General features: G+C 65.2%; 45 protein-coding genes and 1 pseudogene (1 of these 46 cut by a window edge). 21 read left to right on the top strand and 25 right to left on the bottom strand.

The genetic code is table 11. The annotated features are described in order from the left end of the window. Both OYT13_RS00670 and OYT13_RS00665 read left to right on the top strand, forming a co-directional pair. Positions 1–334, top strand: partial view of a DoxX family protein gene (locus OYT13_RS00670; RefSeq protein ID WP_268567132.1) — the 3' portion only. 74 nt of this gene lie to the left of the window's left edge; the window shows 334 of its 408 coding nt (coding positions 75–408); its start codon lies off the left edge, out of view; it ends in the stop codon at positions 332–334. A gap of 235 nt (positions 335–569) precedes the next feature. Continuing rightward, positions 570–1,130, top strand: coding sequence for a periplasmic heavy metal sensor (locus tag OYT13_RS00665; RefSeq protein WP_261939418.1), 561 nt, complete (start codon positions 570–572; stop codon positions 1,128–1,130). A 57-nt stretch (positions 1,131–1,187) separates the two neighbouring features. Here the strand turns inward: OYT13_RS00665 and OYT13_RS00660 are convergent, their stop codons facing one another. Then, positions 1,188–1,874 (bottom strand): Fe2+-dependent dioxygenase, encoded by a 687-nt coding sequence (locus OYT13_RS00660; RefSeq protein ID WP_017233804.1) that lies wholly within the window; start codon positions 1,872–1,874, stop codon positions 1,188–1,190. Between the two features lie 15 nt (positions 1,875–1,889). Then, positions 1,890–4,124, bottom strand: a complete 2,235-nt coding sequence (locus OYT13_RS00655) for a TonB-dependent receptor (protein WP_017233805.1) — start codon at positions 4,122–4,124, stop codon at positions 1,890–1,892. A 527-nt stretch (positions 4,125–4,651) separates the two neighbouring features. On the opposite strand from OYT13_RS00655, the gene OYT13_RS00650 reads away from it, so the two are divergent. From OYT13_RS00650 to OYT13_RS00640, 3 genes are all read left to right on the top strand, one after another. Beyond that, positions 4,652–8,410 (top strand): BTAD domain-containing putative transcriptional regulator, encoded by a 3,759-nt coding sequence (locus tag OYT13_RS00650; RefSeq protein ID WP_261939419.1) that lies wholly within the window; start codon positions 4,652–4,654, stop codon positions 8,408–8,410. A gap of 109 nt (positions 8,411–8,519) precedes the next feature. After that, entirely contained in the window at positions 8,520–9,116 is a 597-nt protein-coding gene (locus tag OYT13_RS00645) for a molybdopterin-dependent oxidoreductase (protein ID WP_157211561.1), read from the top strand. Positions 9,117–9,179: 63 nt separating this feature from the next. After that, positions 9,180–10,250 carry an agmatine deiminase family protein gene (locus tag OYT13_RS00640; protein ID WP_268567131.1) on the top strand — a complete coding sequence of 357 codons (1,071 nt, stop codon included), beginning with the start codon at positions 9,180–9,182 and terminating at the stop codon, positions 10,248–10,250. A 216-nt stretch (positions 10,251–10,466) separates the two neighbouring features. Here the strand turns inward: OYT13_RS00640 and OYT13_RS00635 are convergent. After that, a pseudogene (locus OYT13_RS00635) lies at positions 10,467–11,309 on the bottom strand (FadR/GntR family transcriptional regulator); the annotation flags it as partial. 291 nt (positions 11,310–11,600) lie between these two features. On the opposite strand from OYT13_RS00635, the gene OYT13_RS00630 reads away from it, so the two are divergent. The 7 genes from OYT13_RS00630 to OYT13_RS00600 all read left to right on the top strand — a co-directional run bounded on the left by OYT13_RS00630 (position 11,601) and on the right by OYT13_RS00600 (position 19,152). Further along, positions 11,601–12,806 (top strand): ABC transporter substrate-binding protein, encoded by a 1,206-nt coding sequence (locus OYT13_RS00630; protein ID WP_017235693.1) that lies wholly within the window; start codon positions 11,601–11,603, stop codon positions 12,804–12,806. A 152-nt stretch (positions 12,807–12,958) separates the two neighbouring features. Continuing rightward, entirely contained in the window at positions 12,959–13,816 is an 858-nt protein-coding gene (locus OYT13_RS00625) for a branched-chain amino acid ABC transporter permease (protein ID WP_017235692.1), read from the top strand. Continuing rightward, a complete protein-coding gene (locus OYT13_RS00620; protein WP_150562500.1) occupies positions 13,816–14,805 on the top strand; it encodes a branched-chain amino acid ABC transporter permease in 990 nt (329 codons plus the stop codon). Before OYT13_RS00625 ends, OYT13_RS00620 begins: the two co-directional genes overlap by 1 nt. Continuing rightward, positions 14,802–15,569 carry an ABC transporter ATP-binding protein gene (locus OYT13_RS00615; protein WP_150562000.1) on the top strand — a complete coding sequence of 256 codons (768 nt, stop codon included), beginning with the start codon at positions 14,802–14,804 and terminating at the stop codon, positions 15,567–15,569. The genes OYT13_RS00620 and OYT13_RS00615 overlap by 4 nt, the downstream gene beginning before the upstream one ends. Further along, positions 15,566–16,267, top strand: a complete 702-nt coding sequence (locus tag OYT13_RS00610; protein ID WP_268567130.1) for an ABC transporter ATP-binding protein — start codon at positions 15,566–15,568, stop codon at positions 16,265–16,267. Before OYT13_RS00615 ends, OYT13_RS00610 begins: the two co-directional genes overlap by 4 nt. A gap of 126 nt (positions 16,268–16,393) precedes the next feature. Further along, entirely contained in the window at positions 16,394–17,656 is a 1,263-nt protein-coding gene (locus tag OYT13_RS00605) for a Zn-dependent hydrolase (RefSeq protein WP_017235688.1), read from the top strand. Next, positions 17,653–19,152 (top strand): M81 family metallopeptidase, encoded by a 1,500-nt coding sequence (locus OYT13_RS00600; protein WP_017235687.1) that lies wholly within the window; start codon positions 17,653–17,655, stop codon positions 19,150–19,152. Before OYT13_RS00605 ends, OYT13_RS00600 begins: the two co-directional genes overlap by 4 nt. A 35-nt stretch (positions 19,153–19,187) precedes the next feature. Here the strand turns inward: OYT13_RS00600 and OYT13_RS00595 are convergent, their stop codons facing one another. The 8 genes from OYT13_RS00595 to urtA all read right to left on the bottom strand — a co-directional run bounded on the left by OYT13_RS00595 (position 19,188) and on the right by urtA (position 26,943). Next, on the bottom strand, positions 19,188–20,216 hold the full coding sequence (locus tag OYT13_RS00595; protein ID WP_268567129.1) for an aliphatic amidase: 1,029 nt from the start codon (positions 20,214–20,216) through the stop codon (positions 19,188–19,190). A 79-nt stretch (positions 20,217–20,295) separates the two neighbouring features. Continuing rightward, the gene (locus OYT13_RS00590) at positions 20,296–20,649 is read right to left on the bottom strand and encodes an FmdB family zinc ribbon protein (RefSeq protein ID WP_017235685.1); all 354 of its coding nucleotides are present in this window, start codon (positions 20,647–20,649) and stop codon (positions 20,296–20,298) included. Between the two features lie 52 nt (positions 20,650–20,701). Further along, the gene (gene fmdA, locus OYT13_RS00585) at positions 20,702–21,940 is read right to left on the bottom strand and encodes a formamidase (protein ID WP_268567128.1); all 1,239 of its coding nucleotides are present in this window, start codon (positions 21,938–21,940) and stop codon (positions 20,702–20,704) included. Between the two features lie 68 nt (positions 21,941–22,008). After that, positions 22,009–22,698 (bottom strand): urea ABC transporter ATP-binding subunit UrtE, encoded by a 690-nt coding sequence (gene urtE / locus OYT13_RS00580; RefSeq protein ID WP_017235683.1) that lies wholly within the window; start codon positions 22,696–22,698, stop codon positions 22,009–22,011. 14 nt (positions 22,699–22,712) lie between these two features. Next, a complete protein-coding gene (urtD, locus tag OYT13_RS00575; protein WP_261939422.1) occupies positions 22,713–23,456 on the bottom strand; it encodes an urea ABC transporter ATP-binding protein UrtD in 744 nt (247 codons plus the stop codon). Continuing rightward, positions 23,453–24,637, bottom strand: a complete 1,185-nt coding sequence (urtC, locus tag OYT13_RS00570) for an urea ABC transporter permease subunit UrtC (protein ID WP_017235682.1) — start codon at positions 24,635–24,637, stop codon at positions 23,453–23,455. Before urtC ends, urtD begins: the two co-directional genes overlap by 4 nt. A gap of 58 nt (positions 24,638–24,695) precedes the next feature. Further along, entirely contained in the window at positions 24,696–25,613 is a 918-nt protein-coding gene (urtB, locus tag OYT13_RS00565) for an urea ABC transporter permease subunit UrtB (RefSeq protein WP_261939423.1), read from the bottom strand. A gap of 55 nt (positions 25,614–25,668) precedes the next feature. Next, positions 25,669–26,943, bottom strand: a complete 1,275-nt coding sequence (gene urtA / locus OYT13_RS00560; RefSeq protein WP_017235680.1) for an urea ABC transporter substrate-binding protein — start codon at positions 26,941–26,943, stop codon at positions 25,669–25,671. Positions 26,944–27,149: 206 nt separating this feature from the next. Between urtA and OYT13_RS00555 the strand changes: the two genes are divergently transcribed. Then, positions 27,150–30,575: a hybrid sensor histidine kinase/response regulator gene (locus tag OYT13_RS00555; protein WP_442796502.1), complete on the top strand. Its 3,426-nt coding sequence runs from the start codon at positions 27,150–27,152 to the stop codon at positions 30,573–30,575. Next, positions 30,538–31,524, top strand: coding sequence for a response regulator transcription factor (locus tag OYT13_RS00550; RefSeq protein WP_198288742.1), 987 nt, complete (start codon positions 30,538–30,540; stop codon positions 31,522–31,524). Before OYT13_RS00555 ends, OYT13_RS00550 begins: the two co-directional genes overlap by 38 nt. Positions 31,525–31,588: 64 nt before the next feature. Here the strand turns inward: OYT13_RS00550 and OYT13_RS00545 are convergent, their stop codons facing one another. Together OYT13_RS00545 and OYT13_RS00540 are read right to left on the bottom strand one after the other, a co-directional pair. Beyond that, positions 31,589–32,899, bottom strand: coding sequence for an MFS transporter (locus tag OYT13_RS00545; protein WP_017235677.1), 1,311 nt, complete (start codon positions 32,897–32,899; stop codon positions 31,589–31,591). Beyond that, positions 32,896–34,086 carry a M20 aminoacylase family protein gene (locus OYT13_RS00540; protein WP_150561990.1) on the bottom strand — a complete coding sequence of 397 codons (1,191 nt, stop codon included), beginning with the start codon at positions 34,084–34,086 and terminating at the stop codon, positions 32,896–32,898. Before OYT13_RS00540 ends, OYT13_RS00545 begins: the two co-directional genes overlap by 4 nt. Positions 34,087–34,353: 267 nt before the next feature. Between OYT13_RS00540 and OYT13_RS00535 the strand changes: the two genes are divergently transcribed. The 3 genes from OYT13_RS00535 (at position 34,354) to OYT13_RS00525 (ending at position 37,571) form a co-directional block, all read left to right on the top strand. Next, positions 34,354–35,274 carry a LysR family transcriptional regulator gene (locus OYT13_RS00535; protein WP_017235675.1) on the top strand — a complete coding sequence of 307 codons (921 nt, stop codon included), beginning with the start codon at positions 34,354–34,356 and terminating at the stop codon, positions 35,272–35,274. An 85-nt stretch (positions 35,275–35,359) separates the two neighbouring features. Further along, the gene (locus OYT13_RS00530; protein WP_268567126.1) at positions 35,360–36,787 is read left to right on the top strand and encodes a TAXI family TRAP transporter solute-binding subunit; all 1,428 of its coding nucleotides are present in this window, start codon (positions 35,360–35,362) and stop codon (positions 36,785–36,787) included. Between the two features lie 133 nt (positions 36,788–36,920). Continuing rightward, positions 36,921–37,571 (top strand): GNAT family N-acetyltransferase, encoded by a 651-nt coding sequence (locus OYT13_RS00525; protein ID WP_268567125.1) that lies wholly within the window; start codon positions 36,921–36,923, stop codon positions 37,569–37,571. Here the strand turns inward: OYT13_RS00525 and OYT13_RS00520 are convergent. The 10 genes from OYT13_RS00520 to OYT13_RS00475 all read right to left on the bottom strand — a co-directional run bounded on the left by OYT13_RS00520 (position 37,538) and on the right by OYT13_RS00475 (position 49,447). Next, a complete protein-coding gene (locus tag OYT13_RS00520; protein ID WP_017235672.1) occupies positions 37,538–38,275 on the bottom strand; it encodes a glutathione S-transferase in 738 nt (245 codons plus the stop codon). The two genes, OYT13_RS00525 and OYT13_RS00520, sit on opposite strands and share 34 nt — an antisense overlap. Positions 38,276–38,293: 18 nt before the next feature. Continuing rightward, positions 38,294–39,259, bottom strand: coding sequence for a diguanylate cyclase (locus tag OYT13_RS00515; RefSeq protein WP_268567932.1), 966 nt, complete (start codon positions 39,257–39,259; stop codon positions 38,294–38,296). Positions 39,260–39,350: 91 nt separating this feature from the next. Then, complete coding sequence (gene cheB / locus OYT13_RS00510) at positions 39,351–40,361, bottom strand: chemotaxis-specific protein-glutamate methyltransferase CheB (RefSeq protein WP_261939426.1); 1,011 nt, start codon at positions 40,359–40,361, stop codon at positions 39,351–39,353. Further along, on the bottom strand, positions 40,358–42,781 hold the full coding sequence (locus tag OYT13_RS00505) for a hybrid sensor histidine kinase/response regulator (protein ID WP_268567124.1): 2,424 nt from the start codon (positions 42,779–42,781) through the stop codon (positions 40,358–40,360). Before OYT13_RS00505 ends, cheB begins: the two co-directional genes overlap by 4 nt. Beyond that, positions 42,778–43,431 (bottom strand): chemotaxis protein CheW, encoded by a 654-nt coding sequence (locus OYT13_RS00500; protein ID WP_261939428.1) that lies wholly within the window; start codon positions 43,429–43,431, stop codon positions 42,778–42,780. The genes OYT13_RS00505 and OYT13_RS00500 overlap by 4 nt, the downstream gene beginning before the upstream one ends. Further along, entirely contained in the window at positions 43,428–44,906 is a 1,479-nt protein-coding gene (locus tag OYT13_RS00495; RefSeq protein ID WP_268567123.1) for a CheR family methyltransferase, read from the bottom strand. Before OYT13_RS00495 ends, OYT13_RS00500 begins: the two co-directional genes overlap by 4 nt. Beyond that, positions 44,903–45,391 (bottom strand): chemotaxis protein CheW, encoded by a 489-nt coding sequence (locus tag OYT13_RS00490; protein ID WP_017233682.1) that lies wholly within the window; start codon positions 45,389–45,391, stop codon positions 44,903–44,905. Before OYT13_RS00490 ends, OYT13_RS00495 begins: the two co-directional genes overlap by 4 nt. A 35-nt stretch (positions 45,392–45,426) precedes the next feature. Then, positions 45,427–47,100 carry a methyl-accepting chemotaxis protein gene (locus OYT13_RS00485; protein ID WP_017233683.1) on the bottom strand — a complete coding sequence of 558 codons (1,674 nt, stop codon included), beginning with the start codon at positions 47,098–47,100 and terminating at the stop codon, positions 45,427–45,429. Between the two features lie 155 nt (positions 47,101–47,255). Continuing rightward, positions 47,256–48,107, bottom strand: coding sequence for a 3-keto-5-aminohexanoate cleavage protein (locus tag OYT13_RS00480; protein WP_017233684.1), 852 nt, complete (start codon positions 48,105–48,107; stop codon positions 47,256–47,258). Then, the gene (locus tag OYT13_RS00475) at positions 48,107–49,447 is read right to left on the bottom strand and encodes an aspartate aminotransferase family protein (protein ID WP_261939430.1); all 1,341 of its coding nucleotides are present in this window, start codon (positions 49,445–49,447) and stop codon (positions 48,107–48,109) included. Before OYT13_RS00475 ends, OYT13_RS00480 begins: the two co-directional genes overlap by 1 nt. Positions 49,448–49,712: 265 nt before the next feature. Between OYT13_RS00475 and OYT13_RS00470 the strand changes: the two genes are divergently transcribed. After that, positions 49,713–50,645, top strand: coding sequence for a MurR/RpiR family transcriptional regulator (locus OYT13_RS00470; protein ID WP_051060163.1), 933 nt, complete (start codon positions 49,713–49,715; stop codon positions 50,643–50,645). On the opposite strand, the gene OYT13_RS00465 is transcribed toward OYT13_RS00470, so the two are convergent. Next, positions 50,629–51,846, bottom strand: coding sequence for an MFS transporter (locus OYT13_RS00465; protein ID WP_261939431.1), 1,218 nt, complete (start codon positions 51,844–51,846; stop codon positions 50,629–50,631). The two genes, OYT13_RS00470 and OYT13_RS00465, sit on opposite strands and share 17 nt — an antisense overlap. Positions 51,847–51,976: 130 nt before the next feature. Here OYT13_RS00465 and OYT13_RS00460 point away from each other — a divergent pair, with 130 nt between their 5' ends. Continuing rightward, positions 51,977–53,341: an aminotransferase-like domain-containing protein gene (locus tag OYT13_RS00460; RefSeq protein WP_017233688.1), complete on the top strand. Its 1,365-nt coding sequence runs from the start codon at positions 51,977–51,979 to the stop codon at positions 53,339–53,341. Positions 53,342–53,471: 130 nt separating this feature from the next. Next, entirely contained in the window at positions 53,472–53,885 is a 414-nt protein-coding gene (locus OYT13_RS00455) for an RT0821/Lpp0805 family surface protein (RefSeq protein ID WP_268567122.1), read from the top strand. Between the two features lie 113 nt (positions 53,886–53,998). Here the strand turns inward: OYT13_RS00455 and OYT13_RS00450 are convergent, their stop codons facing one another. Continuing rightward, positions 53,999–55,234, bottom strand: coding sequence for an MFS transporter (locus OYT13_RS00450; protein ID WP_017233690.1), 1,236 nt, complete (start codon positions 55,232–55,234; stop codon positions 53,999–54,001). A gap of 411 nt (positions 55,235–55,645) precedes the next feature. Here OYT13_RS00450 and OYT13_RS00445 point away from each other — a divergent pair, with 411 nt between their 5' ends. Continuing rightward, positions 55,646–57,250: an EAL domain-containing protein gene (locus OYT13_RS00445; protein ID WP_268567121.1), complete on the top strand. Its 1,605-nt coding sequence runs from the start codon at positions 55,646–55,648 to the stop codon at positions 57,248–57,250. The last annotated feature ends 421 nt before the right edge of the window (positions 57,251–57,671 follow it).

Raw genomic sequence — 57,671 nt, 5'->3', positions numbered from 1 at the left:
CGTCAGCAAGGTCATCCACGGGATCGGCTTCATCGAGGGCATGATCACGTCGCACGGCCTGCCGAGCTTTCTCGCCTACGGCGTCTATCTCGGCGAACTGCTCGCCCCGGTCCTGCTGATTCTCGGCGTTCTCACCCGTCTGGGCGGCCTGCTCGTCGTGGGCAATATGGTGATCGCGTTCTCGCTGGTGCACCTGAACCAACTCGGCGATCTCGCGAAGACCGGCGGCTGGTCGCTCGAACTGCAAGCCTTCTACTTGTTCACGGGCGTTTGCCTGATGCTCTTCGGTGCGGGCCGCTACAGCGTGTCGGGCGGTCGCGGCGCCTGGGACTGATCGAAGGACGAAGCGCGTCAGGCGTGCCCTTTTGCGCGCACTATCGCACGCAGTTCATGAACGGCCCGCCCTTGTCGACACCCGGCAAGGGCGGGCCGAGTCGTTTCGGAATATTGCGAATCCCGGCGCTGGTAACGTCAGGTAATACACCGGTTGCACTTTGCAACGTGTTCGGTGCGGCGATGACTTACTCTGAAACTGCCAATTCCGGCAGTATCCACAGGGAGTCAACACCATGCGCAAACTGAAGATCGCCGCCGCGTCGGCCATCCTCGTCGCCACCTCGATGCTCGGCGTCGCCTATGCCGCCGATGCCGCGGCACCGGCCACGGCACCCCATGCCGCCGCGTACCACATGCGCGGCGAGCGCGGCCCGTGGGGGCTCGGCGACATGCACAAGCTGCACGATCAATTGAAACTCGACGCGCAGCAGGAACAAGCGTGGCAGCAGGCAGTGACCACGTCGAAGCAGAATCACGACGCCATGCGCAAGAATGGCGAACAGTTCCGGCAGATGATGGCGCAGACGAAGGATCAGAAGATCCTCGACCTGGCCGGCATGCGCGCCGCCCGCGAGAAGGCGTTCGACCAGAACCGTCAGCTTCGCAGCCAGACGGAAGATGCCTGGTTGAACGTGTACAACGGTCTGAACAACGACCAGAAGACGCTCGTGAGCACCACGATCAAGGCGCGCTGGGCCAGGATGAAGACCTGGCACGACGAGGCAAGGCAACATCGCGGTCCGATGCACAAGAACGCCCCGGCCCCGCAACCGCCGGCCGGTCAAGCGCAGTAAGTCACATCGGTGCGAGTCCAGCGCCGCCGGGCACGATGGCCCGGCGCGCGCCGGCGCTCAGGTCTCGCTCCACAGGCGTAGCAGGTTGTGATAGCAGCCGACGAGCGAGCGCCGCGCGGTCTCGTCAGCGTCCGACGCGTTGAGACGCTGGATCGCGTTGTCCATGTCGAAGAGCAGCGTGCGCTGCGTGTCGTCCCGCACGAGACTCTGCACCCAGAAGAAGCACCCGACCCGCGTGCCGCGCGTGATAGGGTTCACGCGATGCAGGCTGGTCGCCGGATACAGCACCATGTCGCCTGCGGCCAATTTCACCTCGTGCGCCCCGTACTGATCCTCGATCACCAGTTCTCCGCCGTCGTACGCATCCGGCGACGCGAGAAAGAGCGTGGCGGAGATATCCGTGCGAATGCGCATGCCGCTGCCCGGCTGCAAACGAATCGCCCCGTCCACGTGGTGACCGAAGTGCATGCCTTCGCCGTAGCGGTTGAACATCGGCGCGTACACCTTGTTCGGCAATGCCGCGCTGATAAACAGCGGATGGCGCTCCAGCGCACCGAGAATCACGTCGCCCAGTTCGCGAGCCACGGCTGAGCGCTCGTCGATCTGCTGGTTTTGTTTGACGGGCGCCCCCTGATAGCCCGCCGTGGCCAGGCCGTCGACCCATGCGTCGCCCGCGTTGTCGAGCGCTGCGCGAACCCAGCGCACCTGCTCGGCATTGAGGACATTCGGAATGCGTAGCAACATCGACGTGCGTCTCCGTCAGAACCGGTAAGTGCCCGTGAGCAGCGCCGTGCGCCCGATGCCCGGCGCAGCCCGTCCGCCGTCGGACGGCACCAGCGCGTCGAAGTAGGTCTTGTTGAACACGTTGAGCAGGTTGAGGCGAATGTCGTATTTCGGCTGATGATAAGCGATCGTGGCGTCCCAGCGAGTGTAACCGCCCACGCGAATCAGGTTCGTGTTCGCCGCATAGCGCATTGACATGTACTTCATGCCGCCGCCCACCTCCCAGTGACCGAGCGTATAGGTCGACCAGAGCGTCAGCGAATGTCGCGGCGTGTTGGCCAGCACATTGCCCTGCGTGCCGTCGTTCGCCTGCACCACTTCCGAGTTCAGGAACATATAGCCGCCCATCACCTGCCAGTTCGACGTGATACGGCCTGTGGCGCTCACCTGCGCACCGCGAATGCGCACCTTGCCTGCGTTCGTGTATTCGCCCGACGTGCCGGTCTGCGTGCGCGCATTGTCCTGCGTGACCTGGAACAGTGCGGTGTTGATCGCCAGATTGTCGTCGAACAGATTCCACTTGCTGCCGACTTCGAACGATTCGTTCGTCGCGGGCGGCAGGGCCTGCGTGTTGTTGGTGACGGTGAGCGTTTCAAGCGACGGGTTGAACGACGTGCCATAGGAGAAGTAATACGACTGTGCCTCGCTTGGCTGATAGATCACGCCCGTGCGCACGCTCGTATGGTTGACCGTTTGCGTCGCGTAGCCCGGCGAACTGACGGTGTTCGAAAGCTGCGCCTTGAAGCGATCCCAGCGCAGGCCGCCCACAATCTTCCAGTGGCGGCTCAGCTCAACGGTATCGTTCGCGTAGAACGCGACCGTCTGTGCCGTTCCCTGCGCCAGGTTACCGGCGGTCGTCGTGACATTCGGCAGATTCGCGTAGTACGCCGTACTGCTGGCGGGAATCCAGCCGAGGAAGCCCGTCGACTGTCCAGCGCCGGTGCGCGAATACGCCTGATTTTCATAGGTGTCCTGCCCGAACTCCGCGCCGGCGATCAGGGTGTGCTTGATCGGTCCGGTCGAGAACGTCTTCACGACGTCGGTCTGGTTGAACAGCGACGAGTCGGTGATCTTGCGATCGTGACTCTGCAACTGCACCCAGAGCTGATCGAGCGAATACGACGGAAGTCCCGCCGTCGGACGGGCCGGCAGCGACGTGAATCCCCCGGTGCCGTTGGCGACGCCCACGGCATGCGGCGACGTTTCGATGGCGTCGATGACATAGCGGCTGTATTGCGTCTGGTTCGTGATCTTCAGACTGTCGTCGACCCTGTGCTCGATCTTGGCCGAGAGGCTCATTACGTCCTGCACCGTGCGGTCGGTCGTCAGGCCGTAGAACTGTTGCTTCGAGACCGGCAGCGGACTGCCGTTGTAGCCCACGGTGCCGTAGTCCGCCATATCGCGGTTATGTTGGACGAGCGCGGAAAGCGTGATCTGTGTGGGCGTACCGATGCCAAGCTTGAGCGTGGGCGCAACGCCCCAATCCCGATTGTTCATGACGTCGCGCGTCGTATGAATATTTTGCGCAAAGCCGTTGATCCGGAACGCGGCAGTCTCCGAGAGCGGATGATTGAGGTCGAACGAGGTGCGGTACTGGTCGTTCGTGCCGAGCGTTCCGGAGACTTCGTTCAGCGGCTTGAGATTGGCCTGCTTGCTCACCTGGTTGATGACGCCACCGGTCGAACCCCGGCCGAACAGCATGGACGACGGGCCTTCGAGCACCTCGATGGCCTCGAGATCGAACGTATCGCGATAGTACTGGCCGCGATCGCGGAAGCCGTCGAGATAGATGTCGGTGCGTGCCGCGAAACCGCGCAGATTGATGTTGTTGCCGATCTGCCCGCCCTCCGCACCGCCAAGCGTAATGGCCGGCGAATTGCGCAGCGCATCGGCGAACGACGTGGCGCCCTGCGCCTGCATGACCGCCTTGTCGATCACGGTGACCGATTGCGGGATGTCGCGGATCGCCGTGGGCACCTTGCCGCCGACGGTCGAGATGTCGCGCTGGTAATCATCACGAATCGACGTGCCGGACACTTCGGTCTGCGGCAACGTGGCGGCCTGCGCCGCGCCTTGCGTCGTGGTCTGCGTCGTGCCCGAGGTCGGGGCGTCAAACGTGCTCTGTGCCATGGCGGGCGAGGCGTAAGCGACGGCGAACGGCGTGGCGAAGAGGGCCATCATGGCCACCGTCAGAGGCTTGCGTTGCATCATGATCGATCGGTTTCGAAAGGCGTCGTGGTAGGAATAAGGAGGGAGAACACCGACGGGTCGCGCCGAGCCCCACGCTGACGTCTCATCCGCGGTCGATGCCCTCGATATGGAGCGCGAATATAAATGAGAATGATTTACATTACAATTGCTTTACGACGACTGACGTAAATCTCCGACAGTCGTCTCGCGTCCGGCAGCACCTTGGCAGCACGACCGAACGCCCGATCGATCGCGGCGTGTGACCGCAGGGGCGGCGCGACGCCCGCAATGACATGTGAATTCCTCGGGTATTGCCGAAGAAATCGAGACTCGTGTTTATACTTTGGGCTGCAGTACTGAAAGCATTCGGCCGGAGCCCCCCCGGAACGGCCTTGACGTTTCGCCAGATTGCCGATGCGCCGGTCCCGATGGCAGCCCATGCCGCGCGCCGGATCCGTCGGTCGGGCTCGACGACATCTTGAATTCGCCGCACCGGTGCCACTCCCCTGGGGTGTGCGCCGGTGTTGCCTATTTGCCGTCCAGGGACAATGCAAGCCACCAGATCGCTCTACCTGCTGGGACCGATGCGGGTCGAACAAGGCAAACAAGCCTGCGCCGTGAAATACACGAAAGCGCGGGGCCTGTTGGCCTACCTCGCCCTGCAACCGGGCTTCCATACGCGCGGCGCACTCGCCGACCTGTTCTGGCCCGATGAAGATGGCCAGGGGGGCCGCGACAAGCTCAAGCGCATGCTCTTCCATCTGCGCGACACCCTCGGCGACGAACTCTTCGAATCCGACCGCCAGGTTGTGCGTCTGCGCCCCGAGACCGGCCTCTGGATCGACGCGCATGTCTTCGCGAGCATGATCGAGCAGGCGAATCGCACGCTCGACGCCGTGACGGGCCTGGATCTGGCCGCACATCTACAACATCTCGCCGACGCCGTCGCGCTCTACCAAGGCCCCTTCCTGCACGGACTGTCGGTACGCGACACCCCCGATCTCGAACAGTGGATCGAGCTCCAACGCGACGAATATCAGCGCCGCCGTGTCTTTGGCGAGCGGCTGCTCGCCGACGGTTACGCCCGTCTGGGCGATCTCGATCAGGCACTCGCGCACGCACGCCAGCTCGTCGCGCTCGCCCCGTTCGACGAATCGGGCTGGCACTGCCTGCTCGCGCTGCTACTGCGTGCCGGACGCCGCGACGAAGCCGAGACCGAATACCGCCGTCTGCGCGACATCCTCGACGAAGAACTCGGTGAGCTGCCCGGCGAGGCGCTCACCCAGTTGCTGGAGACGCCGCCCGCGCGCATGGAACAGCGCGCGACGGGCCCGGAGCGCCGCCAACTGACGGTCGTGGCCATCGAACTCGCGCCGAACGGCATCGACGATCCTGACCAGCTCGTGGGCACGATGCGCCCGCCGCTCGTGCAGTGCGAGACGATCCTGCGCCAGTCGTGGGGCTACACGGTGCGCACGCCGACAGGCGGCCTGCTCGGCTATTTCGGCTATCCCACCGCCCTCGAAGGCGCCGGACGGCATGCCGTCGAAGCCGCCATGCGCTGCGTGCAGGCAAGCTCCGCACGCGTCGGCATCGGTGTGGGCATTCACACCGGGCTGGTCATCAGCTCGGTGGCGGACGACAGTCCCGACACCGGCGGGCGCGTCTCGCGCTCGGCCACGCAGCTTGCCGACATGGCGCTGCCCGGCGAAGTGTTGATCTGCGACGCCACGCAACGTCTCATTGGCGTGGCCATCCCCACCACGTCACACGGCAGCGTGCGCGAGCGCCACGCCCATCGCGAGATTCCCGTGTTTCGCGTCAATCCCGACCCGACGCCGGAACGCCGCTCGCGCCGTCGCGCGGCGATGCTCTTCGGCCGCGATGCCACCCTGGCGGAACTCACCGCCGCGCACACGGCCATGCGCGACGCGAGCGCCGGACACGGCGTGCTGGCACTCGTGATCGGCGAAGCCGGTATCGGCAAATCGGCGCTGGTGCGGCATTTCGTGGAAACGCGCGGCCTGCGCGCGATCGAACTGGCCTGCGCGCCTGACGGCGCCGGCACGCCCTTCCACCCGATCGCGCGCTGGCTGCGCGCGCGATCCGTCGACGACGCTGCGGAGCTCCCACAACCCGCCCTGCTGGCTCATCGCCGCCTGTGCGCCCTGTTTGACCGGCATGCCGACGCCAACGTGCCGCACGCGTGGAAACAGGCGGTACTCGACGAGACGCCCGCCCTGCTCTCCGCCCTGTTGCCCGATGGCGGCGTGCTGGTGCTCGACGATGCCCACTGGGCCGACCCATCCACGCTGGAATGGCTCGCGCTCGTGGCGGAAAATCCGCCGCGCGGCCGCCTGTTGATGGTGTGCGCCCGGCCCGAATTCGAGCAACCGTGGCGTCATCACGTGGGCATGCGCCGGATCGACCTGGCACCGCTCGACGCTGGCGCCGCCGCGTCGATCGTGCGCGCGGCGACCCCGCGCGTGGCCCTGCCCGCCGCCCTGCGCGAGCGCATCGTGCATCTGGCCGAGGGCGTGCCGCTGTTCCTGCAAGAGTTGGCGCGGGCCACGGCGGCCCAACATGGCGCCCGCACCGCCGCCGGCGCCATGCCCATGCCCGCGAGCCTTCAGGAACTGATGATGGCGCGTATCGACGCGGCGGGCAGCGCCAAGCCGGTCGCCCACTTCGCCTCGTGTCTCGGCCCGGCATTTCAGGCCGATCTGCTCGCCGCCGCGAGCGGGCGTTCGATGGCGCTCGTCGAGCGAGCGCTCGACACGCTCGCCGCCTGCGCACTGGTGCAGCGACAGGACAATGGCCGCTACGTCTTCCGCCACGCGCTGCTGCACAAGGCCGCTTACGACGCGCAGCCGCAGGAACGCCGTCAGGACGCGCACCGCCGAATCGCGCTCGCCATGCGCGAGCACGCCGCCGCCGCGCAGACCGAACCCGAAGTGCTCGCCTGGCATTTCCGTCAGGCCGACGAACCGGACGCCGCCATCGAGCACTACCGTCTCGCGGGCGAGTATGCGACCGGGCGCCAGGCGTTCCGCGAAGCGTGTGCGCACTACCAGAGCGCGCTCGACGTGCTGCGTCAGACCGGCACCGGTGCTCAGACCGCACAGCGCGAGCTGCAACTGCGCATGGCGCTCGGCGTGCCGCTCGTCTCGCTGCACGGCTATGGCTCAGAGCCGGCGCGCCACAACTTCGAGACGGCCCTCGCGCTCGCGCAGCCAATGGGCGACGACGTCGCGCTGTTCCCGGTCTTCTGGGGACTGTGGCTCGGCTCGAGCTCCTGGAGCGGCTTCGAGCGCAGCATCGAACTCGCACGCAAGCTCATCCTCATCGCGGAACAGGCCGGTGCCGCACCGTTGCTAGCCCATGCTTACTACGCGCTGGGCAACAGCCTGTGCTGCCACGGCGACTTCGGCGGCGCGGTCACGGCGCTGGAAAGCAGCCTGGCCCACTATCGTCCCGAGCACGCCGACACCGGCCTGGGCGAAGACGCTCGCATCACCGCACTCTCGTTCCTCTCGTGGGCGTACTGGTTCGTCGGACGGCACGACGCGTCGCTCGCGGCCAGCGAAGCGGCGCTGGCGATGGGACGTCAACAAGGCCGCCGCTATTCCTTTTCGTTCGCCCTGGTGTTTGCCGCGATGCTGCGACGCCTGCGTCGCGAGGTCGCCTCCGCCGAAGCGCTGGCGAGCGAGGCCATCGAAGTCGCGTCGGAGACCGGCGTGGCGCTCTGGGCACTCGCCGGACAGACGATTCGCGGCTGGGCGCTCGCCTCACGCGGCGACGTGAGCGGCCTCGAGCGCATTACCGACAGCGTAGGACGCCTGAGCGAAATCATGGGCGGCGTCGAGGGCATCTTCTTCGGGCTGCTCGTGGAAGCGTGTGCCGGCACGGGCGACATTGCGCTCGGACTGCATGCGGCCGAACGCGGCACCCATGTGACCGCGCGCCGCAGCGACGCCCATTGGCAAGCGGAATTCCTGCGCCAGAAGGGGAGTTTTCTGCGCGCAGGTCATCATCCCGACGACGCCGTGCGCCCGTGGCTCGAGCATGCACTGCAGATCGCGCAGGCGCAGGCGTCGCCAATGCTCACCCTGCGCGCATCCGTCAGTCTGTTGCGCCTGGGCGGAGGCAACGCGCCGGGCGATGCCGAGTACGTGGCCGTGCTGCGTGCAGCGCTCGACGCACTGCAAGGCGGCGAGACCCTCGCCGACGTGCAGGAGGCGCGCGCGGTGATCGCCGACGTTTTCGCGCGCAGGCCCGTCCTGCGCACCGCCCGCTACGGTAGCTGATCGGGCACGGGCAAGCGAATAGCGGCTATCAGGCGCGACGTATGTCCGTGCGGGGCCCGGCCGCTATATTGCGGCGACCGGTGCCCCCACGCCCAACCACCGAACCGACATGTCTCTCGACTCCATGCGCGCGCCCGACGGCGCCTCGCCAGACACTCGCCTCACCGCCAGCGGTGCGCCGCCCGCTTCGGTGAGTCCCCTGCCTCCCCTCCCGCTCGCGCACCTCGCACCCGCGGCGCCTCACGCGTTGGTATCGCGGGAAGTGGTCGTCTCCGGCTGCGTCAAGCGTCGTTACTCCTTCGATCTCTGCGCGCTGATGCGCCTGCCGACGCAACTGACCGGGCCGCTCGACGTCGTCTGCCTGTCAGGCAGAATGGTGCGCTGCGCGAGCGAATACAAAGGCGTCAGGCTGAGCGCACTGCTCGACATCGCGCAACTGTGCCTGCCGCACGCACGCGACTTCACGCGAGCCTTCGTATTGGCGCAGGGTGCCGACGGCTACACCGTCATGTTCTCGTGGCACGAGCTGTACAACACGCCGGTGGGCATCGGCGCACTCGTGGTCTATGAACGCGACGGACAGCCGCTTGACGATGACGAAGGCGGCATTGGCCTAATCTCGACGAGCGATTTTCGCGTGGCGCTACGCCAGGTACGTGCACTCAAGCGGCTCTCCGTCCATTTGGCCGATTCCCCGCCCCGTTGACGCGCCCCGCGCCGAGCGTGAGCCGCTTACACTGGCGGCACTTTACTCACGGTCACGCGAACGATGACACCCCCTCACCACACACTAGTCGCGACGCACGCGAACGCCGCCGGCCGCTGGCGGATGCCGCCCGAGTGGCATCCGCATGCCGCCTGCTGGATGGCGTGGCCGAGCCACACGGTCATGTCGGGCGCCCGCCGGCACGAGGTCGTCGGCGAGCTGGGACGCATGGCCCACGCGATCGCGCACTTTGAGCCGTTGCATGTGGCGGTCGATCCGCATCATCTCGACGAAGCACGCAGCCTCCTGCCGGCCAGCGCCACACTTCACCCGATGCCCGTCGACGATCACTGGATGCGCGACAACGGCCCGACCTTCGTGCTCGACGACGCCGGGGCACTGCACGCGCTGCGCTGGAACTTCAACGGTTGGGGACAGAAGATCCGGCCGATGCCGGACGCCGATCCGAAGCTCGCGAAACGCGTCTCGCTGGCGCTCGACGTGGCCACGACGTCGATGCCGCTCGTGGCCGAGGGCGGGTCGTGGCATGTGGATGGCGAGGGCACGCTGATCGTGACGCAGACGTCGGTGCTCAATCCGAATCGCAACCCCGGACTGACGCGGCGTGAGGCGGAAGACGTGTTCCGTCATTGGCTGGGCGTGACGCACGTCGTGTGGTTGCCAGGCTCGCGACTCGATACGATCACCGACGGTCACGTCGACGGCATCGCGAGCTTCGTGCGCCCTAGCGTGTTGCTCGCCACCGGGGCCGACGGCAATGACGAATGGGCGCGTGAGGCGAGGGAAAACCTGCGAGCGCTGCGCCTGGCGCGCGATGCCCGCGGGCGGCCCTTCGAGATCGGCCTGCTGCCCTGCGTCGACTTCGACGCGCTGCCCGCCGCCGTCGCGGACGATCCAGACTTCGCGCCGGAGTATGTGAATTTCTATTTGCCAAACGGTGGCGTAGTGATGGCGTCATTCGGCGATCCGGCGGCGGACGCGCAGGCGCGCGACATCGTGCAGCAGGCGTTCCCCGACCGACGCATCGCGCAGGTGCCGCTGCGTGGCATTGCGCGGCGCGGAGGCGGGATTCACTGCTGCACGCAACAACAACCGGCGCCGATCTCGCCCTGAGTTGTCGGCGCGCGCAACGCCCCGCGTCCGCCCCGGCCCGCCTTAACGCGACCCCGTACGACGTTTGCGCGCGGGCGCAGTCTTCGTCGCCGCTTCGGCCTTCGTGCCGGGGGTCTTCGGCTTTGCTGACGGCTTCCCGACGGCCTTCGTCGTCGGCTTCTCGGCCGGCTTCACGACAGGCTTCGTCGCGGGCTTCGCTACACGCTTTCCCTCGCCCGCCGGCGCACGCGGCGCGTTCGTCGCGAGTTGCGAGCGCACGCGCTGCTGCATGTCGACGATGTCCGAATCGAGAATGAGACGACCGCGCAGTTTCCCGTTCATCCGCTTGATATAGGTGCGCGCTTCCTGCATGTGAACCTGCATGAGTTCACGCACGCGTTGCGAATCCCCTGCGCGCGCCGCGTCAGTAATCCGACGATGGATATCGACGTTCGCCGTACCGAACTTCTCGTGCTCGCGCCGCGGCGTCTCGTTGCCGAACACAATCAGTTGGCGAATCATCTCGTTGACGAGTTCGCAGGTGAACCGCAGAAAGCTGTTGGGATTGGCCGCCGCGAGAATGTCGTGGAAGTCCATATCGGCCTGACGCTGGCGCAGCAATTCGCGCCGGTCGTGCGACGCTGGACTGCAACACGCCATGTTGTGTTCCAGCGCGTCGAAGTCGGCCTCGGTCAGATGCGGCACCGCACCCGCGGCTAGCTCCGGCTCAAGCAATTGGCGCACCGTGTAAATGTCGTCGATGCTCACTTCCTTGAAGAACAGGTAGTTCTGCATGAGCTGGAAGGTGCGATCGAGCGGCACCTCCACCACCATGCCGCCGCCCGACGGACCGGTGCTCACCTTGATGAGACCCTGCACTTCGAGCGACTTGAGCGCTTCGCGAATGGTGCTCTTCGACACCGCGAACATCTGCTGCAATTCCACTTCGCGCGGCAGACGATCGCCAGGCAGCAGGTTGCCTTCGGTTATCAGGCGCTTGATGGCTTCGGCGACCAGATCGCCACGTTTTTGTTGTTTGATTTCCAACGGCTCTCTCACCGTCTGCGCATCTCGTGCCATAAGGCGCCTCACAAGGGTCCGTTCACGTGGCTTGCCGGCTTGCGAACGTGTTCTACCGGCGGTGCCGGATGAGAATTTTTTCCGATTGACACCCCGAAATATTATACCTACGATCAAATTCATCCTATTTATCATAATAAATATGACGGATAGGGATAAGGCCCCGGACGTTGTCAGCTGTCACACTCAGGTCGCTGCCGCAGATCCATTCTCGGATCGCCGGCCGGTCGGCGTGCGACGCGCTGCACGTTTGCACCCCATGAACGATTGCTCCCTTCCCTGGAGACCCAATTGAATCGTCGTGAACTGTTGAAGCTCGCCGCTGCGGCGTCTCTGCCTGCCTCCTTGATCTCCGCGCGCGATGTGTTCGCGCAAACCACCGGCGCCATCCAGTTGGCGTGTCCGGTACCGATGTCGGGGCCGTTCGCGGCCAACGGCAAGTTTGCCGATCTGGGCATGAAGCTCGTTGTCGAGCAGTACGGCAAGGTCGTTGGCCGACCGCTCGCCTATACCACCCTCGATACCGAAGGCAAGCCCGCCACGGCCATCCGTCGCGTGCAGGAAATCGCGCAGCAGAAGGGCGCGCGCTTCTTCGCGGGCGGCATTCTGTCGTCCGAAGCGCTCGCCATGGGTAAGGAAGTCGAGAAGGCCGGCGGCATATTCATCACCACGGCCGGCGCCGACGAAATTACGGGCAAGGACTGCAACAGCGCCACGTTCCGCTGGTCGGTGCCGACCTTCGGCGCCATCGAGCAAACGGTGCGCCCGCTCATCGAATCGATGCCCAAGGCCAAGCGCTGGTACACGATTACGCCGCAATACGTGTTCGGCGAAGGCTTGCTCACGGCCGCGAAGAACGTCTTCAAGGAAAAAGGCATCGAGCACGTTGGCAACAGCTACCACTCGCTGTCGGAGAAGGAGTTCTCGGGCTATCTCACCAACGCGGTCGCCGCCAAGCCCGACGTGCTGCTGCTCCTGAACTTCGGCTCGCAATCTTCCGACACGTTGCGTCAGGCCGTGAGCTTCGGCATGAAGAACAACTGTACGATCCTGATGGCGTGGGCCTCTGGCCTGGAGCAGTTCGAGACGCTCGGCGCCGATCTGTGCGACGGGGTGTACTTCGGTGCGCAGTACTGGCACGCGGTGGCCTCGCCGCTGAACCTCGATCTCGTCAAGCGCACGCAGGCACGCTTCAAGCAGAACCCGAACTACAGCCTCGCGGGCTCGTATATCTGCACGAAGCTTATGCTCGACGGCATGATCAAGGCCGGCAGCGCCGATCCGAAGGCCGTCATCGCCGCGATGGAAGGCATGAAGTACGACGGGCTCACCGGGCCGGAAGAGATCCGCAAGGGTGACCACCAGGTGCTCAAGAACTATTACCTGCTCAAGGGCAAGGCCAAGTCGAAAATGCGCAACGCCGACGATTTCGCCGACATTGTCAGCGCCGGGAAATCGTTCCTGCCGCTCGACAAGACCGAGTGCAAGCTGGCCTGAGCCGGTAGCGCAGCGCGCCGCCGCTGCGCGAACGCTCACGCCGTGTCGCTCGCGGGGACGCCTGGCCGTCCCCGCAAGTGTCGTCTGTGCCGCGCGGCGAAAGCCGGACGGCGCACGGTGCCCCACGTCCACCCAAGCTCTCCGGGACGCGCATGAACGTCTATATTCTGCAGGTCATCAACGGCGTCGGGATCGGCATGCTGTATTTCCTGCTCGCCGTCGGGTTATCCATCATCTTCGGCCTGCTGCGCTTCGTGAACTTCGCGCACGGGGCCTTCTATGTGCTCGGCGCGTATTGCTGCTACCAGGCGATGCAATGGGGCCTGTCGTTCTGGCTCGCGCTGATCGTCTGCCCGATCGTCGTCGGCGCCCTCGCATGGATCGCCGAGAAACTGCTGCTGTCGCGCATCTACGAGAAAGCGCACGAGTTTCACATCCTCGTCACGGTCGGCCTGGCGCTCGTCGTGCAGGAACTGGTCATCATCGTCTGGGGCCCGCTCGGCGATAACGTGGCCGTGCCCGCGGCGCTCGACGGCGTGGTGATGTGGGGCAGCTTCATCTATCCGAAGTACCGGCTCTTCCTCATCGGCTTCACCGTCGTGTTCGCCGCCGTGCTCTGGTGGCTGCTCGAAGGCACGCGCCTGGGCAGTGCGGTGCGCGCGGGCAGCGAGTCGTCCGAGATGGTGTCGCTGCTCGGCATCAACGTGTTCCGGGTGTTCAGCCTTGCGTTCGCACTCGGCGCGGGCACCGCCGCGCTGGCGGGGGTATTGGCGGCGCCGGTGCGCGGTGTCGACCCGTTCATGGGGATCGAGGCGCTGGGCATCGCCTTCGTGGTGGTCGTCATCGGTGGCATGGGCAGTTTCGCCGGGGCGCTCGTGGGCGGCCTCGTGATCGGTATCGTGCAAAGCCTGATGAGCACGATCTGGCCGGAAGGCGCACGACTGATGATCTATGTGGCGATGGCAGCGGTGCTGCTCATGCGCCCGCACGGCCTGCTCGGGAGGGGATGATGCTGGTACGTTACCGTTTTTGGCTGCTCGCCGCCGCCGTCACGCTGATCCTGCCGGTCACGCTGTCCTCGGGCACGCTCGCGACTGAAGTGCTCATCTACGCGCTGGCCGCACTCGGTTGCAATCTGCTGCTCGGCTACACCGGTCTGCTCTCGTTCGGCCAGGGCATCTTCTTCGGCCTGGGCAGCTACACGCTGGGTATTCTGCTCACGCGTTGGGCGCTGCCCATGCCGCTCGCCGTGGTCGCATCGATCGTGTTGGGCGCTGCGGTCGCGGCCATCGTCGGCAGCTTCGCGATCCGGCAGAAGGGTACCTACTTCGTGATGCTCACGCTGGCGTGCGCGCAGATGTTCTACTTCGTGGCCTACACCGCGACGGACTGGACGGGCGGCGACAACGGGCTGCTCGACATCCCGCGCCAGTCGCTCGCATTGGGCGGCAAGACGCTGATCCCGCTCGAGACGCCCTGGCAGTACTACACCTTCGTCGCCGTCGTCTTCCTGATCGTCTTCGCGGGGCTGTTGCGCGTGGCCGATTCCGTGTTCGGCCGCACGCTGCTCGCCATTCGCGACAACGAGGCCCGCGCGGCCGCCGTCGGCTATCACGTGAAGACCTTCAAACTCGTGGCCTTCGCCATCTCGGGTGCCGTCACGGCCTTGGCCGGAGCGTTGCACGCGCTCATGACGGGCATCGCACCGCTGTCCAACATCGAGTACCACTCGAGCGAAATGATCCTCGTGATGACGGTGATCGGCGGCACGGGCAATCTCTTCGCGTCAGTGCTGGGCGCGGCGTTCTACGTGCTCGCCGCCGATTGGCTCTCCACGCTCTGGCCGCGCTGGCTGCTGTTGCTCGGCCTGCTGCTCATCGCCGTGAGTCTGTTCATGCATCGCGGACTGTGGGGCGTAGGCGAATCGCTGTGGTGTCGCATCACTGGCAAGCGCGGCGGGCCCAACGGCAAACTGGATACGCAGGGAGACCCGACATGAGCGACGCTCTCATCGAAGCCGCCGGCATCGTCAAACGCTACGGCAAGTTCACCGCGCTGCACGGCGTCGATCTGCGAGTGGCCCCGCGCACGGTACACTCGGTCATCGGCCCGAACGGCGCGGGCAAAACCACGCTGTTTCACATGCTCACCGGCACGGTGCCCGTCTCCGGCGGGCGCATCCTGTTCGACGGTCACGACGTGACCACCGAAGCCGATTACCGGCGTGTCCAACGCGGCATTGCGCGTTCGTTCCAGGTGACGGCGCTCTTCCAGAATCTGTCTGTACGCGAAAACCTGCGCCTGGCCGCGCTGGGCGTGACGCCGCGCCGTGCGCTCTCGTGCTGGCGCAAGGCCGACGGCCCGCGCGCCTGCGCGTCCGTCGTTGACGACGTGCTCACGCGGCTCGCGCTCACGCGTCATGCCGGCACCGCGGCGGGTGCGCTCTCGCACGGGCAGCAACGCCGTCTCGAGGTGGGCATGGCGCTCGCGGCGCGTCCCAAGGCGATCTTCCTCGACGAGCCGACGTCGGGCATGGGCATCGACGATCTCGACGACATGAAGCAGCTCATTCGCGGCCTGCGCGACGATCACACCGTCGTGCTCATCGAGCACAACATGAACATCGTGATGGACATCTCCGACACGATCACCGTCATGCAGCAAGGGCGCGTGCTCGTCGAAGGCAAGCCGGATGCCATTCGCGCCGACGACCGCGTGCGCGCCGCCTATCTCGGCAACATGATTACCGGAGGCCGCGCATGATTCTCGACGTCGCAGGCATTCACAGCTATTACGGCAAGAGTCACATTCTGCAAGGCGTCACGCTGAGCGTGGGCGACGGCGAACTCGTCACGCTGCTCGGTCGCAACGGCGCGGGCAAGTCGACCACGCTCAAGACCATCGCGGGCGTCGTACCGCCCAAGGCGGGCACCATCTCGTTCCTGGGCAAGCCCATCGCCGGACAACCGGCGCACCGAATCGCCGCGCGCGGCGTGTGCTTCGTGCCCGAGCATCGCGGCATCTTCAAACTGCTCACCGTCGAGGAGAACCTCAAGCTCGGAGCCCGACGCGATTCGCCGTGGCAGCTTGCCGACATCTATCGCATCTTTCCGCGCTTGCAGGAGCGTCGCAAGAACGGTGGCGCGCAACTCTCTGGCGGCGAGCAGCAGATGCTGGCCATCGGACGCGCGCTGATGAATCACCCGCGCCTGCTCATGCTCGACGAGCCGGTCGAAGGGCTCGCCCCGGTGATCGTCGAGGAGATCGTGGCGCAGTTGAAGCTCATCAAGCAAGCCGGCGTCGCGATCCTGCTCGTCGAACAGAATCTGGAGGTCTGCACACAGCTCGCCGACCGGCATTACATCGTCGAGCAAGGCGTGATCGTGTACGGCGCGGACAACGCCGCGTTTCTCGCCGACGAGGTCGTCAAGGACCGTTACCTCGGTGTGGGCGTGGCTTGAGCCGCGCGGCCCAAATTTCCCCCAAAGCGCGCCGCCACGCCCCCATGCGACGGGGCGAGCGCGCCACTCTGCCAACGCAGGCGTCAGCGCGACCGTCGCGGCGTCTGCCCTGAAGGACTGATGAACATGGAACGTCTCGATCAACCGGCAGCCGCAGTACGCGTCGACGGCGCGCGCCTGTGGGACAGCCTCATGCAACTCGCGCAAATCGGCGCGACCGAGAAGGGGGGCGTGTGCCGCCTCGCGCTGACCGATCTCGACCGGCAGGGTCGCGATCGGTTTGTCACGTGGGCCGAAGAGATCGGCTGCACGGTGCGTGTCGACGCGATCGGCAACATCTTTGCGCGGCGCGCCGGCCGCAACGACGCGCTGCCGCCCGTCATGACCGGCAGCCACATCGACACCCAGCCGACCGGTGGCAAGTTCGACGGCAACTACGGCGTACTCGCCGGGCTCGAAGTGCTGCGCACGCTCAACGACAACGGCATCGTGACCGAGGCCCCGCTCGAAGTCGCCGTCTGGACCAACGAGGAGGGGTCGCGTTTCGTGCCCGTGATGATGGGGTCCGGTGTTTACGCAGGCGCCTTCACGCTGGATCACGCGCTCGCGCAGAGAGATCGAGAGGGCGTCAGCGTCGCCGACGCGTTGCGCGCCATCGGCTACGCGGGCTCCGCGCCGGCGGTGGGTCAAGCGGGCGCGGTCGGCGCGTACTTTGAAGCGCACATCGAGCAAGGCCCGGTCCTCGAAGCGCATGGGAAGACGATCGGTGTCGTGCAGGGCGCCCTCGGTCAGCGCTGGTACGACGTAACCGTCACGGGCATGGAGGCCCACGCGGGCCCTACGCCCATGGAGCTACGCCGCGACGCGCTGCTCGCCGCCGCGCAGCTGATCCAGGCGGTCAACCGCATCGCCTGCGAGCACGCGCCCCATGCGCGCGGCACCGTGGGCTGGGTCGACAACTATCCGAATTCGCGCAACGTGATTCCGGGCCGCGTGACGCTCTCCGTCGATCTGCGCGCGGCCGACGACGCCACGCTCGACGCGCTCGACGCCAAGCTGCGCGCCGAGTGCGACGCGTTGCGCACGAACGGCATCGACGTCGCCATCGAGCCGGTCGTGTACTTCCCGCCGCAGCCGTTTGCCCCGGCACTGGTCGACGCGATTCGCTCGGGCGCGCAGGCACTCGGGCTGTCGTCGATGGATGCCATCAGCGGTGCGGGGCACGACGCAGTCTATCTGGCGCGCGTCGCGCCGACGGCGATGATCTTCGTGCCGTGCAAGGACGGCATCAGTCACAACGAAATCGAAGATGCCGATCCGGTGCATCTCGAAGCGGGTTGCAACGTGCTGTTGCAAGCGATGTTGCAACGCGCAGGAGGTGCCGCATGAAAGTGATGATCGCGCGGATGAATCACGAGACGAATACATTCTCGCCGGTGCCCACACCGCTCGACGCCTTCGGCCCTCTAGGACCCACGTATGACGAAGCGGCCTATCGCGACAACAAGGGCATGCGTACGGCGATGGCCGCGTTCATCGATCTCGCCGAGGCCGCCGGGGCGCAGATGGTGACCCCCGTCAGCGCTGCCGCCAACCCGAGCGGTCCGGTGGCGGCGAGCGCCTACGACGCCCTGTGCGACCGGATTGTGGCTGCGGCGAGCGGCGTCGATGCGATCCTGCTCGACCTGCATGGGGCGATGGTCGCGGAAAACAGCGACGACGGCGAGGGCGATCTGCTCGAGCGCGTGCGCGCCGCCGCGCCGGATACGCCGATTGCCGTTGCGCTCGACCTGCATGCCAACGTCACGCAAAAGATCGTAGAGAATGCCGATATCGTCGTGGGGTTCAAGACGTATCCGCACATCGACATGTACGAGACAGGCGAGCACGCCGGCCGTCTGCTCTTCGAAAGGCTCGCCGGCAAACGCCGCCCTCGCGTGGTATGGCAACAACCGCCGTTGATGGTGCATACGCTATGCAGCACGAGCCACGGGGGCGCGATGAAGCGCGCGCTCGACGCCGCGCGGCGCGCCGAAGCCGAAGAGGGTATTCCGGCCGTGTCGGTGTTTTCGGGATTTTCGCTCGCGGACATCCCCGCGCCTTGCATCAGTGTGGTCGTGACGGCGGGCGACGGGGAGAGCGGCGTGGCACATGCTCAGGCCGTCGCTGACCGTATCGCCGCGCAGATATGGGAGGCGCGTGACGAGTTCGTCTACCGCAGCGCGCCGCTCGTCGATTCGATTGTCGAAGCGAAGCGTCTGGCCGACGGCGCCGACAAGCCGGTGTTGCTGCTCGATCACAGCGACAACTGCATGTCGGGCGGCACGTGCGACACGATGGACGTGCTCGAAGCGGCGCTCGCGGCCGGGCTCACCGGCATCGGCGTCGGTCCGCTGTGCGATCCGGAAGCGGTCGCGACGTTGATCGCCGCAGGCGAGGGCGCCGAGGTGACGCTGGCCGTCGGCAACAAACGTGCGCTGACGCAATTGGGCATCGTCAAGACACCGCCGGTGCTCACCGGCATCGTGCGCAAGATCGGCGACGGCGAGTATGTCGTGAGCGGTCCGACCTATACGGGGCAACGCTGCTACATGGGCCGCACGGTGCTGTTCGATATCGGGCCGGCGCGCATCGTGGTGACGGAGCGCACGCACGAGCCGTGGGACCACGGCGTGTTCACCTGCGTTGGCCTCGACCCGCGCAACGAGCGCTTCCTGCTGCTCAAGTCCCGCATGTACTGCCGTCCGGTGTTCGTGCCGATCTCCGCCGGGCTGGTCGAATGCGACAGCGACGGCGTGACGAGTTCAAATTACGCGCTGTTCCCGTTCTCGCGCGTGAATCGTCCGGTGTATCCGCTGGATCGGGAGGTGAAGTTCGGCGGATGAGTACACGGTGGCGGGCCTTTACGGCCCGCCACCGCTCAACCTCCCCCACAAGGAATCCCGTCAATCGGGCACTCTTCAGTTCCGGGTGTCGAGCGGGTGATAGCCTCGACTTTGCGCTGCGTGCCTTTCGGGTCGGTGACCCAATCGCGGTAGAACCCGAACGGGCAATCGGCGACGCCGTTCGCGCTTTCGCCGGAATGGATCGTCCCGGTGTATCCGCGGTGAAGCAGCTTATACAGATGGTTTTGCGACTGCATGTTCTTGCGTGCGTCGCGAATCGCGCTCACGGACAGTTCCGCGTATTGCACGCCCATCTCTTCCTCGCCGCATTCACCGAGTGTGCGGCCGTCGAAGCCGACGATCGCCGAGTGGCCGAAGTACGAATACACACCGTCCCAGCCCGTCGCGTTCGCGACAGCCACATACGTGTTGTTCATCCACGCCATCGCCTTCGCCACAAGCACCTGCTGATCCTTGGCCGGATACATATATCCCTGACAACGCACCACCAGCTCCGCGCCGTTCATCGTGCAATCCCGCCAGATCTCCGGATAGTTGCCGTCATCGCAGATGATCAGACTGATCTTCAGCCCCTTCGGTCCCTCCGTCACGTAAGTGCGGTCGCCGGGGTACCAGCCCTCGATCGGTGTCCACGGCATGATCTTGCGATACTTCTGCACGATCTCCCCGCGATTGTCGATCAGCACCAGCGTGTTGTAAGGCACCTTGTTCGGATGATCCTCGTGCCGCTCACCCGTGAGCGAAAACACCCCCCACACATTCGCCTTGCGACATGCCGCCGAGAAAATATCCGTCTCTTCGCCCGGCACCGTCGCTGCGGTGTCGAACATCTCCTGCCGGTCGTACATGATCCCGTGCGTCGAGTACTCGGGAAAGATCACGAGATCCATACCGGGCAACCCCTGCTTCATGCCGACGACCATGTCGGCGATCTTGCGCGCGTTCTCCAATACCTCCGCCTTCGTATGCAAACGCGGCATCTTGTAGTTGACGACCGCAACGCCCACCCCGTCGCGGCTACTCGAAATATCTCCATGTCGCATGAGTCGTTACTCCTTCAAAACTCGCAGTTCCGACGCACGGCCCAAAGGCCCCGGGCCGTAACAAACCCTTCCAAGAGAATCAATGGCTGATCATCCATGGCCGTCCTGCCGGCCGCTTCAGCCCGCCCGTTGCCGTGGACGTCTGCCCACTCGCCCCCGCCAGCGCCACCTTGCCGCCGGCGCAGCAACTGCACCCTGATCGATGACGCGACGACGGCCCGTCGCCCGAATGACGCGGGGCATGTGCCGCCCGCTCGTTCGTGGCGTGCGCCGCACGACTCGCACCTCCCATCAACGCAAGCGATGGCGCCGTCATCACGCGCGTGCCCTCGCCCCCACAATCCGGGCAATGGCACGGCGTGTCGCGATCCGCCATGCGCCGCATGACAGCGAACGGTCCGCACGTCGCACATTCGAAGTCATAAATCGGCATCTCCGCCTCCTGTTGTCCTATGTCGTGAGTGATGCTCGTGACGCACGCCGCGTCAGCCCTTCACCAGATCCGGCGAACACGGCATGTCGACACTGCCCGTCACGTGACGAATCGGTCCGTCGGCATTCGGACGGATGTCGAAGTCGAAGATCTGCGTGGGCAACCACAGCGTCGCACATGCATTCGGAATGTCGACCACGCCACTGATATGCCCCTGCACCGGCGCACAACCGAGCAACGAGTACGCCTGCGCTCCCGAGTAACCGAACTTCTTCAGATACTCGATGGCGTTCAGGCACGCCTGACGATAGGCGACCGTGACATCCAGATAGTGCTGCTCACCCTGCTCGTCGACGGAAATACCCTCGAAGATCAGATAGTCGTTGTACGCCGGCGTAATGGGACTCGGCTGGAACACCGGATTGCGAATGCCGTACTTTTCCATGCCGCCTTTGATCACGTTGACACGCATGTGCACCCACCCCGCCATCTCGATGGCGCCGCAAAACGTGATCTCGCCGTCCCCCTGGCTGAAGTGAAGGTCGCCCACAGACAGCCCTGCGCCATCGACATACACCGGGAAGAAGACCTTCGACCCGCGCGAGAGATCCTTGATGTCGCAGTTCCCACCATGCTCGCGCGGCGGCACCGTGCGCGCGCCTTCGGCGGCCGCCTTGTTGCGCGCGTCGCCCGTCAGCTTGCCCATGTGCGCCGTCGCGGCGAACGGCGGGTTGGCAAGCGGCGGCACGCGGTCCGGCGCCGTCGCGATCAGGCCGACTTCGCGCTCGTTCCATGTCTGAAGCAATGTCGGATCCGGCAGGCAGCCGATCAGTCCCGGGTGAATCAGTCCGGCGAAATTCACGCCCGGAATATGCCGCGAACTCGTGTAAAGCCCGTGGAAATCCCAGATCGACTTCTGCGCATGCGGAAAATGATCGGTCAGAAAGCCACCGCCGTTCGTCTTCGAGAAGAAGCCGTTGAAGCCCCACTGACTGTCCTGCTTCGCACCGATGTCGAGCAGATCGACGACCAGCAAATCGCCGGGCTGCGCACCATGCACGCCCACCGGCCCCGAAAGAAAATGCACGATCGACAGGTCGATATCGCGAACATCGTCGGCGCTGTCATTATTCTTGATGAAGCCACCGGTCCAGTCGTACGTCTCAAGAATGAAGTCGTCGCCGGGATTCACCCAGCACGCCATCGGAATGTCCGGATGCCAACGGTTGTGCACCTGCTCGTTTTCGTACGCGGATTGGTTCAGGTCGACCTTGATGAGAGTTTCGGCCATTGCATTCGCTCCTGGTTTCAAATGCCGGCGCCAGACACCGGCGATCAATGACGCCACGCGGCGTCGGATTACACGGAGAGGTATTCGCGTATGCGCCCGGCATCACCGGCGTCGCGCGTGCTCTGATGAACGAAGCGCCCGCCCTCGATAACGAACAATCGGTCCGCCACGTCCATCGCGAAACTCAGCACCTGCTCGGAAACGACGACGGCGATGTTGCGCGTCGCTCGAATGTGATTGAGCGCCCGGGCAATGTCCTTGATGACGGACGGCTGAATCCCCTCGGTCGGCTCGTCGAGCAGCAGTACCTTGGGATTGGTCGCGAGCGCGCGCGCAATGGCGAGCTGTTGCTGCTGTCCGCCGGAGAGATTGCCGCCCTTGCGGCGGCGCATGTCGAACAGCACGGGAAACAACGCGTAGAGATCGTCGGGAACGGACTGGCTCGCCGCATTCTCGAGCCCGGTCTGGATGTTCTCTTCGACGGTGAGCGATGCAAAGATCTGACGACCCTGCGGAACGTAACCGATTCCCTTGGACACGCGCCGGAAGCTCTCGTCCCTCGATACGTCGACACCGTCCACACGAACGGTGCCGCGATTCGCGGGCAACATACCGATCAACGACTTGAACAACGTTGTTTTTCCCATCCCGTTGCGGCCCATCACCGCAACGCTTTCGCCGCTGGCGACGGAGAAGCCGATGCCGTGCAGCACCTCGCTCTGGCCATAGCTGACGACAAGATCATCGACTTCCAACATGATGTGTCCCCCGATCAGTGTCCGAGATAAACTTCGATCACACGCGGGTCGGATTGCACCTTGGCCATCGGGCCCTCGGCGAGAATCGTTCCCTGGTGCATCACGGTGACCTTGTGCGCGATCCGCTCAACGAAAGCCATGTCGTGCTCGATGACGATCATCGAGCGGTTGCGACAGATTCGATCGAGCAGATCAGCCGTCAGTTCGCGCTCGCGCACGCTCATGCCGGCAATCGGCTCATCCAGCATCAAAAGTTCGGGATCCTGCATAAGAAGCATACCAATTTCCAACCACTGCTTCTGTCCGTGCGAGAGCAAGCCGGCTTCGAGGTCGAGCGAGGCCGACAGACCGATCTCGTCGGCAACCGATCGGACACGATCCGCAACCTCGCTATCCGTGCGGTAGAAAAGCGCGCCGAACACGCCGCGCCCACGCGGGAACGACACTTCGAGGTTTTGCGCGACGCTCAGGTTTTCGTAGATCGACGGCGTCTGAAACTTGCGGCCTATGCCCCTGTGCACGCGTCTGAACTCGGCCAGTCGCGTGATTTCCTCGTTGCGAAACTTGATGCTGCCCGCCGTCTCCTTCGTCTTGCCGCAGATAAGATCGAGCAGCGTCGTCTTGCCGGCGCCGTTGGGACCGATCACGACGCGCAACTCACCCCGCTCCAGATACAGATTCAGCGAATCGATGGCCTTGAACCCGTCGAACGAAACGCTGAGGTCTTCTATCGCCAGAAGAAAGTCGGTGTTGCTCATACTTTTCGCTCCTTGTCTGTCGCGCTCCCGGCGCCGAGAAAACGGCGAATTCGCGGGCGCACATGCGCCTCGAAAAGCCCCGCCAGACCGTTCGGGAAGGCCATCACCACGCCGATGAACATGGCCGCCATCAGATACAGCCAGAGATTGGGGAAACTCTCGGAGAACCAGCTTTTGCCCAGATTGACGAGAATCGCGCCGTACACCGCGCCGACAAGCGACATACGTCCGCCGACCGCCGCATAGATCACCATCTCGATGGACGGCACGATGCCCACGAACGACGGCGACATGAAACCGACTTGAAGCGTGAACATCGCGCCGCCGATCGCAGCAAGCAACGCGGCGAAGCAGAATGAGAACACCTTGAACATCGAGACGTCATAGCCCGAGAACCGCACGCGGTCTTCCTTGTCTCGCATGGCCAGCAGCAGCGTACCGAGCTTGCCGCGCTGCACCCACCGGCACACCAGCAACGCGACGATCAGCAGCGCCGCGTTGACGAAGTAAAGAACGAGCTTCGCGTGGTCGGTGCGAATGTCCCAGCCGAGCAGCGTGCGCAGATCGGTGATGCCGTTCACCCCGCCGGTATATCCCTGTTGGCCGATGATAAGCACCGACAGAATCAGCGCCACGGCCTGCGTGATGATCGCGAAATACACACCGCCGACCCGCCGTTTGAACATTGCGTAACCGATCACGAAGGCAAGCGCCGTCGGCACGACAAGCACCGCGACAATCGAGAACGGCAGAGAGTGAAACGGCTTCCACATATCGGGCAGCGCGGTAAGCTGATTCCAGTCCATGAAGTCCGGAATGCCCGGGGTGGTCTGTGTACTCGTGGCCGCGGCGCTCGACGATTCGAGCTTGAGAAACATGGCCATCGCATAACCGCCAAGCCCGAAGAAGACGCCCTGCCCGAGGCTTAGCACGCCGCCGTAACCCCATGCGATCACCAGTCCGATGGCGACGAATGCGTACGTCAGGTACTTGCCCATGAGGTTCAGGCGAAACGCGTCGAGCGCGAGCGGAAACACGACGACGATGAGCACGGCCAGAATCACGATGCCCGCGTAGCCTGAAGCGTCGAAGCGCGCCAGCGTTGCGCGCCAGCCGACGCTCGGGACGGGAGCCTCGGAGCGGAGGGAGACGCCGCCCGCCGAGGTTTGGATGGGTTCCATGTACATCTCTCCATACAGAGGAATCGGTCGACGACCGGGACACCGGCGCACCGGCGGATCACGCGCGCCGGACTTTCGAGGCGAACAGGCCCTGCGGGCGCAGCATCAGAATGACCACCACGGTGAGGAGCGTCGCCACGCGGGCAATCGAACCGGAAAGGAAAAACTCGCTGATCGACTGCATCTGTGCAATGCCGAAGGCCGAGGCCACCGTACCGAGCAGGCTCGCCGCGCCGCCGAACGTCACCACCAGGAACGAATCGACGATATAGAGCGAGCCGCTGGTCGGCCCTGTCGACCCGATGGCCGTGAACGCCGCACCGGCGACGCCGGCGATGCCGCAGCCGATTGCGAATGTCATCCGGTCGGTGCGGCGGGTATTGATGCCCGCCGCATTCGCCATCGGCCGGTTGGCGACGGTCGCACGCACACGCAGCCCCCAGCGCGAGCGGTACAGCGCCAACAACAGGCCGCCCGTCATGACGAGCGCAAGCGCCATCACGAACATGCCGCTCACCGGAATGTCGAGACCCGGCGTCGGCTCCCACGACCCCATGAGCCAGTCGGGCAGCACCGGACTGACTTCTTTCGGTCCGAACGTTGAACGGAACACTTGCTGCATACCCAGACTCAGGCCCCAGGTGGCGAGCAACGTGTCGAGCGGACGCCGGTACAGATGTCGGATCAGCGCCCATTCCGCCAGCCATCCCGCCCCAAAGGCGAGCACGAAGGCGGCGACGATGGCGAAGAAGAAATACACCGGCGCGAATATCGGCCAGACGTTCTGGGTGACCCACGAGAACATGTAGACGGTATAGGCGCCGATCGTCATGAATTCGCCGTGCGCCATGTTGATGACGCCCATCTGCCCGAAAATCACGGCCAGTCCGAGCCCCATGAGCAGCAGAACACTGAACAGGCTCAGTCCCGCAAAGCCTTGCATCAGCGTGATATTGAGAATGTCGTTGGCGGACATCTGACGCTCCTCGCGCAACGACCGTCCGGTCGTCGCGCCTGTGCGAGTTGAGGGATTACATGTAGCCCTTCGGGAACGGATCCGGGTGGATCGGCTCCGGCGAACTCGCCACGACCTTGAACTGTCCGTCCGCCTGCCCTTCGCCGATCAGCGATCGGCTCCACAGGTGATGGTTCGGGTCGACCTTCGCGTAGCCCTGGGGTGCGTTGGGCAGTTCAATGCCCGCTGAGGCAGCGACGACCTTGTTCACGTCGAAGCTGCCCGCGCGCTCACACGCGGTCTTCCAGATCCAGGGGCCGAGGTAGGCCGCCTGTGTCACGTCGCCGATCACCGATTTCGCACCGTAGCGCGCCTTGAATGCGGCGACGAACTTTTTGTTGTTGTCGTTATCCAGCGATTGGAAGTACTTCATCGACGAGTAGAAGCCCGCGAAGTTTTCGCCCCCAATGCCCAGCACTTCGTCTTCCGTGACGGAAAGGGTCAGCAGGAATTGCTTCTGGGGTGTGATGCCCGCTGCCCTGAGTTGCTTGTAGAACGCCACGTTCGAGCCGCCCACCACCGTCGCGAAAATGCAGTCAGGACGCGCGAGCTTGATCTTGTTCATCAGCGAATTGAACTCGGTCGTGCCGAGCGGGTAATACTCTTCGCCGACCACCTTCGCGTGCAGATGCTGCTCGATATGACGGCGCGCGATCTTGTTCGACGTGCGCGGCCAGATGTAGTCGGAACCGATCAGGAAGAACGACTTGGCCTTCTTCGTGTTCGACGCCCAGTCGAGCGCCCAGAGAATCTGCTGCGTGGCTTCCTGACCGGTGTAGAAGACGTTCTTCGACTGCTCCAGACCTTCATAGAACGTCGGGTAGTACAGCAAGCCGTTGTCCTTCTCGAACACCGGCAGCACCGCCTTGCGCGAGGCCGACGTCCAGCAACCGAAAACGGCCGCGACGTGGTCGCTCTCGAGCAGCTTCTTGGATTTCTCGGCAAAAGTCGGCCAGTCGGACGCACCGTCTTCCTGAATGATGTTGATCTTACGTCCGAGTACGCCGCCCATCGCATTGATCTGCTCGATGGCAAGACGCTCTGCCTGAATCGAGCCCGTCTCGGAAATGGCCATCGTGCCGGTTGCCGAGTGCAACTGGCCGACCGTGACCGTGGTGTCGGTCACGGCGAGACCGGTGGTGTTCACCTTGGCCGTAGGCGGCACCTGTGCGAACGACGTTCGCGGCAGGCCCAGCGCCATGAGCGGGGCCGCGGCAAGGCCGCCGAGCAGCCGCCTGCGCAGCGGCGAAGCCATGCGCTCGTCATCTTCGAATCGATCGTCTGCGGACATCACGTTCTCCTGATCATAGGCCCTGTGCAAGAAGCGCGGCGGGCGGGTTTCACGGGTTTGAACGCAATGTAGGGAGCCAATTTGACGATCGGAATACGTCGATTGACGTATTCCCCAGGTGGGGCGGTGGAATGTAATTTGCTTTGGGCTTTACATCCAACGCTTTTTGCACCAATCCGGATCGCCTTCACGTCTTCATGGCCAAGATGCACCAAAGTTCAGTCAGCGCGCCCAGCACTCAGCGCATCGTGAAGGTGCGGCGGGATTACAACGCCTGGGTCGGCGACGAAACGCTGGAAGACTATGCGCTGCGCTTCACCCCGCGCTCGTTTCGCCGCTGGTCGGAATTACGCGTCGCGACCACGGCAATCGGCGGCGTATCGTTTCTGGTGCTGGAGGCCATCGGCGGTAGCCTTGTCATCAATTACGGCTTCACCAACGCGCTCTGGGCCATTGCCGCCGTTTCGATCCTGATTTTCCTGACGAGCCTGCCGATCAGCTATTACGCGGCGCGCTACGGCGTCGACATGGATCTGCTCACGCGCGGCGCCGGCTTCGGTTACATAGGCTCGACGGTGACGTCGTTTCTTTACGCCATCTTCACATTCCTGTTCTTCGCACTCGAAGCGGCCATCATGGCGCTGGCGTTACAGCTCTATTTCCACATCTCGCTGGCGCTCGCGTATGTCGTGAGTTCGCTCGTCGTGATCCCGCTGGTGATGTTCGGCATCACGCTCATCAACCGGCTGCAAAGCTGGACACAGCCGCTGTGGATCGTGCTGTTCGTGTTGCCCTACGCCGCAGTGCTGTGGCACCAGCCCGGGATGCTGCGCGAGTGGACCACGTTCGCGGGATTCGCCCCGCAAGGCCGGGCGTTCAGTCTCATTGCGTTCGGACAGGCGTCGACAGTCGTGTTCGCGCTGATCGTGCAGATCGGCGAACAGGTGGACTATCTGCGCTTCCTGCCGCCGCTGACGACGCGCAACCGCAAGCGCTGGTGGCTCGCGCTACTGTGCGCCGGCCCGGGCTGGATCGTACCCGGTGCGCTGAAGATGCTCGGCGGCGCCTTCCTCGCATTTGTGGCGATCCAGAACGAAGTGGGGGTCGCGCAAGCCGCGCAGCCCACGCAGATGTATCTCGTCGCCTATCACATCCTCCTCGATCCGGCAGGGCTGGCCGGTTGGGCGCTGCCGGCCATGACGCTTTTCGTCATCGTCTCGCAGCTCAAGATCAATGTGACGAACGCGTATGCGGGATCGCTGGCCTGGTCGAACTTCTTTGCACGTCTCACGCACAGTCATCCGGGGCGCGTGGTGTGGCTCGTCTTCAACGTGATGATCGCGCTGCTGCTCGTGGAGATCGGTGTCTTCGAGGTGATCGGCAAAGTGCTCTCCCTGTATGCGAATGTTGCCGTGGCCTGGATAGGCGCGCTGTGCGCCGATCTCGTCATCAACAAACCATTGGGATACAGCCCGCGTCACATCGAGTTCAAACGCGCGCATCTCTATGATGTGAATCCCGTCGGGCTGGGCGCGATGTTGCTGGGCGTCGTGGCGGCCCTCACGGCTCGGGCAGGCGCCTTCGGCGAGCTTGGCGAGGCGATGTCGATGTTTCTCGCCTTCGGCGTGGCGTTCGTCTGCGCGCCGATCATTGCCATCGCGACACGCGGAAAGTACTACCTCGCGCGCAAGCCGCAATCGACCGGCGACGCCAGATCGCTGCGCTGCGCGATCTGCGAGCACGCGTTCGAGCCGGAGGACACGGCCCACTGTCCGGCCTATGGCGGCACGATCTGCTCGCTTTGCTGCTCGCTGGACTCCCGTTGCCATGATCGCTGCAAGCCGCACGCGCGCTTCTCCGCGCAGGCCGATCGCGCATTGCACTGCGTATTTCCGCGCCTGCGGCTGGGGCCCGCGGCGTTGCGGCTCATTCGCTATGCGAGCCTCGTGCTGGCCATCCTTGCCGTGTTGGCTGGCGTTCTGCTACTGATCTGGTCGCAGAGTGTGGCGTCGATCAGCGCGGCGGAAGTCGGGGTCATAGGAAGCAGCTTCCTCAAGATCTTCTTCTCGCTCGCCCTCGTGGGCTGCATCGCGGCATGGTGGTTCGTGCTGGAGCGCGAGAGCCGCCGCGTCACGGAAGAGGAATCGCAACGGCAAAACGAATTGCTGATGCAGGAAATCGAAGCGCACCAGAAGACCGACGAGGCGCTCAAGCGCGCGAGCGCGGCCGCCGAGTCGGCGAATCGGGCCAAGAGCCGTTACGTATCGGGCCTCAGTCACGAACTACGGACGCCGCTCAACAGCATCCTCGGCTATGCGCAGCTTCTGATGCAGGCGAAGGAAGAACTGTCCCCCACGCGCTACAACGCGGTTCGCACCATCCATCGCAGCGGCGAGCATCTGCTCGCGCTGGTCGACGGACTACTGGACGTCGCGCGCATCGAAGCCGGCAAGCTGCAATTGAACATCACGAAAGTGTCGCTGACCGATTTCGTGTCTCACCTGTCGTCGATGATGAGTCCGTTGGCGATGGAGAAAGCGCTCGCCTTCGATGTCCAGGTCGTCGGTCGAATCCCGGGGACGGTGAAGTGCGATCAGAAGTACCTCGGGCAAATTCTCACCAACCTGATCGGCAACGCAATTCGCTTCACGTCTGCAGGGACGGTGACGCTGCGCGTGAGTCACGCGCTGGACACGCTGAAGTTCGAGGTGATCGATACCGGACCCGGCATCGCGCCGGAGGAAATGGCGCGTCTCTTCCTGCCGTTCGAGCGTGGCGACGCCGCCCATGCGGACGATCACGGTGCGGGCCTCGGGCTGACGATCTGCCGATTGCTCACGCATGCGCTCGGCGGCAGTCTGGACGCGCACAGCGAGATCGGGCGCGGCACGCACTTCGTGGTGAAACTCTTCGCACCGGCAGTGAGAAGCGCACCTGATGTCTACACCGAGTTGGCGGGTATTCGCGGGTACGCCGGGTCGCGCCGTACGATTCTCGTGGTGGACGACCTGGCCGATCAGCGCGGGATCGTCGTCCAACTGCTCACGCCGCTGGGCTTCGACGTGACCGAAGTCGCCAGCGGTCCCGACGCGTTGCGATGGCTCGGCACTCACACCGCCGACGCGATCATCATGGACATCTCAATGCCGTTGATGGACGGCTACGAAACCAGCCGCCTGATTCGTGAGAATCAGCTCTCGGCGGCGCCCGTCGTATTGCTCTCGGCCAACGCTTTCGCCGACGATCGCGAGCGTGCCGGCGCGTCCGGCTGCGCAGGCTATCTGGCCAAGCCGTTGCAGGTGAATCTGTTGCTCGACAAGCTCGCACAACTGCTTGCGCTGGAATGGATTGCATCGGAACCGACGACGACGCCCAGCCCGGCGCGGGCGGAGACATCGGCGGCGACGTCCGACGCCATTCAGCTCGCGCTGCCCGAGGGGGTGCTTCAGCGTATCCGCGAGCATCTCGACGTCGGCTATGTGCAGGGGGTCGTCGAGCAACTCGACGAGGCGCGGCGCGTCCACCCGGCACTGTCCGCCCAGATCGAAACGCTACGCGCACTTGCCGAACGCTTTCAGCTAAGGGAACTTGAAAATGAGCTTGTCCACCTGCCCCGCGCCACCGGTGCATGATGCGCCCACGGAGGCGAGCGCCCCGCCGGAGTGGCTGGGAAACCGTCCCATCGTGCTGATCGTGGACGACACGCCCGACAATCTCGCCTTTCTCTCCGATACCCTGCAAGCGAACGGTTACGCGGTGCTCGTCGCGTTAAGCGGCGAGGCGGCATTGAAGTGTCTGGCGCGGGTCACGCCGGACGTCGTGCTGCTCGACGCGATAATGCCCGCGATGGACGGCTTCGAGACCTGCACGCGGATCAAACAGGACCCACGTTACGAGCATCTTCCGGTCATCTTCATGACGTCGCTGACGGAAAGCGAGCATGTCGTGCGGGGCTTTCGCGTCGGGGGCATCGATTACGTGACGAAACCCGTGCGCCCGGAGGAAGTGTGCGCGCGCATTGGCGCGCATGTGGTGCGCTCGCGCGCGCAATCCTATGCACAGGCAGCGCTCTCGCTCGGCGCGCGCGCGGCGCTTATCGTCTCGGAAGACGGCGCGATCTGCTGGCAGAGTCCTCAGGCGGCGCGGCAGATCGCGGCGTACGGCGCAACGCACGAGGACGTCGCCAAACCGCGTTTGCCCGCGCCGTTGCTGCACTGGTTCGTGGCCTGGCTTGCGCAAGGCGCGCAGGCGAATGTCGTCCATGAATGCGTGCTCGAGAACGTTCGCCGTTCCGCCACGGCCGCCCCGGCCCCGAAGACCGGCGAGTGGATCGTCACGCTCACGGAAGCCGACGACACCGCTTACTGCTCGGCGCTTGCCCTGCACTTCGGCCTGACCGCACGTGAAGCCGAAGTGCTCCTGTGGGTGTCCCGCGGCAAAGCCAATCGCGACATCGGGGACATCCTCGGCATGGCGCCCCGCACCGTCAACAAGCACCTCGAACACCTGTTCCGAAAGCTCCACGTGGAAACCCGCGCGACCGCCGCCGCGCTGGTCATGAAAGTCCTCGATCGGCGGTGAAGTCGGCGCCATGCGGCGAAACGGATTGGCACTGCGTTCGCGCTGGGCTACCGACCTCAGACGCTTACTCGTCGAGCACCTTGTTGCCGGTCTCTTCAAACATCGACACGGCGATGAGCGAGATGATCACGCAGACGATCATGTACCAGGCCGGCGCCATCTTGTTGCCCGTCGCACGAATCAACCAGCCGGCCACGAGCTGCGCCGTACCGCCGAACACCGACACCGCGATGGCATACGCGCTCGACATGTAGCCCGCGCGCAGATGTTTCGGGAAGTTCTCCGGCATCAGCGCGTAAGCGGGGGCCGACCCCATTGTGTAGCAGAGCATGAGGACAATCAGCGCCGCCAGGACGACCGGCAGCGAGGGGAAATGCGTCATGATCCAGAATGCCGGATACAGCAGCACGACGAGCGCCACGCGGCCGATGATCGTGAGCGGCTTGCGTCGCCCCATCTTGTCCGACAACGCGCCATAGATCGGGCACATCACCAGCGAGATCGTGCTGGCCGCCACGCCGGTCAACATCGACATTTTCGGCGGCAGGCCCAGGTACTGAATGCAGTACGTCGGCATGTAATACATCATCACGTACGTCGACACCGACATCCCCATGATCGAGAAGATCGTGAGGAACCAGTTGCGCACGTACACGCCGCGCTTGGGGTCGTCGCGACCGGCGATCGTCTTCGCCTTCGGCGGTTCTTCCTGAATGTGACGACGCAGGTAGATCCCGACCGGAGCAATCAGCGTACCGAGCAGGAACGGAATCCGCCAGCCCCAGCTGTGCATGATGTCGTCCGAGAGCAGGAAGCCCAGGCTCGCGGCCAGGCCCGAGCCGAGCAGCGCGGCCGCGCCCTGGCTCGCCAACTGCCAGCTCGCGCGAAAGCCGCGGCGCTTCGCACCGCCCATTTCCAGCAAGGTGGCGGTCGCCGCACCGAATTCACCGCCTTGCGCGAAACCTTGCAGCAGGCGCGCCGCGACGATCAGCAACGGCGCGGCCAGACCGATCTGCGCATACGTGGGCGCGAGGCCGATGGCCGCCGAACCGAGTGCCATCAAGCCGATGGTCAACGTGAGCGCCGGCTTGCGGCCGGCACGGTCCGCGTAGCGGCCCAGCACGAAACCGCCGAGCGGGCGCATCACAAAGCCCACCGCGAACACGGCGAACGCCAGCAGCGACGACGTGACAGGATCGTGGGCCGGGAAGAACTGCTTGCCGATGGTCAGCGCGAAATAACTGTAGACCGTGAAGTCGAAGAACTCCAGCAGGTTGCCGATGACGGCGGCAAACACGATCTTGCGTTGTTGCGCAGCGGTCATCGGCGACGGCTGTGCGCCGTCAAGCGTCAATGTGGAAGTGGCGATGCTCATGCGCGCTCCTTGGCAAGAAAGCGTTCGACCAGACGGGTCCAGAAGGCCGCGCCGATGGTCAGGTTGTCGTCGTTGAAATCGTACTTGGCGTTGTGCAGCATCGGCTTGCCCTCGCCGTTCCCCAGGCGAATGAAGCAGCCCGGCACCTTCTGCAGGTAGTACGCGAAGTCTTCGCTGCCCGCGATCGGCGGGAACGGCGAGATGACGTGCTCGGCGCCCACCAGCTCTTCGGCCACGCCGCAGGCGAACGCTGTCTCCGCCTCGGTATTCACGAGCACCGGGTAGCCACGGATATAGTCGATGTCGGCGCTCGCGCCATAGCCCTCGGTATGCGAGGTCACCAGCGCGCGAATGCGCGCCTCCAGCGTGGCACGCACGTCCGCCGAAAACGAGCGCACGCTCAGCTCCAGCACGGCCTCCTCGGGAATCACGTTCGGCGCAAAGCCGGCATGGAACGTGCCGACCGTCACGACGGCGGCTTCGGTCGGGTCGACGTTGCGCGCGACCACGGTTTGCAGCGCCATCACCAGGCTGCTGCCGATCATCACCGGATCGATCGCCAGATGCGGTCGCGCCGCATGACCGCCACGGCCGTGGATACGAATCTTGACGGTGTCGCACGCGGCCATCAGCGGGCCGGCGCGGAAGCCGAACGTGCCCGTGGGTACGCCCGGGTGATTGTGCAGACCGAAGATCGCCTCGCACGGGAAGCGTTCGAACAAGCCGTCGGCGATCATCTGTTCGGCACCGCTGTTCGAACCGGCTTCTTCCGCCGGCTGGAAAATCAGATGAACAGTGCCGTCGAAATTGCGTGTCTTCGCAAGTTGCTGCGCGGCACCGAGCAGCACGGTCGTGTGACCGTCGTGGCCGCAGGCGTGCATCTTGCCGTCGTGCACGCTGGCATAGGCGAGGCCGGTCTGTTCGTGAATCGGCAGCGCGTCCATGTCGGCGCGCACGCCGACGGTGCGACCGCTCGTGCCCGCAGTGAGCGAGGCCACCACGCCGTGACCGCCGACATGACGCGTGACCTGATACCCCCAGCCTTCGAGCTTTTGCGCCACGTAGCGCGACGTGTCGACTTCCTCGTAGGACAGTTCGGGGTGTTGATGGATGTGGTGACGCATTTCGGCCAGCGGCGCGCGCGCCTCCAGCAAATCGCTCACTTCGCAGTAGCGAGTCTCGCTCATCGGGGGCTCCTCTCTCTTGTTGAATAACGCGGAGTATTGCACCGACGAAAATTCCCACCCATGACGCAAACCACGTCAAAATGTTGCTTTCAAGTCAACAATCGGTCGCCCTGGCAAAGTAGCGAGATGGCGACGCCATCGACAAAAAATTGTTTTTATTCAATGGTTTGACGAGATTATCCTGGGGCCGTCGACGCGAACTTGACCGCCCCCGGCCGGCGTCGGGTCAGACCGACGCATTCCCACGAACACAACACTGAGAAGCGAATGACCTACGAGGCGTGGATCGACGACATCGGCGAGCGTGCGCTCAAGTATCTTGCCGAAATTGCCGCGACGGGCGGCGTGCGCATGGCCGCCGAGTCGCTCGGCGTGAATCCGTCCGTGGTCAGCCGGCAGATCGCGGCGCTCGAGCGGCGTCTGCGCTTTCCGCTGATCGAACGGCGCGGACGCAATGTGAGCGTCACCGAGATCGGTCAGGTGCTCATCGACTACTACCGCGACGGCCAACGGCGTCAGCGTGACCTGTCGGCGCGGCTGGAGGAATACCGGCATCTGAAGCGAGGGCGCGTGGCGATCGGTGTCGGGGAAGGGTTCATCGGACGCCTGATCGCACAGGCGTTGCAGCGCTTTTCGATGAGCTACCCGGACATCCTCGTCGAAATACGCTCCGGCCCGACGCCCGCCGTGCTCTCGCTCGTGCGCGACGACGTCGTGGATATCGGACTATGCGCGCGCTCCGCCGACGATCCGGCCATGCGCATTCATCCGTTCGCCGCAAAGGCCCTGTGCGCCGTGGTCGCCCCCACCCATCGTTTCGCAACCATGGCGAGTGTGCCGCCCTCGGAATTGGCGCACGAACGGCTCATCTTCATGACCGAGGCCCACGGCGTGCAGCAATTCGTGCACTCGGTGCTCGACACCGCGCGCCTGAACGTGACGCCCGCCTACCGCGTCGATCTGTTCAACACCGCGCAGACGCTAGCGGCGGCGGGCCTTGGCGTGGCCTTCATGTCGGCGATCACCGCGCGACGCGGCATCGAGCTTGGCGAGCTGGTCGCCGTGCCCATCGATCATCCGATCGCGACCGGCTTCTCCAGCCAGATGATGACGCGCGTGGGCCGGCGTCTGTCGCCCGCCGCCGATCACCTCTGGAAGCAACTTGCGCAGAGCCTCGCGCATCGTTGACGAAGACACCCGGCCCGATCAGTCAGCATAGATGGCGTATGATCGGCCGGGTGTTGGATATGCGGGTCAAGCCTGCCTGCTTTCGATGACGACCGATTCGAACTCACCCGCCCACCGGCGAATCCGCGCCCGCTTCGTCGCCATTTCCTGGCGCGACCTCGCCGTATCCTTCGGCCCCGTCATCCTCCTGTCGATGGCGGCCATCTGGCTCGCCGTATGGCTCGTACGACCGGCGCCGCCGCGCACCGTGACAATCAGCGCCGGCCCTGAAGGCAGCTCCTTCTGGAACGCCGCACAACGCTACAAGACGATCCTCGCGCGCGACGGCATCACACTCGTCGTGCTCACGTCCGAAGGCTCGCGCCAGAACGTGGAGCGGCTCGCCGACGCATCGCAAAACGTCGACCTGGGGCTGGTGCAGGGGGGCGTGTCGCAAGGCCTCGACGTCGATGGCCTGGTCTCGCTCGGCAGCGTGTTCTATGCGCCGATTTCCGTGTTCTATCGTGGGGCGCGCGTCACGAAGCTGTCTGACCTGACAGGCAAGCGCATCGCCATCGGTCGCGAAGGCAGTGGCGCACGCGCGCTGTCGCTCGCGCTGCTCAAGGCGAACGGCATCGAGCCGGGCGGTGCGACCCGGCTCACGGCATACGACGGACAGGATGCCGCGCAGGCCTTGATCGACGGGCGCGTCGACGCCGCCATGCTCACCGGCGACACCGCCACCGGCCCGACATTGGGCAAGCTGATCCGCACGCCCGGTGTGCGGCTGATGGACTTCGCGCAGGCCGATGCCTACACGCGTCGTTTCACGTATCTGAATCAACTCACATTGCCGCGCGGCGTTTTCGACCTCGGTCGCAACCTGCCGGCACAACCGGTACACGTCATCAGCCCGACGGTCGAACTCGTCGCGCGCGACAGCCTGCATCCGGCACTCTCCGACCTGTTGATCGAAGCCGCGCGAGAGGTGCACGGCAAGGCCAACCTGCTGCAACGCGCCGGGGAATTCCCATCGGCTCAGGTCCACGAATTCCCGATTTCCGACGACGCCGCTCGCTACTACAAGTCCGGCAAGGGGTTTCTGTACCGGCATTTGCCGTTCTGGGTCGCAAGTCTCGCCGATCGCATCGTCGTGTTGCTCGTGCCGATCCTCGTCGTGCTGATTCCGGCATTCCGGCTGGTGCCGTCGCTGTATAGCTGGCGCGTGAAATCGCGGTTGTACCGCTGGTACGGCGCGCTCATCGCGCTCGAACGCGAAGCGCTGGCCGACGACGCCCACACCGAATACCGAAGCCTGCGCCATCGACTCGACGCCATCGAGGCCGCCGTCAATCGGCTGAAGATCCCGCTCGCGTACGCCGACCAGTTCTATGTGCTGCGTGAACACATCGGCTTCGTGCGGCATCGGCTCGATGTCATGAACGCGGCGCCGGGGGCAGACGGCAACGACGCCCCCTGGCACCCCGGCGATGCGCCACCGGCCGACAGTGACGACCGCCTGCGCGGCACTTGAGCATGGCAAAGCAATGCTTATGCGTCGCATAACCAACAGAAGCTTTTCTTATGGATTGACGAAGCGCACACTGCTCAAAGTCACGGGCCGGAACACCGGTCCGTTGTGAAATCCAACGCACGGGTCTGTTCGTATGTCGTCGTCCTCCGCTCACGCCTCCGTCTCCACCGCGCCGCAAGGCGCCGGCACTGAATCCGCCCGTCACGCGTGCACGGTGCGCCCCGTGCGCGATGACGACCTGCCGACGCTCACGGCCATCTACGCTCATCACGTGCGCACTGGCACGGCGTCGTTCGAGGAAGTGCCGCCCGACGAGGCCGAGATGCGCGCGCGTTGCACGAAGGGTCTCGACGCCGGACTGCCGTACCTCGTTGCAGAGCGCGACGGCAAGGTCCTCGGCTACGCGTACGCCACACACTACCGGCCGCGCTCGGCCTATCGCTTCACGCTCGAAGACTCGGTGTACATCGCGGCCGATTCGACGGGCCAGGGCGTCGGGCGCGCGCTGTTGCTCGCGCTCATCGCACGTTGCGAAGGCGGCCCGTGGCGGCAATTGGTCGCGAACGTCGGCGACAGCGGCAACGCGGCCTCGCTGGCGCTGCACAAGGCATGCGGCTTCACGCAGACGGGCGTGCTCAAATCCGTCGGGTTCAAATTCGGCCGGTGGATCGACACCGTGCTCATGCAGCGGCCGTTGAACGCCGGCGACGCGACGCTGCCGGCGTCAGTCGAACCCGGCCAGCCGCCACGTCAGAACGGCGAGGTGCGGTCCAGTGCCTTGTAGTGACGGAAGATGCCCGTGGTGTTGAACGGAATGCGGCGCGGCGACTTCAGGTAGGCCGCGACGCGCGGCACGCGCGCCACCGCGTCGTGTACCGCCTGGCAGCGCGGGAACGCCTTGGCAAATCCCGACATCGCGCGCGGAAACGCGTAGTCCAGCCCGGCAATCACCTGGAAGAGCGAGAGATCGGCGTACGACATCGTCCCTTCGGAAAGCCAGCCGCCCGCGTGTGGATTGTTCGCCAGCACGCGCTCGAAGTACGCAAAGAATTTAGGCAGGCGGTACTCGATGAGGTCTGCCGTGCGCTTGCGCGCTTCCGTGCGCTGCTGACTGTAGTACAAGCGGCTCGCGATGGGATGATGGCTGTCGTGTACCTCGACCACGAGATCGGCCAGTGTGAGCTGCAACTGGTTGACCCAACGTCGCGCACGCGGTGACTCGCCCACCAGACCGAGATGCGGACCGAGATACGCAAGAATGTTTGCCGTCTGCCCGATCAATTCGTCGCCCACGCGCAGGAAAGGCGGTGCGTAGGGCGGATCCTGGCAAACCGGGTCGTCCATCGTGCGCATCAGGCCGTCCATGCCCTGCCCGGGCGCGTCGCCCTGCACGATCTCTACGTACGGCGTGCCGGTGGCTTCGAAGGCGAGGCGGACAAATTCCCCGCGCCCTTGCAGGCCCGGCCAATAGAACAGCTCGAAGGTCATGTACCCTCCTCAGCAGGCTCAGGAAGCGCCCGGCTGCATCTCCACGCGATTCTTGCCCAGTTGCTTGGCGCGGTAGAGCGCCAGATCCGCCGATTCGATCAATGAGGTCGAGGCCATGTGGGTGCGCGGCACCAACGACGCGCCGCCGATACTGACGGTGACATGCTGACCGTTGGCCGAGCCGATGTGCGGAATCGCCATCGCATCGATCTGCGCGCGCACCTTCTCGGCGATCAGGGCCGCGCCACTCGCCGTCGTGTTCGGCAGCACGATCACGAACTCCTCGCCGCCGAAGCGCGCGGCGAGATCGGCCGGACGCGACGCCGCATCGGCAATCGTGGTGGCGACGCGGCGCAGGACGTCGTCGCCCGCGATGTGACCATACGTATCGTTATAGATCTTGAAATTGTCGACGTCGATCATGAGCAACGCCATCTCGCGTTGCTCGCGCAGCGCGCGGCGCCATTCCGCGCTGAAGTACTCGTCGAAATAGCGGCGATTTGCCAGCCCGGTCAGGCCATCGGAATGCGTAAGCCGCTGCAGTTCGAGATTCGTCTCCAGCAACTGCTGCTGGCTCTCGCGCAGCGCGCGGTACGCCTCGTCGCGCTGCAGCAAGTTCATGTACGAGCGCGAGTGATAGCGAATGCGCGCGATCAGTTCGATGGGGTCGGGCAGCTTGACCAGATAGTCGTTGGCGCCCGCCGCGAACGCTTCGCGCTTGATGGTCGACTCTTCCTTCGTCGAGAGCACGATGATCGGAATGTCGCGCGTGAGCGGACTGGCACGATACTGCCGCACCAGCGACAAACCGTCGGTTCCCGGCATCACGAGATCTTGCAGGATGACGGTCGGACGCGTGGTTTCGGCCACGCGTTGCGCATCGTCCGGACTCGAACAATAGTGGAAGTCGATGTTCGCCTCCCCCGCGAGCGCGCGGCGAATCGCTTCACCGACCATCGCCTGGTCATCAACGAGCAACACCATCGCCGATGATTCGTTCAGGCTGCTTTCGGCGCCCGCCGCTTGCGCGACCGGCTTGGGGGGGCGTGGCGTTATCGTCATGTTTTGCGTCCTGTCATACCGTTCCAAATAGCGTCACCAGTTGCGGCGCAATGCTCGCCAGCGGCAGAATCTGCGACGCCGCACCGGCCTCTGCCGCCGCTTTGGGCATGCCATACACCGCACTCGTCTCGCGATCCTGCGCAATCGTGATAAAGCCCTGCGCGCGCATGGCGCCGAGCCCGGCCGCGCCGTCGCGGCCCATGCCCGTGAGCAGCACGCCCACCGCGCGCGCGCGCCAGTTCTCGGCCACGCTTTGCAGGAAAACGTCGATGGACGGACGATACACCGCGTCCGTCGGGTCGTCGGTAAACGCGCATCGGCCACTCGCGTCCATGCGCAGATGTCGATTGCCGCCGGCGAGCAGCACCACGCCGGCGCTCGGACGCTCGCCCGCTCGCGCCAAACGCACGGTGAGCGGCGTTTGCTGATCGAGCCAGTCCGCCATGCCCGGGGCAAACGCTTCGTCCACGTGCTGTACGACGACCACGCCCGCGCCAAAGTTCACCGGCAATCGCCCCAGCAACGCGGCGAGTGCCGCGGGCCCGCCGGCGGACGCCCCGATGGCGACCAGCATGTCGGTCCTCGCAGGCGCGCGCGGTGGTGCGGCGCTCGGCTGCGGCAGACGCGCGTCGGCCTGCTGGGCCGCGATGGCCTCGATCTTCGCCAGCAGCGACGATGCCGGCCGCGCCCGATCCGTGCCGCCGAGCACCGGCGTGTCGACGGCATCCAGCGCGCCGGCGCCCATCGCGTCGAACACGAGACTCGCATGATGACCCACGTCCGACGTCACGATGAGAATCGGACAGGGCGAGCGCCGCATGATCTCACGCGTGGCCGCCACGCCGTCCATCACGGGCATGACGAGATCCATCAGCACGAGGTCCGGCGGGGTGGGCGTGCACATCGACACCGCCTGTGCCCCATCGTGCGCCACCCATGCCACGTCGAACCCCGGTCGTTGCGCAAGCGTGCGACGCAGCGCCTCGACGGCGATGCTCGAATCGTTGACGATCCCAATCCTCATGACCCCGGCTCCCCGATGAGGTCCACCACGGCGCGCAACAACGCGTCGTCGTGAAAGCTGCCTTTCGCGAGGTAATAATCGGCGCCGGCATCGAGTCCGCGCTGTCGATCCTCCTCACGATCCTTGTAAGACACGATCATGACCGGCAACGCTGCCGTACGCGCGTCGCGCTTGATGAGCGTGACCAGTTCCACGCCGTCCATGCGCGGCATGTCGACGTCGGTAATCACCATATCGAACGTCTCGCTGCGCACGGCATTCCAACCCTCCATACCGTCGACGGCGACGCGCACCTCATAGCCGCGCGCGGCCAGCAGTTTGCGTTCGAGTTCGCGCACGGTCAACGAATCGTCGACGACGAGCACGCGCTTGCTGGCACGTCCGCTCGCCTGGGCGGCGCGCACCGGCACCCGTTCGAGCGACCCCAGCTCCACCGCCTTGGCAATGGAGCGCACCAGATCGGCCGTGTCGATGATGAGCAACGGGGCGCCGTCTTCCGTGAGCGCCCCGGCGGCAATATTGGGTACCTTGCCGAGCCGGGTGTCGAGCGGTTGCACGACGAGCATGCGCTCGCCCAGGAACTTGTCGACGGCCAGCCCGTAACGCGCGTCGCCGTCGCCGAACACGACCACCGGTTGATCCCCCGCCACCGCGACCGGCGCACTGCCGCACAGGACTTGCTGCGCGCTCACGAGTCCGATCTGCTTGCCGTCGAGCGTGAAGTGCGGACGCCCCTCGAGCACAGCGATGTGCTCTTGCGGGAGCGCCAGCGTGCGCGACAGGTTCGCGAGCGGCAACGCATACGGCTCGCCCGCGATCTCCACGAGCAGGCTGCGCACCACGGAGAGCGTGAGCGGCAACTGCAGAATGACTTTCGTGCCGCGCCCCGGCGTGTGCTCGATGCGCACGGTGCCGCGCACCGTCGCCACCATCGCCCGCACCGCGTCGAGTCCAACGCCGCGTCCGGAGACATCCGTCACCGTATCGCGCAGCGTGAAGCCGGGCAGCATCAGGAATTCGAGCAGCTCGCTGTCGTCGAGCCGCTGTGCCGTGTCCGGCGCAGCCAGCCCGCGCGCGACCACCGCCCGTCGCACGCGCTCGAGATCGATGCCAGCACCGTCGTCCGCTACGCTCACAAGCAACAGCCCCGCGCTGTGCCGCGCGCTGAGCGTGATAACGCCCTCGGCCGGCTTGCCCGCCGCCGCGCGCTCGGCCGGGCGCTCCAATCCGTGGTCGACGGCATTGCGCAGCAAATGGCCGAGTGGCGCTTCAAGCTGATCGAGAATGTCGCGGTCGACCGGCGTATGCGCGCCACGAATCTCCAGCCGCGCTGGCTTGCCGAGCGAGCGGCCCAGGTCGCGCACCATGCGCGCAAATCCGCCCAGCCGGTCGTCGAGCGGACGCATCCGGCACGCGAGCGCTTCGTCGTACAGCCGCTGCGACAGTTGCGTCGAGCGACGGTCGAACTCGTCCAGCTCGTGCATCTGCTCGGCCAACAACTGCCCGCCGACGCTCAGTGCGCGTCGCAGATCGGCCAGCGCCGCGAGCAACACCTGACGGTCTTCATCGGAACGATCCACCACTTGCGCAAGCGCCGAGCTCACGCGGTCCAATGCATCGCCCGCCTCATGCTGATGACGCTTGAGCCGCTGCAACGACTGCGCGAACGGCTGCGTCCAGCGCGACGCCACCAACCCTTCGCTGGAGAGTCGCAGCAGTCGGTTCAGATTGTCCGCCGACACACGCAACGCGCGCGACGCGGGGTCGGCGACGTCATTGTCGTTGGTCGTGTCGTAGTTGTCGCGCACGTCGTAGGGCTCGGGCGGGCCGGGCGGGGCCGGCGACGCCGGCGATACGGGCGCGGCGATCGTCATGGCGTCGGGCGCGGGCGGTGTCGCCGACGTCGGCATGCCGTAACTGGCGTAATCGAATGCCGTGGGTTCGGCCGACGGCGTGGGCGTCGCGGCGCTCACGGGGGCGGCATGGGCGGGCGTCTGCACCGCTTCACTCGTCAACGTGGCGAGCTGCCCGGTGAACGACGTGACGAAGGCGTCGATTTCCGCTTTGCCCGCGCCCTGCGCCCAGTTCGGATCGCGGCCCGGCGGATGCGCCAGACGCATCAGCAGATCGACACCCTGCAGCAGGCGGTCGATGAGCGTTGCGTCGAGCAGAAGGGCGCCGCGTTGTGCCGCGACGAAGGCATCTTCGAGCACGTGGGCGAGCGCCACGCCGGCGTCGACGCCCACGATACGCGCCGCCCCCTTGAGCGAATGCGCGGCCCGCATGCAGGCTTCGAGCCGCGACGCGTCGGTCGGCACGCGCTCGAGCGCCAGCAATCCATCGCCGAGCACTTGCGCCTGCGTCTGCGTTTCCATACGGAACAGATCAAGCAGCGTGGCGTCGTGCAGGTCGTCGCTCATGCGAGGCTCCTGTCGAATGCCGCACCCACACGCAACGGATCCAGCACGCCGACAACGTGCTCGCGCCAGGGCAACACGGCGACCGCCAGGCCGTCGCTCGCACCGAACGCCGTCGAGGGCACCGCGCCAAGTGCTTCGCGGGCGGGCGTGACCGTGCCATGCACCTCGGCCACGGGAAACGCGCTCAAGTGGTGACCGTGGCGCAGCGCCAGCAGGCGCGACGCGCTCGCGCGCATCGCATTCGACGGGGCCGTCTCGGCGCGCGGGACCGATTGCACGCCGAGCAGGGCTTCCAAAGACACGCACGGAACGAGCGCGCCGCGCAGGTTGACCAATCCGAGGCAGGCGGGTTGACGGTGTCCGGGCACCGAATGCCAGCCGCACATCGGCGCCACGGATTCGATGGCCGACGCCGGTAGCGCGAGCCATTCGTCGCCCAGACGGAAGAGCAACAGCGGCGTGCCGCGCGCCGCCGCCTCTCGACCCGCCACAGCGCGCCACGGGGCCGGGTCAACCGGCACGACCGGCAGGCGATCGAGCAGTTCGGCCGCCTGGCGGTGCAACGCACCGGCGTGCGAGGGCTCTGGGGAATTCGGGTGGCGTGCGTCGGACACCGAATCGGCCTCATGCACGAAGTCGCGATTTGTCATCGATGTCGGGTCCCGTCACGCGGCACATTGTCAGGTGGTGCACTCGACGTTGTCGCCTTGCGTTGGGTGGCATCCGTGCGTTCGGCACGTTCAGCACGTTCGAGCAGACGACGCGCGCCGGCGGCGTCGCCACGCGCGTCGAGTTGTGCCGCGCAATGCACAAGCGCTTCGTAATGTCCCGGGTCGAGATACAGCGCACGACGATAATGGACGAGTGCGCCCTGAGCATCGCCCCGCGCGTCTTCGACCAAGCCGAGCAGATACTCGGCCTGCGCGTTCGCGCGATCGGTCGCAAGCACGGTGCGGCACAATGCGACGGCGCGCACAAAATCGCCCGCGTCGGCCGCCACGCGCGCCTGTTCGAGTTGCGCATCGACGGCAGCGGCATTGGACGCAGCGGCAGCAGCGGTAGCGGACGCAGCCGCAACAGCGGCGCGGGGCGCTGCGGGCGGCTTCGCCACAACGTTCGGCCTCGCCTGCAGCGGGGCAGGCGTGCCCGTGAGACCGACATGGGCCACGAACCGACCCTCGGCGCGTCGCTGCGCCGCGGCGTCGACGGCACTCACCGGCGGCATCATGTTGAACGATTCGAGCGTTCCCGCAATGCGCGACACGCCGGCGGGTGGTGGCACCACGTCGCGCACCGGCCCGGCGACGCGAAACGCGAACGCCTGCACGTGTCCGGTCGACGTCAAGCCATTGCTGGTCAATGTGCCGCCTTCCGCCGGCCCGGCGAAGAGTGTCGCGCCCATGCGCATGAGGCGTTCGAGCGCGGCGATCGCCCGGCGCTGCCCTTCGCGGTCGAAGTAGATCAGCACGTTGCGGAAGAACACGAAGTCGAACGTGCCCAGCCGATCGACCAGCGTGGCATCGAACAGATTGCCCGCGTGCCAGCGCACCTGTGTGCTCAGCGCCCCGACGACGCGATAGCCGTCGTCATCCGGCGTGAAATAGCGTTCGCGAAACGACAGCGATTCGGGCGGGCCGCGAAACGAGTTGCGACCGTAGCGCCCCTCACGCGCGAGGGCAAGTCCACGTTCACTGATATCGAGCGCGTCGACGGTGAAATCGCTGGCACCGAACCCCGCGTCGAACATCGCCATGGCCATCGAGTAGGGTTCCTCGCCCGTGGCACACGGCAGGCTCAACAGCCTCAGCGGCTGGCCTTCACGCACCGTGCCGCGTCGCGTGGCCCGTTCGTCGCGCGCCAATTGCCCCAGCACCGTGAACGCCTCGCGATGCCGGAAGAACCATGTCTCGGGCACGACGACCGCTTCGATCAACGCCTGAAGCTCCTGCGGCGATTGCTGCAGCCATTGCCAGTATTGCGAATAGGCGGGTGCGTCTTGCATCTCGGGTGGGAGCGCGGCAAGCCGCGCGCGCACGGCACGCTCGATGGCATGTGCCCCGAGCGTTTGCGCGTCGAGCCCCATGGTCTCGCGCAGCAGGCGTTCGATGTCGTGGACACGGCTCATGACGACGCCTCCGGTGTCTCGGCCAACGCGTCGCGCGCGGCGTCGAAGAGCAGCGCGCGCGCCTCGTCGGTCAGCAGTTGATCGATTCGCACCCACTGCACGAGGCCGTCGTCGGTGTCGAGCACGGGGCCGAGGTAACGGCCTTCGGGCAGATCGACACCGCTCGCCTGGAACGCCGAGGCGTCGGCGCGCAACGTGTCGGTCGCGCGCTCGACGCGCACCCCGAGACGGCGCGCATTGGGCCCGGGCGCCGGGTAATGCACGAGCACCAGACGCGTGGATCGGCGCTCGGGCGCGCTCACCCCCGTGGCCAGCCGCGTCAGGTCGATAACGGGCACCGGCTCGCCACGATAGCTGAACGCCCCGGCCACCCACGCCGGCGCGGCAGGCAGGTGCTTGAGCGCGAGCCACGGCAGCACCTCAGCCACCTGACTGGCTTCGATGACGTAGTGATCGGTCCCGATGGCGAAACGCAGGAACAACATGGCGAGGTCCGCGAATGACGAAGTGGCGCGTTACTTCACGCCAGCCCCACGGGCGGCAGCGTCTGCACCTTGAAGCGCGAGACGCCGCTCTTGAGTCCGTTGGCGACGTGATTGAGTTCTTCGATGGCCTGACTCGATTGCTGCAGCGATTCGGCGGTCTGCTGCGCCGCCTCGGAGAGTTGCACCAGCGCCTGATTGATCTGCTCGGCCCCGGTCGCCTGCGCCTGCATGCCTTCGTTGACGACCTGGAAGCGCGGCGAAAGCGTTTGCACCTGCGCGATGATCTGGGCGAGCTGATCGCCGACCTGACGCATCTCGTCCATGCCGCGCCGCACCTCCTCGGTGAACTTGTCCATGCCCATCACCCCGGCCGACACGGCCGATTGAATCTCCTTGATCATCTGTTCGATGTCGTAAGTGGCCACCGCCGTCTGATCGGCCAGCCGCCGGATCTCAGTCGCCACCACGGCAAAGCCGCGTCCGTACTCGCCCGCCTTTTCTGCCTCGATGGCCGCATTGAGCGAGAGCAGGTTGGTCTGGTCGGCCACCTTCGTGATCGTGGTGACGACCTGATTGATGTTGCCCGCCTTCTCGTTGAGAATGCCGAGCTTGCCGTTGACCGACCCCGCCGCCTCTACGACGTGACGCATCGCGTCCTCCATGCGCGTGAGGCCAACGTGCCCCGTGCCCGCCAGCGACGCCGCATGTTCGGCCACGCCCGCGACCTCGGTCATGGTGCGGGCCAGATCGCGCGACGTAGCGAAGATCTCGCGCGAGGTCGCGCCGATTTCCGTCGTCGTCGCCGCCGTCTCCGAGGCCGTGGCTTGCTGCTCACGCGACGTGGCGGCAATCTCGGTCACCGACGTCGTTACCTGCAACGCCGACTTCTGCGCCTGTCCGACCAGCCCCGTGAGTTCATCCGTCATCCGGTTGAAGCCCGCCTCCAGCGCGCCGAATTCGTCGCGCCGGTCCAGATCGAGACGCTGCGTCAGATCGCCCGAGCGCATCACTTCCAGAATCTGCATGACACTCCCGAGCGGCACACTGATGGCGCGGAACAGCAACCAGCCGCACAGCAACGCGCACGCGAGCGCCACGACCAGCGTGATGAGCAGCGTTGCCTGAGCCGCCGTCACAGACTGGCTGATATTGCGAGTCGACTCGTCAGCAAAGGTCTTGTTGGTATCGACCATATGCTGGATCGCCGTGCGCCCGCGGCCCCACTCCGGGTAAAGCTGCTCCGACACCATCGAACGCGCCGCGGCGATCTGACCGTCGGCAACCAGCTTGAGCACCTGATTGCTGACGCTGCCATACTGCTGGCGCACGCTGCGCACCTCGTCGTACTGGACGCGGTCGATGCTGCGGTTGACGGTCGTGCCGTATTCCTTGATCCAGTCGTCGATCTTGCCATTGGCGGCGCGAAGCACATCGAGATCGCTCGCTCGGGCCTTGTCGTTGTCGTCGACGGACACGACCTGCTGAAGCATCTGGTAGCTCTCGAACCAGGCGCCGCGCAGCATCGTGCTGTAGTACAGGCCGGGCGTGGAGTCGGTCTCCACGCTGATCGCCTCCTGCTGGATGGTCATCAGCCGCGTAAAGGCGATGCCGGCCATGAGGGCCATCAAGGCGATGATCAGGCCAAAACTGGCCAGAATGCGATGTCGGATCGACCAGTGTTTCACGCCGCGCTCCCGTTCGTTGTGCATACCCGGTGCCGGGGGAGGGGCGACGCGGGCCTGTTTGAGGTTACGCCGATTCTATTACAGTGGCCCGGTCGGGCAACGTCGGTCAGACCTTGTATTTGGGTTTATTTCTGAATTGAGGCGGTCCGGGCACCCGCGGCGGCGCCCGCAACGGCCATTCAGCGGGTCAGGTCGCGAAGGGCGTCGGCCGTCATGGGCACGAGCGCGAGTGGGGCTGCGGCCGCCGTCAACGCGCCGAGCGACGCCGCGTTATCGGGCGAGACGCTGCCATCCGGCAGGTAGAGATTGTTTTCGAAGCCGATCCGGGCGTGACCCCCATGCAACACGGCCGCCAGCGCGCACTCCGCCTCGCGCGGTCCGAACGCGCACATCGCCCACGGTGTGGCCGTGATCGCCTCGCCCAGCGCTTGTGCCCCCGTCTGCCAAGCCGCGAGAAACGGCAGCAGGTCCGACGGCGACGACAACTGCCCCTTGCTGTAGCGGCCCAGTACGAACAAGACCCAATGACGGCCCGGACGGATCGCCCCGCTCGCTCGCAAGCGCCAGTAGTGCGCCACATCCTGGGTGTCGTACAGGATGTATTGCGTCGTGATCCGGGCTTGCCAGAGCCAGGCGAAGAACGCTTCGGCGGCGGGCGCATGCGCGGCGTCGGGCAGCACTTCGCGCAACGCCACCGAAATCGCTTCGGGATGCAAGGCACGCACCGTCGCGATTTGTTGCTCGGGGGTATAACAGCCGACTGCCTCGGTCGTCACCTGCAGTACGAGTTCGTTGCCGACGGCACGTTGCACCGCATCGATCCCCGCCGTGTAGTCGGACACTTCGAGGCTGTGCGTGCCATCGGCCTTGCGAACGTGCAGGTGGATCATCGCCGCGCCCGCGTCCAGACAGGCCTTGGCGCATGCACCGAGTTCGTCCGGCGTCATGGGCAGCGCACGATGATCGACGTGCGTGCGTCGGGCGCCGTTGGGCGCGACGGCCAGCGCGAAAGTCCGTGTCGTGCCGGTCATCATGCGCCTCCCGTCATCACGCCGGTGACGTCGGCCACCGCCAACGCCAACCGTTCCACGATGCGGTCGATGTCCGCCGGCTGACAGATGAACGGCGGTGCGATCAACGCGTGATCGCCATGCACGCCATCGACCGTGCCCCCCATCGGATAGATCAGCAGACCGCGCGCCTTGGCCGCCGCCTTGAGCCGTGCGTGCATCTTGTCGGCCGTCGGGAGTGTCTGCCTGGTCGCACGGTCGGCGACGAATTCGACACCGACGAACAGCCCCCGGCCACGCACATCGCCCACGTTAGGGTGATCTGCGAAGACTTCGCGCAGGCGCTCACGCAGTTGCTCGCCACGCGCTTGCACGTTCTCCAGCAGATGCTCCTCGGCAATCGTGCGCTGCACGGCCAGCGCCGCCGCGCAGGCCATCGCGTGCCCCAGATACGTGTGACCGTGCTGGAAGAAGCCCGAGCCGCCGACCACGGCATTGAAGATTTTATCGGTGCACAGCATCGCTCCGATCGGCTGATAGCCAGCGCCCAGTCCCTTGGCGATGACGAGAATGTCCGGCACCACGCCGTCTTCCTCGCACGCGAACAGGTAGCCCGTGCGCCCCATGCCCGACATCACTTCGTCGAGCAGCAGGAGCACGCCGTACTTGTCACACACGGCGCGAATGCGTTTGAAATAGTCGCCCACCGGCGGCACCGCGCCCGCCGTCGCGCCCACCACGGTTTCCGCGACAAACGCGATCACCCGATCGGCGCCGAGTTCGAGGATTTTCGCTTCGAGTTCGTCGGCCAGACGCTGGACATACGCAGCGTCACCCTCGCCCTCAAGCCGTTCGCGATACGCGAAGCAGGGCGAAACGTGGTGCGCCGGCACCAGCAGCGGCAGGAACGGCTCGCGTCGCCACGCGTTACCGCCGATGGCCAGCGCACCAAGGGTGTTGCCGTGATAGCTCTGACGGCGCGCAATGAAGTACTGACGCTGCGGCTGGCCGATCTCGACGAAGTACTGCCGCGCCAGCTTGAGTGCCGCCTCCACGCCCTCCGATCCGCCACTGACGAAATACACGTGATTCAAATCGCCGGGCGCGCTCGCGGCCAGCGTGTCAGCCAATTGCTCGGCGACTTCCGTCGTGAAGAACGAGGTATGCGCGTAAGCCAGTTGCGCCGCCTGCTGCTGCATCGCCTCGATCACGCGCGGGTGACCGTGTCCCAGACATGAGACGGCCGCGCCGCCGCATGCGTCGAGATAACGCTGGCCCGTGCTGTCGATCAGCTCGATGCCCTGGCCGCCGACCGCGACGGGCAAGGTTTGGCGCGGATTGCGGTGAAACACATGAGTCATGCCTGAACCTCTGACGGAAAGATGGCGCGTCGCGCGATGACCGCTCAGCCACCCATTTACGCGAACGATGGGGCTCAGTGTAGGGGCATCGCGTCGCTTTTGCAACATATGTTTCACTCGTTTTGTTGTCGCAACACTTTGCTCAATCGCCTGAACTTGCCCGACGCTTGCGCATCGGCCGGGCCCACGGGGGAAAGCGCGTGCGTGGTCGGGGCATTTCATGCAACAATCGTTACATTCCCTCGTCGCCGTGTTGCCATCCCCTATGCCTGAAGCTCCCGCGTTGCCGCAGACGCTCGAACAACTCAACACCTTGCTGCGCGCGCGCTATCCCCAGCTCAGCCCGCAATTTCAGGCGGGCGCGCGTTTCTTGCTCGACCACCCGCAGCGTGTTCCGATCAGCTCCATGCGTGCGATTGCCGCCGAGGCGGGCGTGCAGCCGGCCACCTTCGTGCGACTCGCGCAGCATCTCGGCTTCGACGGTTGGCACGGCCTGCGCGAACTGTTTCTCGAATCGATCCGGCTGGGGCCGCAGCCCTATGCGAGTCGCGCTCGTCAGGTCATCCGTGAGGGCGATGCCGCCCGCATGGTGCCCGAGATGTTCCGCGTGCAGCACAACAACCTCGACCTGACCGAAGCGGGTGCGAATGCGTCGCTTGGAGCGGCCGTCGATTTGCTTGCCAATGCCGGCACCGTGCATGTCGCCGGCTTCCGGGCGTGCTTTCCCATCGCGTTCACGTTCCAATACATCTATCGGCTGTTCCGGCCGACGGTGCATCTGATTCGCGGCGAGGCCGGCACGCTCGAGATGGAGTTGCGTGCGCTCTCGGCACGCGATGTGGTGGTCGTCATCAGCTTCGCCCCGTATTCGAACGAAGCGCTGATCGTCGCGCGAGCGGCACGCTCGGCGGGGGCGCGTGTGCTCGCGCTCACCGACTCCACGGTCTCGCCGCTCGCCCTCGACGCCGATGCGACGGTGCTGTTCTCGCATGAGAGTCCGTCGTTCTTTCCGTCGATCACCGCCGGGATCGCCGTCGTCGAGACGCTCGTGGAAATGCTGCTCGCCCGAAAGGGACGCGGGGCGGTGCGCGCCCTGGAACTGGCCGAAGACCAGTTGCACGGCACCGGCGCTTACGTGAGCCCGACGGGGGGTGAGGGAAGCGCGGGAAGCGGCACCCGCGTCAAACGAGACGCGTGAGCGTAGCGGCCGGGCGGCGTAGCGTCACCGCGAGCGCGGCGCTGCCCGCGATCAACGCCGCAGCCAACAGGGCCAAGGCGACGAGCATGCCCACGTGGTCCGCGAGCCAGCCAATCGTGACCGCCGGCACCGAGAAGCCGAAATACGCGAACAGGAAGTACCCCGCCACCGCACGTGCGCGCATGGCCGGCGCGACCGCCGCATTGACCGCCGCCAACCCGCCCAGATAAGTGAAGCCGTAACACGCCGAACTGGCGATCGCCGCACCGGCCAGCAATACGGGCAAGTTCGCATAACCGACCCCGAACGTCAGCACCACGAAGCCGAGCGGCACGAGCAAAAGTCCGGCGCGCACCGCCTGAACGGGTGCCATGCGTCGCGCGGCCGGTTGAAACAACAATCCCGTCGAGATCACGAAAAACGTGGCAAATCCCGCCCACGCCTCGTGCCCGCGCGCTGCCAGCGCCGCTGGCACCACGCCGATGACGACGCCCACCGCAGCCCACGCGAGTAGTATCGCCATGCCCAGCGGGACGGTGCCGGGCGCAAGCACCGGCCAGCGCAACCACGATGTGCTCCGATGACGCACCGGCGCGGGCAGCGCCGCCACCGCAACGGCCGCCACAAAGGCGAACGGCAGATACGCCCACAGACTCACGGGCGGCAGCGTCGACGGTGCCGCCACGAGGCACACGCCGGTGAGGAGCGCGCCAGTGCCAAAGCCCAGCGATGTGGCCGCCGCGACAAGCGCAGCCCCGCGCGTGGCTGCGTCTTCGCGCGTGCCATATAGCTCGGTCATGTACGCGGTGCCGCTGCCCGCCACGAGTCCCGTCGCCAATCCATAACATGCCCTGGCGCCGCCAAGTGCGACGAGTGTCGGCCAGTGCAGCGTCAGCGCCGTGCCTACCAGACCGAGCAGCAACGCGATGGCCAACGGCACGCGGTGCCCCACACGATCGGACAATCCCGCGAGAAACAGCAATGTCGGCACGAGCGCGCCGACATAGCACGCGAAGGCAAGCGCCTGCGCCCCCGCGCCGTGCCCGCTTGCCGCGGCATAGTGCGGCACCAGCGGCGCTTGCAGATTCACGGCGAACGTGACGACGAATAACTGTAGCGCCAGCAACGGAATCGCCCAGCGCGGCGTTGTTTGGGGTGACTGGCAAGGGTCTGTGTCGACTGGGATCAAGGAATGAGTCATGCAGTGAGCCAACAATGAAGCGACCGTAAATGGCCAAGGAGGACGCGGTATGGCTTCAAGTATTGCCAGCTCGCCAATCCAGTGCAATTATTGAATTGTCCCGATATCAATTTCCGTCCCCGCGCTTCGCATGGCTGCCCCTGCCCGCTATATCGAACACGTCGAACGTCTCGCCGAAGCCATTGCGGGCGGCGAACTCGCATCGGGCGCCCGACTGCCACCGCAACGCGATTACGCCGATGCGCACGGACTTGCCCTCTCCACCGTTACACGGATTTACACCGAACTCGCGCGACGTGGCCTAGCCGTCGGCGAAGTGGGGCGCGGCACTTTCGTGCGCTCGCCTGCCGTCGGCGCGGCGGCGGCGTTCGCGCAATGGGCCCCCGCGCCGGGCGCGATCGGCGGTGTCGATCTAGCGTTCAACTATCCGGTCTTGCCCGAGCAGACCGACGCGTTGCGTCAAGCTCTGCGAGAGACGGCCGCCGCTGGGGACCTGAGCGCCTTGCTCGCCCACACGCCACACGACGGGCATCCGTCCGATCGGCGAGCGGCGGCGCAATGGCTATCCCGGCGCGACGGCACGCCCGTCTCGCCCGATGAGCTCGTCATCTGTGCCGGAGGCCAGCACGCGCTTGACGTTCTGCAGTTGGCGCTGTGTCGCGCGGGCGAGCCGGTAGCCGTCGAAGCCCTGACGTATCCCGGCTGGAAAGCGCTCGCGGCCTTGCGTGATATTCCACTCGTTGCCGTGTCGATGACACCGGGAGGGCTCGATCCGGGGGCACTCGATACGGCGTGTCGCGCGCTTGCAGGACGTTTGCGCCTCGTCTACACGATGCCCACGCTGCATAACCCGCTGGGGGCTGTGATGCCGCTCGCACAGCGGCGGGCGCTAGTGGAGGTGGCGCGGCGTCACGACCTGCTGCTGGTGGACGACAGCGCCTACGGCTTTCTCGTCGCCGACGCCCCGCCCGCCCTTCGCCTGCTCGCGCCCGAGCGTACGGTTGAGGTTTGCAGTCTCTCCAAGCCGGGCGCGCCGGGCCTGCGTATCGCCTATCTGGTTGCGCCGCCCGCCTTGCTGCCACGTGTGCACGCGGCAATGCGGGCGAGCGCCTGGAGTGCGGCGCCGTTGATGGCGCAATTGGCGTCGCGCTGGCTCGGCGACGGCACGATCGATCGCTGGACGACGCGCAAGCGCGCGTTGGCGGCGCAGCGTCAGACCATCGCGCAGGCCTGCTTCGCGGGCCTTGGCGCTACGGGGTATGTCGGGGCGTTTCACCAGTTGCTGCCCGTGCCCGCGCCGACGCGCTGCGACGACGTCGTCGCGGCCCTGCAAATGCGGGGGATTGCGGTGACGCCCGTCGACGCGTTCGCTGCGCCCGGGCAGACGGCGCCCGCTGCCATCCGCATCGCCCTGGGTACGCCGCAGAGCGACACCGTGCTCAAGGCCGCGCTCGAGCAGGTCGCCGATGTCGTGAAAGCACTCGCGCGCCGATGACGCACAGGATGACGCCGCCCCTGGTTTCTTTTATGATCGATGCGCTCGCCTGCGGCGAAGGCGTCGACGCAAGACCCGACGCGGCGTTGCGCAGGATCCGTCCCCCTGTCGACACTCTCAAGGACTCCGAATGTCGCCTTTCCGTCTGTCGCTTGCCCGCTCGTTCGGGCTTGGCACGGCGCTCGTCGTCGGCGCCACTATGGCCGCGCCGGCGTTTGCCGCCTCCAACCTTCTCTTCATGAGCAACTCGCCGCTGGCCTATCTGCACAAGGCCGACAATGCGTCGCTCGCCAAAGCGGCCAGCAACGTGCTGTCCCATCAGCAGGACAACGAAACCGTCGACTGGAGCAACAAGGGCACCGGCAACCCCGTGGCCATTACAGCGCAACTCACGCCGACCAATACCCAGAAAGACGACACCCGTACCTGCCGCGACCTGATCTTGGTTCTCGGCGCAAAGGGGCAGGAAGTCACCCTCAAGCTGCCGACCTGCAAAAAGGGCGATAACGGCCAATGGGAACTGCAAAAGCGCGGCGCTCAGTAAGCATTCAGTCGTCCTCCAGGCAAAAAAACCGCTGGCCCGTGATTTTCGGGACCCGCGGTTTTTCATTGCGCCACCCGTGCGCCGGGCACGGGTGAATCCTGCCGACAGCCGCCTCAGGCCGCCGCCGTCTTCTTGTGGCCTTCGACGTCGGGCAACAGGATCGTCACGATCCCGAGCAGCGGCAAATAGGCACAGACGTGGTAGACGAAGTCGATACTCGTCGAGTCGGCCAGTTGTCCGAGCACGGCCGCGCCCACGCCACCCATCCCGAATGCGAAGCCGAAGAACAGCCCCGACACCGTTCCGACCTTGCCCGGAATCAACTCCTGCGCATAGACGAGAATCGCCGAGAACGCCGACGCCAGGATCAAGCCGATCACCACCGTCAGGATGCCGGTCCAGAACAGGTCCGCATACGGCAGCATCAGCGTGAAGGGTGCCGCCCCCAGGATCGACCCCCAGATCACATACTTGCGACCGATCTTGTCGCCCAGCGGACCGCCGATCATCGTGCCCGCCGCCACGGCGAACAGGAATACGAACAGATGCACCTGGGCGCTTTGCACCGACACATGGAACTTGCTGATCAGATAGAACGTGAAGTAGCTGCTGATGCTCGCGAGATAGAAGTACTTCGAGAAGATCAGCACCAGCAGAATGCCGATGGCGAACATCACCTTGCCGCGCGACAGGTGGGCGTGCCCGCCTCGGCGCGCGGCCGGTTTGCCCTTGCTCGCGGCGCGCTGCCCGGCGTACCAGCGACTGACGTGGAACAGCACGAAGATCGCGACGAGCGCCGCCACGGAAAACCACGCCACGCTGCCACGGCCATGCGGTGCAATGATGAGCGCCGCAAGTAACGGGCCGAGTGACGAACCGACATTGCCGCCGACCTGGAAAAACGATTGCGCCAGGCCGTGGCGTCCGCCCGAGGCCATGCGCGCCACGCGCGACGACTCGGGGTGGAACACCGACGAGCCCATGCCGACCAGCGCGGCGGCCACGAGCAGCATGCCGAAGTTCGGCGCGACAGCCAGCAGCAGCAGGCCAGCCAGCGTAAAGCCCATGCCGACCGGCAGGGAATACGGCTTCGGATGTTTGTCGGTGTATAGGCCTACGACCGGCTGCAGCAACGACGCCGTGACCTGGTAGGTCAGCGTAATCAGACCGACCTGCGCGAAGCTCAGATCGAAACTCGCCTTGAGCAGTGGGTAGATGGCCAGGATCAACGACTGGATCATGTCGTTGAGCAAATGGGAGAAGCTGATCGCGGACAGCACACGGAACGCGGTGCCTTTGGCGGCCGGCGAGGGAGCGCCGGGAAGGGACGTGACAGGTTGGCTCGACATGGGAGGGGGATTTGACGTCAAAAGCTTCAGGAAATCAGCACGCTTCCGGCAGTTTTCGTGCAAATAGAGATGACTTTGGGACTTGGCCTATTTTTTGCCGGAAATCTAATATGTGAAGTGTAGAGCATGCGTAAATTGCGGTTACGCCAACTTTTGTCGCGATTCCGCCATCCGGCCCGCCGCGGCACCTCTCACAAAGACCGATAAAAGACGCTTGCCGGTAACCTTGAACCGCCCACCGGACATCCGCCGGGCCCTCTCAGGCACACGTCGCCAACGGCGCGTGCGGGTTTATCGGGCGTTGGTGACCGTCAGGGATTCGTGTAGAGTCGATTGACGAGTTGTGCCGTGCAACATGAAGCACGCGAAGCACACGAAAGGGCCCCCTCCTTCCTTGGTTGGCAGCAGAACATGATTCAACACTCCAGAGTCGTGCAGTGGCTGGTGACCGGGCTCGTCGTGACGGTCACGCTCTTTGTCGTCCTGATCCTGGGCTGGCTGCGCGTTCATCACATGTCGCAGGTGTTCCTGCAACAAGAAGCGCAACGACAGCGCGCGGCACTCGAGCGCATTGTCGGTACGGCCGAGGACACCCTCAAGGGCGCCGCCCCCTGGGTCGGCCGCGCTTGCGGCGAGGTCAACAGCTCGTTGCAGGCCACGGGCACGCTCAGCCCCTACTTCCGTTCCATCTGGCTCGTCTCCCACGGGAAGATGTATTGCTCGTCGGTAATTCGCTCCGACGAGGCCATCGAAATGCCTTTGCCGGCTGAACTCGTGCCGTTGCTGACCGGCACGCCCGAAATGTTTGTCGACAGCACGCCCTATGTGCGCAACTCCCCCGCACTGGCATTGTTCATCCCGACGTCGGCCACCGACGGTGTCCTGGGCTTTATCGACAGCGTGTATCTCACCGAGTCGTTGCATAGCGTCAAGACCAACGAGCTTGCCTGGACGGCAATGACCATCGGGAAAGTGTCGCTGACGTCCGAAGGCCCGCGGCTCGAATCCGTCGGCATCGCCACCCGCGGGGCTCAGGTCACGCTCGACTCGGACCATTTCTCGACGTCGCTTGCCGGCAGCGCCACCCTGACGCGCTCATTGATCGCCACGCAGGCGCCGATCTTTCTGGCATTCGGCGTGGTGATCTCGATTTTGCTCGGCATCCTGACGTTCCGCCATCTCGGCCCGGCCCAGTTCATGCGGCGGAAAATCGCGCTGGGCATCAAACGCCATGAGTTCAAGGTCTACTACCAGCCCGTGATGGAGCTGGCCACGGGCCGCTGCGCCGGGGCCGAAGCGCTGATGCGCTGGCATCACCCTGAGGCCGGTCTCGTGCGCCCCGACGCCTTCATCCCGATCGCGGAAAGCAACGGCCTGATCATCGAACTCACTCGTTCGCTGCTGAAGCAGATTCGCAACGATGTCTCCCGAGGCGCGCTGCCGCAGGGGTTTCACATTGCGGTCAATCTTGCGGAGCGGCATTTGCGCGACACGACCATCGTGCACGACATCGAACGCCTTTACGGTTCGCTCAACGAGACGTATCCGATGATCGCGGAAATCACCGAGCGTTATGTGATTCGCGACACCGCCGCGGCGCGCCATGTGATGGCGGAACTCCAGCGTCACGGCGTGGAAACGGCCTTGGACGACTTCGGTGCCGAAAACAACTCCATCGGCTATCTGAAGCGCTACGACTTCAATTATCTGAAGATCGACAAGGAGTTCCTGCCCGTTACCGAAGACGATACGGTCACGCGCAATATCTGCGATTCCATCATCCATCTGGCCGAGCGGCTGGACATGACAATCGTGGCGGAGGGTGTCGAAAACGAGATGCAGGCGAGTTATCTGCGCGAACGCAACGTCACCTACGCCCAGGGATATCTGTTCGCGCGTCCGATCGCGTTCGACGAGTTGGTACAGTTTGCGATAGCCCACGCGGGCAGAGGCCCGGCGTCGGTGAACTCGGCGTCGGCGAGCGTCGTGCCACTCACGCCTCTCAAGGCAGGTTAAACGCTCATTGCCCTGGCGCGTACCGAAAGCGCCCGACCGGTGACGACCATCGGCCTGGCCCTTGCGTCACGCCGCAACCCGGTCAGAAGACCAATTGCGGCATGTTGCTGCGTGGCGTGGGCATGGCGGCCGCCCGTGTGCTGTCACGCATTTCGGCACGCAGCAACCACAACCGTCGCGCGACAAAATGTCTGAAGCGCATTTCACCTGCGGAGAAAGAGATTTGCATCTGATGCCGCTTGCCGTTGGGCAACATGCGAACCAGACGATAGTATCGAGCCCCGTCAACCGTTTCCTTGATATTCCTGACGCGCATCATTTCACCCCGTTTCTGTTGTGTCAGGTGAGTAGGCACTTCGACAACCGTCGCAGTCCCGGTGGACCCGTATCAGACGTGGACTTCAGCCTGACGCGCGACTCA

The sequence above is a fragment of the Pandoraea sp. XJJ-1 genome, assembly GCF_026802345.1.
Taxonomy (GTDB): Bacteria; Pseudomonadota; Gammaproteobacteria; order Burkholderiales; family Burkholderiaceae; genus Pandoraea; species Pandoraea cepalis.
This window is presented reverse-complemented; position numbering and strand designations above follow the sequence as displayed.

Bases quoted from the DNA above. Each gene is read 5' to 3' on its own strand.
- urtB (WP_261939423.1), bottom strand. From the start codon at position 25,613: ATGTCCGCCAACGACATTCTCAATATCACGCTGATGCAAGGCTTTGCG.
- urtC (WP_017235682.1), bottom strand. From the start codon at position 24,637: ATGGAACCCATCCAAACCTCGGCGGGCGGCGTCTCCCTCCGCTCCGAG.
- OYT13_RS00590 (WP_017235685.1), bottom strand. From the start codon at position 20,649: ATGCCGATTTATGACTTCGAATGTGCGACGTGCGGACCGTTCGCTGTC.
- OYT13_RS00485 (WP_017233683.1), bottom strand. From the start codon at position 47,100: ATGCACAACGAACGGGAGCGCGGCGTGAAACACTGGTCGATCCGACAT.
- OYT13_RS00615 (WP_150562000.1), top strand. From the start codon at position 14,802: ATGAGCGACGCTCTCATCGAAGCCGCCGGCATCGTCAAACGCTACGGC.
- OYT13_RS00550 (WP_198288742.1), top strand. From the start codon at position 30,538: ATGAGCTTGTCCACCTGCCCCGCGCCACCGGTGCATGATGCGCCCACG.
- OYT13_RS00450 (WP_017233690.1), bottom strand. From the start codon at position 55,234: ATGTCGAGCCAACCTGTCACGTCCCTTCCCGGCGCTCCCTCGCCGGCC.
- OYT13_RS00525 (WP_268567125.1), top strand. From the start codon at position 36,921: ATGTCGTCGTCCTCCGCTCACGCCTCCGTCTCCACCGCGCCGCAAGGC.
- OYT13_RS00645 (WP_157211561.1), top strand. From the start codon at position 8,520: ATGTCTCTCGACTCCATGCGCGCGCCCGACGGCGCCTCGCCAGACACT.
- OYT13_RS00475 (WP_261939430.1), bottom strand. From the start codon at position 49,447: ATGACTCATGTGTTTCACCGCAATCCGCGCCAAACCTTGCCCGTCGCG.
- urtE (WP_017235683.1), bottom strand. From the start codon at position 22,698: ATGTTGGAAGTCGATGATCTTGTCGTCAGCTATGGCCAGAGCGAGGTG.
- OYT13_RS00640 (WP_268567131.1), top strand. From the start codon at position 9,180: ATGACACCCCCTCACCACACACTAGTCGCGACGCACGCGAACGCCGCC.
- OYT13_RS00495 (WP_268567123.1), bottom strand. From the start codon at position 44,906: ATGAGCCGTGTCCACGACATCGAACGCCTGCTGCGCGAGACCATGGGG.
- OYT13_RS00555 (WP_442796502.1), top strand. From the start codon at position 27,150: ATGCACCAAAGTTCAGTCAGCGCGCCCAGCACTCAGCGCATCGTGAAG.
- OYT13_RS00500 (WP_261939428.1), bottom strand. From the start codon at position 43,431: ATGACAAATCGCGACTTCGTGCATGAGGCCGATTCGGTGTCCGACGCA.
- OYT13_RS00490 (WP_017233682.1), bottom strand. From the start codon at position 45,391: ATGTTGTTCCTGCGTTTCGCCATCGGGACCGATCACTACGTCATCGAA.
- OYT13_RS00470 (WP_051060163.1), top strand. From the start codon at position 49,713: ATGCCTGAAGCTCCCGCGTTGCCGCAGACGCTCGAACAACTCAACACC.
- OYT13_RS00520 (WP_017235672.1), bottom strand. From the start codon at position 38,275: ATGACCTTCGAGCTGTTCTATTGGCCGGGCCTGCAAGGGCGCGGGGAA.
- OYT13_RS00530 (WP_268567126.1), top strand. From the start codon at position 35,360: ATGACGACCGATTCGAACTCACCCGCCCACCGGCGAATCCGCGCCCGC.
- OYT13_RS00465 (WP_261939431.1), bottom strand. From the start codon at position 51,846: ATGACTCATTCCTTGATCCCAGTCGACACAGACCCTTGCCAGTCACCC.
- OYT13_RS00625 (WP_017235692.1), top strand. From the start codon at position 12,959: ATGAACGTCTATATTCTGCAGGTCATCAACGGCGTCGGGATCGGCATG.
- OYT13_RS00445 (WP_268567121.1), top strand. From the start codon at position 55,646: ATGATTCAACACTCCAGAGTCGTGCAGTGGCTGGTGACCGGGCTCGTC.
- OYT13_RS00605 (WP_017235688.1), top strand. From the start codon at position 16,394: ATGGAACGTCTCGATCAACCGGCAGCCGCAGTACGCGTCGACGGCGCG.
- OYT13_RS00665 (WP_261939418.1), top strand. From the start codon at position 570: ATGCGCAAACTGAAGATCGCCGCCGCGTCGGCCATCCTCGTCGCCACC.
- OYT13_RS00460 (WP_017233688.1), top strand. From the start codon at position 51,977: ATGGCTGCCCCTGCCCGCTATATCGAACACGTCGAACGTCTCGCCGAA.
- OYT13_RS00540 (WP_150561990.1), bottom strand. From the start codon at position 34,086: ATGAGCGAGACTCGCTACTGCGAAGTGAGCGATTTGCTGGAGGCGCGC.
- OYT13_RS00660 (WP_017233804.1), bottom strand. From the start codon at position 1,874: ATGTTGCTACGCATTCCGAATGTCCTCAATGCCGAGCAGGTGCGCTGG.
- OYT13_RS00620 (WP_150562500.1), top strand. From the start codon at position 13,816: ATGCTGGTACGTTACCGTTTTTGGCTGCTCGCCGCCGCCGTCACGCTG.
- OYT13_RS00600 (WP_017235687.1), top strand. From the start codon at position 17,653: ATGAAAGTGATGATCGCGCGGATGAATCACGAGACGAATACATTCTCG.
- OYT13_RS00610 (WP_268567130.1), top strand. From the start codon at position 15,566: ATGATTCTCGACGTCGCAGGCATTCACAGCTATTACGGCAAGAGTCAC.
- cheB (WP_261939426.1), bottom strand. From the start codon at position 40,361: ATGAGGATTGGGATCGTCAACGATTCGAGCATCGCCGTCGAGGCGCTG.
- OYT13_RS00505 (WP_268567124.1), bottom strand. From the start codon at position 42,781: ATGAGCGACGACCTGCACGACGCCACGCTGCTTGATCTGTTCCGTATG.
- OYT13_RS00455 (WP_268567122.1), top strand. From the start codon at position 53,472: ATGTCGCCTTTCCGTCTGTCGCTTGCCCGCTCGTTCGGGCTTGGCACG.
- OYT13_RS00595 (WP_268567129.1), bottom strand. From the start codon at position 20,216: ATGCGACATGGAGATATTTCGAGTAGCCGCGACGGGGTGGGCGTTGCG.
- OYT13_RS00655 (WP_017233805.1), bottom strand. From the start codon at position 4,124: ATGATGCAACGCAAGCCTCTGACGGTGGCCATGATGGCCCTCTTCGCC.
- OYT13_RS00545 (WP_017235677.1), bottom strand. From the start codon at position 32,899: ATGAGCATCGCCACTTCCACATTGACGCTTGACGGCGCACAGCCGTCG.
- OYT13_RS00650 (WP_261939419.1), top strand. From the start codon at position 4,652: ATGCAAGCCACCAGATCGCTCTACCTGCTGGGACCGATGCGGGTCGAA.
- OYT13_RS00515 (WP_268567932.1), bottom strand. From the start codon at position 39,259: ATGGTGTTGCTCGTTGATGACCAGGCGATGGTCGGTGAAGCGATTCGC.
- OYT13_RS00480 (WP_017233684.1), bottom strand. From the start codon at position 48,107: ATGACCGGCACGACACGGACTTTCGCGCTGGCCGTCGCGCCCAACGGC.
- fmdA (WP_268567128.1), bottom strand. From the start codon at position 21,940: ATGGCCGAAACTCTCATCAAGGTCGACCTGAACCAATCCGCGTACGAA.
- urtD (WP_261939422.1), bottom strand. From the start codon at position 23,456: ATGAGCAACACCGACTTTCTTCTGGCGATAGAAGACCTCAGCGTTTCG.
- OYT13_RS00535 (WP_017235675.1), top strand. From the start codon at position 34,354: ATGACCTACGAGGCGTGGATCGACGACATCGGCGAGCGTGCGCTCAAG.
- urtA (WP_017235680.1), bottom strand. From the start codon at position 26,943: ATGTCCGCAGACGATCGATTCGAAGATGACGAGCGCATGGCTTCGCCG.